The organism is Paenibacillus herberti, from assembly GCF_002233675.1.
Taxonomy (GTDB): domain Bacteria; phylum Bacillota; class Bacilli; order Paenibacillales; family Paenibacillaceae; genus Paenibacillus_O; species Paenibacillus_O herberti.
Genome location: NZ_NMUQ01000002.1, coordinates 288,358 through 333,628 on the forward strand (window position 1 = coordinate 288,358; position 45,271 = coordinate 333,628).

The 45,271-nt window shown below is 53.0% G+C and carries 38 protein-coding genes and 1 tRNA gene (1 of these 39 cut by a window edge); 14 read left to right on the plus strand and 25 right to left on the minus strand.

The features are described from left to right. The 3 genes from CGZ75_RS13875 to CGZ75_RS13885 form a co-directional block, all read left to right on the plus strand. Nucleotides 1-1,027 carry the 3' portion of an MFS transporter gene (locus CGZ75_RS13875; RefSeq protein WP_089524898.1) on the plus strand. The gene continues 173 nt to the left of window position 1, outside the view, so 1,027 of the gene's 1,200 nt are visible here — the last part of the coding sequence; the start codon falls outside the window, past its left edge; it ends in the stop codon at nt 1,025-1,027. A 17-nt stretch (nt 1,028-1,044) separates the two neighbouring features. Continuing rightward, on the plus strand, nt 1,045-1,644 hold the full coding sequence (locus tag CGZ75_RS13880; protein ID WP_089524899.1) for a TVP38/TMEM64 family protein: 600 nt from the start codon (nt 1,045-1,047) through the stop codon (nt 1,642-1,644). Between the two features lie 181 nt (nt 1,645-1,825). Beyond that, the gene (locus CGZ75_RS13885) at nt 1,826-2,122 is read left to right on the plus strand and encodes a transposase (RefSeq protein ID WP_089524900.1); all 297 of its coding nucleotides are present in this window, start codon (nt 1,826-1,828) and stop codon (nt 2,120-2,122) included. A 120-nt stretch (nt 2,123-2,242) separates the two neighbouring features. On the opposite strand, the gene CGZ75_RS13890 is transcribed toward CGZ75_RS13885, so the two are convergent. Continuing rightward, on the minus strand, nt 2,243-3,310 hold the full coding sequence (locus CGZ75_RS13890) for an FUSC family protein (protein WP_089524901.1): 1,068 nt from the start codon (nt 3,308-3,310) through the stop codon (nt 2,243-2,245). A gap of 130 nt (nt 3,311-3,440) precedes the next feature. Continuing rightward, nucleotides 3,441-5,258, minus strand: a complete 1,818-nt coding sequence (locus tag CGZ75_RS13895; protein WP_089524902.1) for an ATP-binding protein — start codon at nt 5,256-5,258, stop codon at nt 3,441-3,443. A 284-nt stretch (nt 5,259-5,542) separates the two neighbouring features. Between CGZ75_RS13895 and CGZ75_RS13900 the strand changes: the two genes are divergently transcribed. Then, nucleotides 5,543-6,205: an NUDIX hydrolase gene (locus CGZ75_RS13900; protein ID WP_245850930.1), complete on the plus strand. Its 663-nt coding sequence runs from the start codon at nt 5,543-5,545 to the stop codon at nt 6,203-6,205. 133 nt (nt 6,206-6,338) lie between these two features. Here the strand turns inward: CGZ75_RS13900 and CGZ75_RS26190 are convergent, their stop codons facing one another. Together CGZ75_RS26190 and CGZ75_RS13910 are read right to left on the minus strand one after the other, a co-directional pair. Next, a complete protein-coding gene (locus tag CGZ75_RS26190) occupies nt 6,339-7,280 on the minus strand; it encodes a polyadenylate binding domain-containing protein (RefSeq protein WP_089524904.1) in 942 nt (313 codons plus the stop codon). Between the two features lie 176 nt (nt 7,281-7,456). Further along, complete coding sequence (locus tag CGZ75_RS13910; protein ID WP_089524905.1) at nt 7,457-7,960, minus strand: metallophosphoesterase family protein; 504 nt, start codon at nt 7,958-7,960, stop codon at nt 7,457-7,459. 603 nt (nt 7,961-8,563) lie between these two features. Between CGZ75_RS13910 and CGZ75_RS13915 the strand changes: the two genes are divergently transcribed. Beyond that, nucleotides 8,564-8,824, plus strand: a complete 261-nt coding sequence (locus tag CGZ75_RS13915) for a YkgJ family cysteine cluster protein (RefSeq protein ID WP_089524906.1) — start codon at nt 8,564-8,566, stop codon at nt 8,822-8,824. Nucleotides 8,825-9,173: 349 nt separating this feature from the next. Here CGZ75_RS13915 and CGZ75_RS13920 read toward each other — a convergent pair. Continuing rightward, nucleotides 9,174-9,249, minus strand: a tRNA-Thr gene (locus CGZ75_RS13920). A gap of 275 nt (nt 9,250-9,524) precedes the next feature. On the opposite strand from CGZ75_RS13920, the gene CGZ75_RS13925 reads away from it, so the two are divergent. Beyond that, complete coding sequence (locus CGZ75_RS13925) at nt 9,525-9,959, plus strand: universal stress protein (protein ID WP_089524907.1); 435 nt, start codon at nt 9,525-9,527, stop codon at nt 9,957-9,959. A gap of 184 nt (nt 9,960-10,143) precedes the next feature. On the opposite strand, the gene CGZ75_RS25305 is transcribed toward CGZ75_RS13925, so the two are convergent. Both CGZ75_RS25305 and CGZ75_RS13930 read right to left on the minus strand, forming a co-directional pair. Beyond that, nucleotides 10,144-10,338, minus strand: coding sequence for a hypothetical protein (locus tag CGZ75_RS25305; RefSeq protein WP_176444837.1), 195 nt, complete (start codon nt 10,336-10,338; stop codon nt 10,144-10,146). Between the two features lie 567 nt (nt 10,339-10,905). After that, complete coding sequence (locus CGZ75_RS13930; protein ID WP_089524908.1) at nt 10,906-12,309, minus strand: ATP-binding protein; 1,404 nt, start codon at nt 12,307-12,309, stop codon at nt 10,906-10,908. A gap of 281 nt (nt 12,310-12,590) precedes the next feature. Between CGZ75_RS13930 and CGZ75_RS13935 the strand changes: the two genes are divergently transcribed. Further along, nucleotides 12,591-12,809 carry a hypothetical protein gene (locus tag CGZ75_RS13935; RefSeq protein ID WP_089524909.1) on the plus strand — a complete coding sequence of 73 codons (219 nt, stop codon included), beginning with the start codon at nt 12,591-12,593 and terminating at the stop codon, nt 12,807-12,809. A 122-nt stretch (nt 12,810-12,931) separates the two neighbouring features. On the opposite strand, the gene mgrA is transcribed toward CGZ75_RS13935, so the two are convergent. Next, the gene (mgrA, locus tag CGZ75_RS13940; protein ID WP_089524910.1) at nt 12,932-13,930 is read right to left on the minus strand and encodes an L-glyceraldehyde 3-phosphate reductase; all 999 of its coding nucleotides are present in this window, start codon (nt 13,928-13,930) and stop codon (nt 12,932-12,934) included. Nucleotides 13,931-14,091: 161 nt separating this feature from the next. Next, a complete protein-coding gene (locus CGZ75_RS13945; protein WP_089524911.1) occupies nt 14,092-15,549 on the minus strand; it encodes an HD-GYP domain-containing protein in 1,458 nt (485 codons plus the stop codon). Nucleotides 15,550-15,725: 176 nt separating this feature from the next. Here CGZ75_RS13945 and CGZ75_RS13950 point away from each other — a divergent pair, with 176 nt between their 5' ends. Then, a complete protein-coding gene (locus CGZ75_RS13950; RefSeq protein ID WP_089524912.1) occupies nt 15,726-16,613 on the plus strand; it encodes an aldose epimerase family protein in 888 nt (295 codons plus the stop codon). A gap of 69 nt (nt 16,614-16,682) precedes the next feature. On the opposite strand, the gene CGZ75_RS13955 is transcribed toward CGZ75_RS13950, so the two are convergent. Beyond that, nucleotides 16,683-17,249 carry a GNAT family N-acetyltransferase gene (locus CGZ75_RS13955; RefSeq protein WP_089524913.1) on the minus strand — a complete coding sequence of 189 codons (567 nt, stop codon included), beginning with the start codon at nt 17,247-17,249 and terminating at the stop codon, nt 16,683-16,685. 167 nt (nt 17,250-17,416) lie between these two features. Here CGZ75_RS13955 and CGZ75_RS13960 point away from each other — a divergent pair, with 167 nt between their 5' ends. Then, the gene (locus CGZ75_RS13960) at nt 17,417-18,289 is read left to right on the plus strand and encodes an SDR family oxidoreductase (protein ID WP_089524914.1); all 873 of its coding nucleotides are present in this window, start codon (nt 17,417-17,419) and stop codon (nt 18,287-18,289) included. 149 nt (nt 18,290-18,438) lie between these two features. Here CGZ75_RS13960 and CGZ75_RS13965 read toward each other — a convergent pair whose 3' ends face one another. Further along, on the minus strand, nt 18,439-19,347 hold the full coding sequence (locus tag CGZ75_RS13965) for an NAD(P)/FAD-dependent oxidoreductase (protein ID WP_089524915.1): 909 nt from the start codon (nt 19,345-19,347) through the stop codon (nt 18,439-18,441). Nucleotides 19,348-19,506: 159 nt separating this feature from the next. Further along, entirely contained in the window at nt 19,507-20,460 is a 954-nt protein-coding gene (locus CGZ75_RS13970; RefSeq protein ID WP_245850858.1) for a M15 family metallopeptidase, read from the minus strand. 306 nt (nt 20,461-20,766) lie between these two features. On the opposite strand from CGZ75_RS13970, the gene CGZ75_RS13975 reads away from it, so the two are divergent. After that, complete coding sequence (locus CGZ75_RS13975; RefSeq protein WP_089524916.1) at nt 20,767-21,612, plus strand: alpha/beta hydrolase family protein; 846 nt, start codon at nt 20,767-20,769, stop codon at nt 21,610-21,612. 145 nt (nt 21,613-21,757) lie between these two features. Next, nucleotides 21,758-23,044 carry a peptidylprolyl isomerase gene (locus tag CGZ75_RS13980; RefSeq protein WP_089524917.1) on the plus strand — a complete coding sequence of 429 codons (1,287 nt, stop codon included), beginning with the start codon at nt 21,758-21,760 and terminating at the stop codon, nt 23,042-23,044. Between the two features lie 146 nt (nt 23,045-23,190). Here CGZ75_RS13980 and CGZ75_RS13985 read toward each other — a convergent pair whose 3' ends face one another. From CGZ75_RS13985 to ftsE, 7 genes are all read right to left on the minus strand, one after another. Beyond that, the gene (locus CGZ75_RS13985; RefSeq protein ID WP_176444838.1) at nt 23,191-24,546 is read right to left on the minus strand and encodes a voltage-gated chloride channel family protein; all 1,356 of its coding nucleotides are present in this window, start codon (nt 24,544-24,546) and stop codon (nt 23,191-23,193) included. A 106-nt stretch (nt 24,547-24,652) separates the two neighbouring features. After that, a complete protein-coding gene (locus tag CGZ75_RS13990; protein ID WP_245850859.1) occupies nt 24,653-25,948 on the minus strand; it encodes a PDZ domain-containing protein in 1,296 nt (431 codons plus the stop codon). Between the two features lie 230 nt (nt 25,949-26,178). Continuing rightward, on the minus strand, nt 26,179-27,714 hold the full coding sequence (locus CGZ75_RS13995; RefSeq protein WP_245850860.1) for a S41 family peptidase: 1,536 nt from the start codon (nt 27,712-27,714) through the stop codon (nt 26,179-26,181). A gap of 179 nt (nt 27,715-27,893) precedes the next feature. Further along, complete coding sequence (mntA, locus tag CGZ75_RS14000) at nt 27,894-28,298, minus strand: type VII toxin-antitoxin system MntA family adenylyltransferase antitoxin (RefSeq protein ID WP_089524919.1); 405 nt, start codon at nt 28,296-28,298, stop codon at nt 27,894-27,896. Between the two features lie 202 nt (nt 28,299-28,500). After that, entirely contained in the window at nt 28,501-29,682 is a 1,182-nt protein-coding gene (locus CGZ75_RS14005) for a murein hydrolase activator EnvC family protein (RefSeq protein ID WP_245850861.1), read from the minus strand. A gap of 12 nt (nt 29,683-29,694) precedes the next feature. Beyond that, nucleotides 29,695-30,612: a permease-like cell division protein FtsX gene (gene ftsX, locus CGZ75_RS14010; RefSeq protein ID WP_089524920.1), complete on the minus strand. Its 918-nt coding sequence runs from the start codon at nt 30,610-30,612 to the stop codon at nt 29,695-29,697. Continuing rightward, nucleotides 30,602-31,288: a cell division ATP-binding protein FtsE gene (gene ftsE, locus CGZ75_RS14015; RefSeq protein WP_089524921.1), complete on the minus strand. Its 687-nt coding sequence runs from the start codon at nt 31,286-31,288 to the stop codon at nt 30,602-30,604. The genes ftsX and ftsE overlap by 11 nt, the downstream gene beginning before the upstream one ends. 740 nt (nt 31,289-32,028) lie before the next feature. On the opposite strand from ftsE, the gene CGZ75_RS14020 reads away from it, so the two are divergent. Further along, the gene (locus CGZ75_RS14020) at nt 32,029-32,484 is read left to right on the plus strand and encodes a GNAT family N-acetyltransferase (protein ID WP_089525884.1); all 456 of its coding nucleotides are present in this window, start codon (nt 32,029-32,031) and stop codon (nt 32,482-32,484) included. 115 nt (nt 32,485-32,599) lie between these two features. On the opposite strand, the gene CGZ75_RS14025 is transcribed toward CGZ75_RS14020, so the two are convergent. The 5 genes from CGZ75_RS14025 to CGZ75_RS25310 all read right to left on the minus strand — a co-directional run bounded on the left by CGZ75_RS14025 (nt 32,600) and on the right by CGZ75_RS25310 (nt 39,919). Beyond that, the gene (locus tag CGZ75_RS14025; protein ID WP_089524922.1) at nt 32,600-34,183 is read right to left on the minus strand and encodes a DUF4179 domain-containing protein; all 1,584 of its coding nucleotides are present in this window, start codon (nt 34,181-34,183) and stop codon (nt 32,600-32,602) included. Between the two features lies 1 nt (nt 34,184). Beyond that, on the minus strand, nt 34,185-34,904 hold the full coding sequence (locus CGZ75_RS25835; protein ID WP_245850862.1) for a sigma-70 family RNA polymerase sigma factor: 720 nt from the start codon (nt 34,902-34,904) through the stop codon (nt 34,185-34,187). A gap of 249 nt (nt 34,905-35,153) precedes the next feature. Continuing rightward, nucleotides 35,154-36,725, minus strand: a complete 1,572-nt coding sequence (locus tag CGZ75_RS14035; protein WP_176444839.1) for an FAD-dependent oxidoreductase — start codon at nt 36,723-36,725, stop codon at nt 35,154-35,156. Between the two features lie 603 nt (nt 36,726-37,328). Then, the gene (locus tag CGZ75_RS14040; RefSeq protein WP_089524923.1) at nt 37,329-37,667 is read right to left on the minus strand and encodes a hypothetical protein; all 339 of its coding nucleotides are present in this window, start codon (nt 37,665-37,667) and stop codon (nt 37,329-37,331) included. Between the two features lie 14 nt (nt 37,668-37,681). Continuing rightward, a complete protein-coding gene (locus tag CGZ75_RS25310; RefSeq protein WP_176444840.1) occupies nt 37,682-39,919 on the minus strand; it encodes a peptidoglycan-binding domain-containing protein in 2,238 nt (745 codons plus the stop codon). A gap of 277 nt (nt 39,920-40,196) precedes the next feature. Here CGZ75_RS25310 and CGZ75_RS14050 point away from each other — a divergent pair, with 277 nt between their 5' ends. Next, complete coding sequence (locus tag CGZ75_RS14050; protein ID WP_176444841.1) at nt 40,197-42,185, plus strand: VanW family protein; 1,989 nt, start codon at nt 40,197-40,199, stop codon at nt 42,183-42,185. A 332-nt stretch (nt 42,186-42,517) separates the two neighbouring features. Further along, complete coding sequence (locus tag CGZ75_RS14055; protein WP_245850863.1) at nt 42,518-44,956, plus strand: EAL domain-containing protein; 2,439 nt, start codon at nt 42,518-42,520, stop codon at nt 44,954-44,956. 68 nt (nt 44,957-45,024) lie between these two features. Here CGZ75_RS14055 and CGZ75_RS25315 read toward each other — a convergent pair whose 3' ends face one another. Beyond that, nucleotides 45,025-45,195, minus strand: a complete 171-nt coding sequence (locus tag CGZ75_RS25315; RefSeq protein ID WP_176444842.1) for a hypothetical protein — start codon at nt 45,193-45,195, stop codon at nt 45,025-45,027. Nucleotides 45,196-45,271 lie beyond the last annotated feature (76 nt).

Sequence of the window (45,271 nt, forward strand, 5' to 3'; positions counted from 1 at the left end):
TTTGACCGATACTGTACTTAAGATGGGCATTGGTTATTTGCTCGATCGATTCTCGATCCGTCTCGTCGTTCTTGTAGGGTTGTTAGCTTCTCTGGCCGGGATCCTGCTGCTTCCTCTAGCGCATACTCCGTGGGTATTCATCTCAGCGGCGGCGCTATACGGCGTCGGAATTTCGCCGATCTGGATCGTCTGCCTCACAGGAGTAAAAGAAGATAAACGCGCGACCCAGATGGGCACTCTGTATACGATCTGGTTGGGCGGCCTCGGTGCAGGGCCGATCGTCTGCAATATCGTGCTCGATTACAGCAACCGCGCCGCTTATCTCATGTTGCTTGTCAGCATACTAGCTGCTTTGGCGCTAGCCTTGTTCATCAGCGGCCGGAACAACACGGCCGACGTTCAGCATGTCCCGCTGCGGGAGCAGCTTCCCGTACTCAAGGAGCGAATCCATGCATTGCGCCTGCTTTTGCCAGGCATGGTACTGCAAACTGCTGTAGCCGGCATGCTCGTCACCGTATTGCCTACCTTCGTTACGGATAAACTCGCGCTGTCCGGTGCGCAGTACTCGCTGCTGTTGGCCGCAGGCGGAGTGCTGACGCTCAGCGGCCTCATGCCGTTCGGCAAGCTGTCCGACAAGCTCAGTCATCATCGCCGCTGGTTCCTTGTCACAGGCTTTTTTGCCGTAGCAGCAACGCTTTATGCGCTGGCCTCCACGGACAGCTTTGCCGTATGCATTGCGCTTGCTGCGCTGCTCGGCTTTTCCTATGCCGCCGTACTGCCAGCGTGGAATGCGCTGCTGGCAGCGTTTGTCCCACCTAGCCAAAAAGGGCTGGGATGGGGTATGCTGAGCACGGTAGAAGGTATCGGCGCGATGATCGGCCCCGTTGTCGGTGGTGTTATCGCTACCTGGCGGGGAGAGCCCTTTGTCGTCTGGCTCAGCGCCTTGCTATTCGGCATCATCGGGCTGTGTTACTGCTTCCTTCCTTTGGCGGAAGCGTCAAGCAGTCGGACTAAATTATCGAGATAGGTTGTGAGCTTGCTCTCATGAATACTCTTCATGAATGGATGAGTGAAATCAAGTCAATGGATCTGCAGCAGTTGGAGCAGATGCTTCAGAAATTTTCCAATTATGGGCCACTGCCCGGCATTCTGTTGCCTTTTTCGGAAGCGTTTCTGCCCTTCCTGCCGCTGTTTTTATTCATCGCGGCTAACGCCAACATTTATGGACTCGGATTCGGCTTTCTTTTTTCCTGGATCGGCGTTTGCGCGGGCTCCCTCTGCATGTTCGGACTGGCTCGTACTTTCGGATCGGGTCTTGGCATGTGGCTGGAGCGGCGCTTCCCACGGGCCGGCAAATTTTTGGATTGGCTGGAGCGCCGGGGCTTTACACCCGTGTTCTTGCTCAGCTGTTTCCCTTTTTCACCATCCGTACTCGTAAATCTCGCTTCCGGACTTAGCTCGCTCCCCTTCCGTACGTACCTAATGGCCTTACTGCTTGGTAAAGCAGTCATGATCTTCATCATCTCGCTGCTCAGCTTCAATATCGGTGAACTCGCCCCTTGGCGCATCGCTCTAGCCGCTGTTGTCGTTGTGCTGATGTGGCTCGGCGGTAAAAAGCTTGAGACGCGCTACTTAGCCAAATAACGCCCTTCTAATGCTTCCTCAGCAGTCTTGTCATCGGACAAGCCGCTGGCGAGGCATTTTTCAATTCTTTTCGCCGCTCCAATCGCGTTGCCGATTATTGCCTTATCTATGGGTTCATAGTACCGCCTGACCTGCGGCACACTGTTAAGGTAGTCGAAACAAGGGAATAGGAGGAGATCTCATGAGCGACAACCCAACTCACAATGAAATGGAACCCGTCTCGGGGGAGCATGTCGAGGTGGACGGCGTTTATACGAACCAGTGGGGACGCGAGGAAAAATTGCAGCGCGGCGATGTTTTTCCTGCTGATCCGATGTGGGGCTCGACGGAATGGAAGCTGACCGAGCTGGAATTCAGCAACCATCATGCCGGGCATACCGATCCCCGGAGGATTCCGCATGATAGCGCGAACGATCCTGAGAACCATCTTCAGCACCCCCGCCGCCATACTCACAAAGAGCATCGGGGAGACAAATAGGTTTTTCAGCAGCAAAAAGGTGTACCCCGCTTCAAGCGCAGGGTACACCTTTTTTCGTTTGGGATGGTGATGAAGGCCTCGCCAATTCAGCATTCACTGGACGGGGCGAATAGCCCTGAACTAGTCCTTACTCTTCATCGGGAAAATCTGCCACTTGCGGCTAGCATCCTCTGCTTCGCGATTTTGCACTTGCTCGATAAGCTTCTCAAGCCGGCGTAGATGGTATCCGTATTCGAACAACGCCGAAGCGACAAATACGAGCCTGCGATGCTCATCTGGATTTTCTTTCAAATAGTCCGTCAACTGGCGCGCCAAGCTTGTGCCTGTAATGGCATCGTCCTGGATGAACGAGCCGGGCTTGATTTTGTCGTCCAGCTTGAGCAACAGAAACTCGTGATACTTGGTCAGCTCTTCGATCTGCGAGTCTAGACGATTTGCCCACGCCTCTGCACCCGGCGAAGAGAAATAATGCTCCTCGATTACCTCGAGCAAGTCAGCACCCTTGTTCACAGCGCGGATAAGCTGCTTGGCCAGCAGCAGTTGTCTGGCACGTTCTGCACGGCGCGCGGCGCGGAAGCTGCGTTCCTCTTCCAACACCTTGAAGCGCTCCTCCAGCCTGCCAATTATGCCGTGCAGTTTGTCTTTTTCCTGTTTGTACACCTGCTCCTTCATCTCGTCCGAGATAGAGGTACGAAGCAGCAGCGACAGCTGCGTGTAGCTTTCCAGAACCAGATCATGGAACTGCTTGCGCGGACTTGGAGGGAAAATCAGTACATTAACCGCGAAAGCTGCGCCCATACCGGTCAGCACCTGCAGAAAGCGTTCAACGGCAAACATCCAGCCCGTGGAATTCGCCTCCATCACCGCTACGACGGTAACGAGGGTCAATCCAACCGTTGCTTCCATTTTCAGCTTGATGCTGATCAAAATGACTGCGATACACACAATGCCGACCGTAATCGGCGAGCTGCCGATCAATTGCACCGCGCCTAGCGCGATGGCCGCTCCCAGCAGATTCGTCTGGAATTGCTCACTTATCTGCTGCCAAGAGCGGAAGATGGACGGCTGCAGCGTAAAGATGGCCGATACCGCGGGCAGGAGCGGATTGGCAAAGCCGATCAGCCCGCTAAGATAGATGGCCAGTGCCACGGCCATGCCTGTTTTCAGTACGCGGGCGCCAATGGTCATGTTGCGGGTCCTCCTTTTTCTCGGGGAACGGTGCTTGGGTTCAAGTTCAACAAGCCGTCATACCGTTTACTTACCCCGACCGTCCCCACTCTATACCTTTTGCAGGACCAGCCATGTTCAAGGGCCGTGCTCAGCCGATCGACGCATTCTCTCCAGACGCTCCCTTGAAGTCGCTTCTAGCGCTATGATTACGATAAGGAAGCTGGATTTCGAAAGTTGTTCCCGTTCCGAGCTTGCTTTCCACCCGAATTCGGCCCTTGTGATTGTCCACAATTTTATAGGATACCATAAGTCCGAGTCCAGTGCCCTTGTCTTTGGTCGTATAGAAGGGCTGACCTATCTTGGCCAGCTGTTCCTCCTCGATGCCCGGCCCCATATCCGTTACGGAGATCAGCACTTCTTCCCCCTCGCGGCGCAGAACAATCTCGATCTCGCCGCCATCCTGCATGACCTCAATGCCATTTTTCAGTACATTAATGAACACTTGCTTGATCTGCGAATCCACTCCATAGATCCAAAGCGGCTCCTCTCCGTAGTCCACCTTGACCACAATGCCGTAAAGCGCCGCCTGCGACTCCAGCAACAGTACCGTATCCAGCATCATGCAACGTGCGTCGGCAATATCCATCTCGTACACCTGAGGCTTTGAAAGCATCAACAACTCGCTGACGATCGTTTCGACCCGGTTGAGCTCGGACTTCATAATGTCATAATAACCGGAAGCCGATGTTCGGCCGCTCGCAATCAGTTGAAGGAAGCCTTTGAGCGAGGTCAGCGGGTTGCGGATCTCATGGGCGATGCCAGCAGCAAGCTGGCCTGCTACGTACAGTTTCTCGGAATTGATGAGCAGTTCCTCATTCTTTTTGCGCTCACTAATGTCCCGGATGATGACGACGACAGACTTGCCGGCAAAGGTCGATTCGGAAAGAATCAGCTCCGTGTTGATCAGCTTCCCCGTTCGCGTCACCCAGTCCAGCTCAATCGCAGGCCCGTCCTCACAACCGGTTTTTTTAATCGATTTATAGGCTTGATGACGCTGGAGGTGAAGATTCAATCTCTCCTTGTGGTCTGGGTGAAGGAATTCAAAGATGGAGCGGCCGACCATATGGGATTCTTCCGTAATCTCGAACATTCGCAGACCCGAACGATTGACGAACTCCCAGGAGGTACCGCTGATGACGGCGATCATGTCGATGGAGTTTTCCACGAGCAGGCGGTAGCGTTCATTGATCAGGCCATATCGGCGGTCGGCAATCCACGTGACGATACTGAAGGAGATAATGATAATGATGGCCGAACCCATTAGCAGCCCCATCAACAGCATGTAATCGTCAAGCCGGTAATCTTCCATGCTCAGCGATGAATAAAATTGAGTACCAGCAATCATCAATAGATGCATCGCCAGAGCTCCTACCGCGATCAGCAGACAGCTTAGCAGTCTGAAGCGATCTGCATGTTTTTGGTAAAGGAAAAAGGCCGCGAATGAAGGTCCAAGAAAACAAAGGAACGCGGAGCCGGCATAAAACGGATCGAGCTGAAGATGATTAGCCGAATGGCTAAGCATGCATAAGAAATGAAGCATAACAGCCCCGCTAGTCAGCAGCAATGCAGCCGACAGCTGCCGAATCATAGAAGGATTCTCCCGCCTTCCGATCAGTAGCGTTAAGGCAAAATAAGTAGATCCTCCCGATAGAAACAGCGGGACGATCATTTGGGTGCCGGTTACAATAACGGCAACATCATGATAAGCAAGCATGCTCACGGAATGCATGGACCAAGCGCCTACCGCAAATACCGTTGAAGCTCCCATCAACCAATAAACCCGGTGCGACCGGGACTTTTTAAAACGAGCGATCATGCTGAACATCACATAGGAGGCGAGCGCAGCGATAATAAGCGCAAGCACAAGATATAAGGCATGGTCAATGGTTCGAAATGGGATCATCATGAGGCCTCCGAATCTCTCTTGCTGTGGTGGCTATTCCCCGTACCCTTTACGGGCTTTCCACAAATTCGACGGCAGGAAGAAAAATCCTTTGAGTTACTTTTCATTAAAATGAATTTTTATGCATCGTGGAGCATGCTGCCTAGAGTTGATTGCTGATAGACGGCAAGCGCCATGGAACGCCATCCAAGCTTTGTCGCAGACTCCGCACAGCCTAAGGTACAATGGAGACGGTAGGTGTTGAACAAGCATCGTTTCATATCGGAGGCGAAAATAACCTAGTGGAGATGTTCGATGTATACGACGAGAATTGGCAACCGGCAGGCATCGCATCCCGAGAGGATACTCACCGGCTAGGGCTGCGGCATCGTGCTTTTCATTGCTGGCTCATAAACTGCAGCTCCGGTCAGCCAAACGTCCGGTTCCAAAAACGCCAAATAGGCAAGGATACTTATCCCGACTACCTGGATATTACTGCCGCTGGCCATCTGACTGCAGGTGAAGAGGTCTATGACGCCATGCGCGAGATTGAGGAGGAGCTAGGCATCTCTGCTATTTTCGATGAGCTTATCCCTCTAGGGTGGCATGAGAAAAGAGCAACTGGCATTGCCGGCGGTAAGCCGTTTATCGATCATGAGCGGAGCGATGTATTCGCCTTACACTGCGATCTTCCTCTGCTCCAGCATCGACTTCAGCGGGAAGAAGTTTCGGGAATTTATGAAGCTCCTCTGGAGGACCTGATCCGGCTGTTCGAAGACAAAGTGGACATCATTGAAGCGAGCGGAGCCGAATGGGGGAACGATGCTTCTGGTTTCAAGGCAAGCGGGACAATCGCTGGAACTACTACAGGGCTTGTACCCGTTCGGCTCAAAATACAGGCCAAAGACTTCATCCCCAGAGAGCAGGACTATTACGCCGAGTTATTTCGTCGACTGCTTGAGCTCGCTTAGGCGAGCTATCAGTCGGAGCTATGCGCCGGCTGACAAATACAAAGCGACTCATCCGTCTCCAGCTTCATAGGAGACGGATGAGCCGCTTTGTCGGCGGGCTGCGGCGGGCGAAGCTCCTCCGCCTGCGCAGCTGCTATTTGCGTCGCCTGCTGCTGGCGACGAAGCTAGGCTTTGCGGCAGCGCTGCGGCGCTTGCCGCCGCTAGCCTTGCGCGCGGTGCCCGGTGCAGCCTTGCGCACAGCGCCTGGCGGGCTTTTGCGGGAGGCCGAGCTATACACCACCTCGCTCTCCGGAGTCGGCGGCGTAAATCCTTTGACCTTGTTGACGGGGCCAGCTTTCGGCCCCCTGGTCCTACCTCCCATGCCAGGCATTCCTGGCATCCCCTGCTGCATGCCTGGCATAAACCCTGGTCCCGGCATCCCTTGCTGCATACCTGGCATAAAACCCGGCCCCGGCATTCCCTGCTGCATGCCTGGCATAAACCCTGGCCCCGGCATCCCCTGCTGCATGCCTGGCATAAACCCTGGTCCCGGCATTCCTTGCTGCATCCCAGACATCATCCCCGGGAAGCCTGGAGGAGCCGACTGGAATCCTTGTTGAGGCGGCATCCCTCCGCCCATGGCTCTTTCCCAGTTGGAATACCAGTTGTCGATCATGCCATGAATGTTGTAAAAATAAGTCGAGCGCGGCGCCAAGTCCAAATCCTGAAGGATCGGCTCATTAAATAAGACCGATCCGACATCATGGATGCAAGCATGCAGACGCTCCAAGTAGCGACCCATCTCATCCGAAGTCGCAAAGGACTGAGGCTGAAAGCGAAGCCTCATTTCGGCATTTCTATCGTAACAAGGGCTCATTCGAATGCCCTGCGGCACCTCGGTCCACGGCTGAACCAGTCTCATGTCATAACCCTGCGACTGATACCAGCTCAAAACCTTGCGGATGTACTGGCGGTGAAAGCTCAAAAAACGGTCTCCCCAGCCGATGGGGGGAGGGTTATTATTGGTCACATGATTGACATGATGCCATCTTTGATGCTCTTCAAGCAGATCACTCGGAAAATTAGGGATAATCATAGGATGGCCTCCCAAAGGAATCCTTCTGGCATACTGACATTTGTCATAGGATATGCCGGATCGTAGAGGCATGTGCCTGAAAGGAGCCTTTCAAGCGAGAGGAGCATAAGAGGAGAATGTGATGCTGATAAATGAGAACTTTAGGCTGCTTCTAACCGAACAACAATAATCCCGCATTAACCTCGATCATCATAATAAAAATGCTCCGCTAGGAGCTTGCCGCCCGTAAGCTCCAGAATTCCGTAGGAATACCGGGGCTGCCGCCGCTTCTGCAAGGGCGAACCTGGATTGAACAGCAATGAAGTCCCATGCTGCTTCCGATAAGGCGTATGGGAATGGCCAAACAGGATTAAGTTCACCTCTTCCCCTTCAAAGCTGGATAACGCCTTCTGCTCCGTCCATCGGCCCCAGCCTATGTCGCCATGTACAATACCGATCCTGTAACCGCCAAGCTCCAGCAGTTTGCGCCGACCAAAACGGCGAACCATGTCAGCCCCGTCATTGTTGCCGGCAACACCATCTATCGGTGCGATGGCCTCTAGCAGCTCCACCGCTCGGGGCTGCGTCCAATCTCCTGCATGGAGGATCAGCTCAACTCCCTGCAGTCCCCTGACTAGTTCATCTGGCAATTTAATCGCCGAGCCATTCAAATGCGTATCCGATACGAGCCCGATCCTCATCCCCCTACTCCCCTTCCGTCTCCGTCAGCACCAAAAAGCCTCAAGCATCTTGATCCAAGCTTATCATAACGTACTTATCCGTGATACGTTTTGAGCAAGCGGGACCAATTCGTATGAGGCCGCAAGCTTTGTTACAATAGAGAAACGGCCTGCTGACCCGCAAGTCTACCATAGACCCACGTAGTGACATTTAAAAACCACAAAAAGGCGGTCTGGTTTCCCAAATGACCCGCCTTATAGCTGTATAGGTTTTAGAGGAGCAAACTTGCCTCAATATTGAATTCACTTCAGTTGCGTGAGCAGCCAGGCTACGCAAGCGGCCCAGAATGGCAGTGCAAGCATCAGGCCGTTGAGCACTCCGGTCCATAAATGGCCCTCTCTCCGGATCATGCGCATCTCCCCCTCAGTTATAGCTTCATACGCTCCAGTATGCCCGCTGAGATGTCGGCTAGACACTCCGACGAAGCTTTAGATAGATGACAATACCCGATGAAGCGCTTCCACAAACGTTTAAAGCTAGTCACGCTGCTTGCTGGTGTGGTTTCTTGTTGCACGACTAAAGCTGCCTTATATGGATTAAACTATGCAAAGGAGGAAAAGAATATGATCTGCCGAAATGGATGCGCCGCCTGCTGCATCTCCGCCTCCATCTCCACGCCGATTCCGGGCATGCCCCAGGGCAAGCCTGCTGGTCAGCCTTGCGTTCAGTTGCTGCCGGACCTGCGCTGCGCGATCTTCGGTCAGCCCGAGCGTCCACTCGTTTGCGGCATGCTCCAAGCCGAACCGGAAATGTGCGGAGACAGCCGCGAAGATGCGATGGACTATTTAACTCGGTTGGAGCTGGCTACAAGTCCTGGCAAGTAATACGACTTCGCCGCCCTCGGGGCGGTGTGCGTATACGCAGGAAATACGAGAAGGCATAGGTTATACATTCTAGTATGGCAAGTAATACGACTTCGCCGCCCTCGGGGCGGTGTGCGTATACGCAGGAAATACGAGAAGGCATAGGTTATACATTCTAGTATGGCAAGTAATACGACTTCGCCGCCCTCGGGGCGGTGTGCGTATACGCAGGAAATACGAGAAGGCATAGGTTATACATTCTAGTATGAAGAGTAATACACCTTTACCGGAAAATAAAAAAAACGCCGCTCCCGGTACAGGCCGAAAGCAACGTTTTTGCGAAGGGAATGAAACCTGGTAAAGTAATAAATGGTGCTGATGAAGGGATTCGAACCCCCGACCTACGCATTACGAATGCGTTGCTCTACCAGCTGAGCTACATCAGCAAATCCTTATACCAGCGCGCTTTTGAGCTTGTCCGAAGGACAATGTCAGCGGCGACTTTTATAAGGATACGCATTTTCGCGAATATTGTCAAGCGATTGTCGAATCGAACATAACGCAAAAAGTGTGACAGATTTATATCCTGGTTTGCTTGCTTGAAGGAAGGGTAAATAGAGCTAACAGCATCGCTTGCATCGGCTTTCGGAGACTCCCAAAAAGGGAGGCTGTTCGAATAGCCTCACACAACGTAGCAGCAATAGATTGGAGGCGGAATTAAATGCCCTATTCAAAAATTCTTGTCGGTTATGACGGCTCAGAGCAATCTGTCAGAGCACTACGTTCAGCCATGGAGCTAGCCTCTACTTTCAAGTCAATGCTTGAGGTTGTCCATGTATACAATGCCACTCAGGTATTTATAGGAGAAACGATTGCCGCTTCGCCACCAATTGGTACGGAATCACTGAGGCTTGAAGCGGAAACCGTCGCAGCTGAGGCTCGCACAATCATCGCTTCGGTTACGGATACTCCGATTGAAGTTATGATTGCAGAAGGTGATCCAGGCAATAAGATTGTCGACCTGGCCAAAGAACGCGGAGCAGATCTCGTGGTCGTAGGCAGTCATGGTAGGGGCGGCTTCAAGGAATTGTTCACCGGAAGCGTTAGCCGTCATGTCACTCAGCATGTCCATTCCCCTGTCCTCGTGGTAAAGTAAGTCGACTAGCTGGAGCCATTGTATGACCAGGCTAAAAAGAAGTGGGGCCGTCCCAAGAGTCATCGTTAGCTGACTCTTGGGACGGCCCCGTCTTTTTGTGAAAGTTCCTATCGCTTCGCTTCAACATTCGGGAAGCTCGGAGCAGCCAGCTTGTCCATGCACATCCTAATGAAACTGAGAGAGCTTATTCCCTTAAGCCCCCTAATTGAACTGGAGAGTACCCTGAGAAATCAGGTACACCCTGGGCCGCTTTCTGCCCAAGCAAGTAACTTCGACTACTTGCTTTGCTTGGCGGGGTCGTTTTCTGCCCAAGCAAGTAACTTCGACTACTTGCTTTGCTTGGTGGGGCTTTTGCCCCTAGCGCCGGAAGAAGGTTCATTACCCCAGAAATCTGGCGCGTTACCGCAGCATTGTGGGGACTACTACACCGGTTCTGGTTGCGAAGCCAAACACGTCTGGGATACGGTGCGCTCAGCACTACATCGACGTCTCACGCTTGGACAACAAACACCTGTTATTTGAACGCACGATGGACCCTCCGTTTGTGAGAAAGGCGTTTGGGGAGCTAGCGGAGGAGCTTACCTTTGTGCATGAACGAATCCCTCCGAAAATGCCCAACTTGAATGCCTGTATCGAGTCGTTCCATGCTGGTTATTGAGTAAGAAACGCTTTGCTACGTTTGAAGAAGCGTTTCATGCCGTGGATTCTTTCATGAATTTCTACAACCACCGTAACATACACCACAGCTTAAGCAAGCGATCCCCAGCCGAGTTCATGCAATGGATTGCAGCTGAAATAAGGCTTCTGAGTTTCGTTACGCATGTGGGGGAACGTAGCGTTAAGTGCAGTAAAGTTTTCCATTGAGAGAATGGAGATATCGTACTGGTGTTTAGTTGGTGGGCGCAGGCGCGAGAGGTCGAGTTAGTTGGTTGGATTTTTATCTAAATTACTCCAACTCCGCCGCCACGGGCATAATCAGTGTAAACACGCTGCCCTCTCCCTTGCAGCTTTCCAGCTCCAACCGCCCGCCCAGCAGCTGTGCAAGCTGCGAGCTGATCGACAGGCCGAGGCCTGTCCCACCGTATTTGCGCGTTACGGCCCCGTCTTCCTGCTGGAAAGCCTCAAAGATCAGATTGTGTTTCTCTTTCTCGATTCCAATCCCTGTATCGCTAACAGCAAAGCGAACCCACTCTTTCCCGTCGCTTTCCTTCTCTTTTTGTACCTGTAGCCTTATCCCGCCTTGCTCTGTGAACTTAAACGCATTCATGAGCAGATTGCGCAAAATTTGCTGTACTCGCATGGAGTCCGTCTGCATCAAGGAAGGCGCGTCCGGCTCCATCTCCACAACAAAGTTGATTTCGTTGCGATCCGCCAGAGGCTGGAATTGCAACTGCAGCGAGTGGATTAGCTCTAACGTAGAGACCAGCTCTATGTGGATATTCATTTTGCCCGCCTCGACCTTGGACAGGTCCAAAATATCATCGATAATATGCAGTAACTCCTTGCCGGACGCTCCGATCATCGCCGCATGGCGCAGATCCTCCTCGCTGCTTCGCTTGTCTTCATTCTCTTCGATAAGCTGAGACAGCAGCAATATACTGTTAAGGGGCGTTTTCAGCTCATGCGACATATTGGCCAAAAATTCAGATTTATAACGGGAAGACAGCACCAGCCTCCGAGCCTGCTCCTCCAACTCGCGCTTCGTTTCTCGCAGCTCCTTTGTTTGCCGCCGTAAAATATGGTTCATACCCTTGAGCTCACGCATCCGATCCTGATCTTTGCTAAAATCCCGCACCATATAGACAAAAAAACAGCTCAGTAACAGCGTCAATGGAAAGGTTTGAGGGACAATTACGTTCCAATAGGCTCCAGCAGGCAGAAGATCGGATAAATAAATGAGAAAGGTGTGTAGGCTCGTTATTAAAACGATGGCTACAATTCCTTTTTGCGTAAAGCTCCATCCGCAGCGTTTGTACCAGGCAGTGAGCAATGCAGCTGCGATGGCTAAAATAATCATATTTTCGAGACCCGCCAACGAAGCCTGGCTAATACCGAACAATAGTCTGCCACAGCCGATGCCCGCACCAATGACGGCGACTGTCCAAGGTGAGCGGAATAAAAGCACGGCCAGGATAAGAGGTACGATGCGAAGGTCGAACCGAATTTCCTGGGGCATCTCAAGGGCGAACAGCATACTCAAGAAGCCGGACACGATAAAGATACAGGCGGCTAAAGCCTGCTGCGCCCAAGGACGAATGCGATGGAAGAGCATCTTGTACCCCAGATTGAATAAATACGCTATCGTAATCAGTAGGCTAATGTTCAGGAAAAAAATTTTAGAAAAAGCCACTCGTGGCCTCCTATGAAACCTTTTTTACCGCTATTCTACATGATTTTTCGCTATTCTACACCTGCTGTCTCAAGCTAGGTCAGCTTGTTCAGACTTTTGAATTACCCTTCCCTCGATCTCTATCTCTATTTTCATGCGTTTATTGTCGAATAATTAGGTCGACAGAATCATTCACTAATGGTATAAGTTGAAAAAAGTCCCGATTCTTTCATATTCTTTTAATCCGTTTAATGTAAAATGAAGGGAAGCAACTTATTTTAATTAAGGGGGTACCTTATCAAATGATGAAGTCCATAACTTTTAAGGACCGATCTGTCCCCATCTTCTACCCCCCGGGACAAGAGGAAGCGGTTCGGCTGCTGCCGGATAAGCTGAGAGAATATGAGCTTGACTTCGATTTCCGCAAGCGCTGGAAGAGAATCACTTCGGTTCATATATCCCGCGATGTCGCGATTTTCCAATATAACGATGGAACGAAACTTTATTTGGAGGTCTGCTGACGGTCAGGATGCCTAACGGCGCGCTTTGTGATATTCCCGGTGGAAATGCGAAAAACAACAAAAGCTGTCCCCGCCCGTTTTGGCGGAGGACAGCTTTTTGCGGTTGTTCGGCGATGCCAAAACTACTCGGCTCTAGCCACGATATCATCGATAACCTGTAACTCTTTCTCGCTGAAGTCCAGGTTATCCAGGGCACGGATATTGTCCTCGATCTGCTCAACGCGACTTGCGCCAATCAGCGCCGAGGTGACGCGCCCACGGCGCAGCGTCCAGGCGAGTGCCATACTGGCCAGCGACTGACCGCGTTGCTGCGCCAGCTCGTTCAGCTCCTGGATTTTAGCCAAGCGGGCCTCGGTGATATGCTCCTTATTCAGGAACACGCTTGGGCCCCCAGCACGAGAATCGGCCGGGATGCCGCCCAGATAACGATCTGACAGCATTCCACCAGCAAGCGGGGAGAAGACGATAGAGCCGATGCCTTCCTCGTCCAGTACTTCCTGCAGGCCATCTTCGATCCAACGATTGAACATGGAGTAGGATGGCTGATGGATAAGGCATGGTGTGCCCAACTGCTTCAGAATAGACGAGGCTTCCCGCGTCCCCTCCGCGCTATAGTTGGAGAGGCCCACATACAAGGCTTTGCCGGAGCGGACCGCATGATCCAGCGCTGACATCGTTTCTTCAAGCGGTGTATCCGGGTCTGGACGATGATGATAGAAAATGTCGACATAATCGACTCCCATCCTCTTCAGACTCTGGTCCAAGCTCGAAAGAACAGACTTGCGAGAGCCCCATTCTCCGTACGGACCGGGCCACATATAGTAGCCGGCTTTGGTGGACAGAATAAGCTCATCCCGGTAAGGAGCCAGATCCTGTTTCAGGATACGTCCGAAGTTCTCTTCCGCGGAGCCGGGCGGCGGTCCGTAGTTGTTGGCGAGGTCAAAATGGGTAATGCCAAGATCGAACGCCCGGCGCACCATGGCCCGGCTATTTTCATAGCGGTCATTACCGCCGAAGTTATGCCACAACCCAAGAGAAATGGCAGGCAGCTTGAGGCCGCTGCGGCCCGTGCGGTTGTACTTCATCGTCTCATAACGTCCAGAAGCTGGTGTATAGGTCATGCTGAATTCCTCCCTTAAAAGGTTGGTCGATACATAGAAGCTGACAAATGGTAGCGTTAACATGATTACGGGGACAAGTATAACCGATAGCGGCTTCTCCGCCAATCCTGTGGCCCGCCCGTGCTACTACTACTTTGGCACAGGCGGTAGATCAATGAATTTTAACCTGGTAAAGGATGGCCCGGTCGAATCGGAAGGACTGCTTCTTCGGCCATTTTCACAAAAAAGTCAGGCTCCTCGCGTGCAAGTTGCAGCCAAGCGGCGACGCAGGCCGGATCAAAATGTCGATTCGACTGCGCGGAGATGAACTCGATCGCTGCCTGATGAGTCATCGCTTGGCGGTAGGCCCGCTGCGATGTCAGGGCATCGTAAACATCTGCCACGGCAGTAATTCTCGCCAGCAGCGGGATTTGCTCCCCTTTCATCTGATCCGGGTATCCACAGCCATCCCACCGTTCATGATGGGATCTAATGATGGACAGCTCTTCTCTCATAAAGCCGAGGTTGCGGCATAACTCGTACCCTCGAATGGGATGAAGCTCCACGATACTCCGCTCCTCTGCGGTAAGGGCGCCAGGCTTTTTCAAAATCAATTCCGGCACATAGAGCTTGCCTACATCATGGATAATAGCTCCCTGCCCGACAGCAAGCAGCTCAGCAGGAGCTAGTCCCATCCTCTCCCCTAGCTTGAGTGCATAGAGGGCGACACGATAATTATGTCCGGCTGTATAGTCATCCTTTTGTTCCGTGGCCAGAATGAGTTCTTGCACGCTCGGGGAGATGCATTTCTGCAGCCATTCCTGTGGACTTGAACGAAACAGAGCTCTGAGTGCACCGGTAAGCGATGCGCCGCTACCGGCCAGCTGCCTCATCAGCCCTCCCATAACAGTCAGGAGCGAAAACAGCAGCAAAATATGATACATCCACCAGCTAAGCTTCCACGGCTCCCCGCTAACCATGACGATCTGACCTGCGGCCAACCAGCTGCAGCCGTACATAATCGCCAGTTGAAGAGGCATGCCTGCTGTCTTGTAGTCCTTCCAATAGTTCGCGGTGGCATGGGCTAACATGGAAAGTACGAGCAAAGTCAAAATCGGTCTTACTCCCTGCAAGCCTAGCGGCCACTCGTGAAGCATGTGAGGATAGATCAGAGATAGACCCAAAAAGGTGGCTAAGCCCACCGTATAAATCGGTACCAGCCAGCGCTGCATCTCTCCCATTCGAACGGCCAGCCCTCTTGCAGACGGCAAGGAAGACACCCAGATCCACACCGAAGCGGTGAGGACGCCGAGTTGAGAGGACACACCCTGGATGCCGCTATGATTCGTAATAAAACCGGGCGTTGCCAAACCATGCAGCATAAGAAGGCCCGTCATGGAAATAAAGGCGAGGGAAAGAAAGGATATTCCCAAATTCCTCAGCCTTATGCCCGCGTAGCCCAATGCAGAGGCCAGCACTAAAGCCAAAAAAGCGACGGTGCTGACCATATAGAAGTGCATAACGGGCGATTGCAGGTACGGATTAAGCCCTTCAGTCATACGCATCGACTGAAAAAGCCCAAGCGGCAGAAGAAGGATAAGGAATAGGACCGACAAAGCTCGGGCGGCAGGACGGCGCATAGGACGGAAGTTCACCTCGGAAGCCCACACAGGGCTATTGGAGTACGGCCATACAGGACTTCTAGATGCCTATACAAATCCGGCACACTGCTTTAATATGGAAAAAGGCTTTAAAGCTAGCATACCTCATTCTGCAAACTTTTCAAGTCAAGGATGAACCCAGGAGATGATGGAAAATGTCTTCCCAATATCAAGCAAAAGTGTTCAAAGAAACCTACGGGATGGTGGAGCTGGTTGAAGCTTCAACTCGCTCCAGCGTCTTGTTATGCCCCGAACGGGGCGGTATTGCGCTTCAGTGCCGGTTGAACGGCTACGAGCTGTTTTATCTCGATGAGAGCACCTTCCTCGATCCGACGGCCAATATCCGTGGAGGAAATCCGGTCCTTTTCCCAATCAGCGGTCCAGTGGAAAATGGCGAGTACGAGTGGGAAGGCGGACGCTATCGGATGAGTCAACATGGCGTCGCACGTACCGAAGCTTGGGAGATCGTCGACACCGCGGAGAAGGATTCCGCCTCTGTCACTTTGCGGCTGCGCAGCAATGAGCGCACGCTGAAGGCGTTCCCGTTCCAGTTCGAGCTGTTGTTCACCTACACGCTGAAGGACGGACAGCTGACGATCGATCAGGAGTATCGCAATCTTGCGGACCGGGAGATGCCGATGTATCCAGGCTTCCACCCGTACTTCGCTACTTCGCACAAGAATATCGCCTACGGCACCGATGCTTCACGGATGCTGGACTATAACGACCATGCTGAAAAGCCTTTCGAGGGCAGTATCGATCTCGATAGCATGAAAGAATCCGCTGCTTTGCTAAATGCTCGCAAGCCGGAGATTTCTTTCCCGCTGGACAGCGGAATCACGGTCACCTTGGCCTATAGCGAAGCTTTCAAATACATTGTGTTATGGAGTGTGGAGGGCAAGCCATTTCTCTGCGTAGAGCCGTGGATGGCACTGGGCGGCGAACTGAATCGCCGTGAGGAGCTTGTCATCGTTCCAGCGGGCGAGATGGTCCCAGCGCAGCTATCGATCCGGGCTTCACATGAACGGCGAGTTCAAGACTAAATAGAACAGGTTATTCCTTCTAGGGGATCCGCTACGGATTTGCAGGAAGAGAATAGCCTGTTTTCTTTTTCAGCCCAGGAGCAGCGCCTTCTCAAATAGACAGAATCCATTCGGGGTTGTCCCCTTGAACTCATAACCACTAGAGCGGTAAAACTCGCCAAGCTTCGGGTTGCTGGCAATGCAGTCCAGGCGAATTGCAGCCTTCCCAGGGAAGGCTGCTCCTTCCTGAGCCCATTGCAGCATCGCCCGGCCCAGCCCCGTACCGGAATAGGAACGGCTCACGGCCAGTCGGTGAAGATACACATACGGCTCATGCCCGTCTTCTCCCCATAACTCTCGGTCCCAGCTGCCTGGCTTTTGCATGAGGATGACCATCCCTGCCGCACGTCCCCACTCCCGCCCTGGACCTCCCTCGATATCCCGGAAAAGGATCGCTTCTCCTCGCTCAGCCGCGCTCTCCAGGCCATGATTATCATCGCCCGTCAATAGGCCGCCCCACTGGGCTGAGCCTTGACTATTCAGCCAGCGGGCGATTTCGAGCAACAGCTCCATCGCTTCCTCTGTCTTGCCTGGCTCGATCCGCTCCGCTGCGAATCCATGTCCAACCCCACTATTCGAAATGATCCATTGTGCCAAAGTTCATTCCTCCTTATCGTACTGTCGCTCATGATGGCTTCCCAACGCCGCAGCCAGCTTGTCCATCCGTTCGTCCATCGAGGATGTATTTCGGTTGGAAAAAGTCCCTATGGGTAACTATATAGAACTAACAGTTTACTTTAACTATAACTCTTGGGAGGTACCCCATGTCCAGTTCCAATCAGGAAACCGTCAAAACGTTCCCACCGCAGCATCAGAACCAGCAGCCCGGAATGGAGTCGGAGATGACTCCGCTTCCCGTATATGATACGCCAGAATATAAAGGCTCAGGTAAGCTGAATGGCAAAAAGGCGCTCATCACCGGGGGTGATAGCGGCATAGGCAGAGCTGTTGCAATCGCCTTTGCCAAGGAAGGCGCCGATGTGGCCATTGTTTTTCTGAACGAGCAGAGCGACGCCGAGCAGACGAAGCAAGCTGTTGAGGCGGCAGGCCGCACCTGCCTGCTCATCCCAGGCGATGTAGGCGACGAGAAGTTCGCCGCTCAGGCTGTGCAGAGTACGGTCGACAGCTTAGGCGGACTAGATGTGCTGATCAACAATGCAGCCGAGCAGCATCCGCAGCAGAAGTTTGAGGATATTACCGCCGAACAGTTGGAAAAGACGTTCCGCACGAACATTTTCGCCATGTTCCACCTGGTAAAAGCCGCGCTTCCGCATCTGAAAAACGGCAGCTCCATTATTAACACCGCATCGATCACTGCCTATAAAGGCCACCCGCTGCTGATTGACTATTCCTCCACCAAGGGAGCGATCGTCAGCTTTACACGCGCCCTGTCTAATCATCTGGTTGAACGCGGCATCCGTGTGAACGGCGTTGCTCCCGGCCCGATCTGGACACCGTTGATCCCGTCAACGTTTGACGAGAAGCAAGTGTCGGAATTCGGCGGTGACACCCCGATGAAGCGGGCCGGCCAGCCGCATGAGCTTGCTCCGGCCTACGTTTATTTGGCAAGCAATGACTCCTCCTACATGTCGGGACAAGTACTCCATATTAACGGTGGACAGGTTGTTAATGGCTAGCTTTAACTTCTATGTGGCCTGACTGCTTGGCTTGATCTGGATAGCGTTTTGGCACCAGTCGGTGTTGTTGTAACATGCAAAATAAGCTCCGCAAGCCCCCTTCCCGGGGAAGCTGCGGAGCTTTTGATGTTTAGAGCCCGCTTCTGCCGCTACATCCCGCCAAAGTCGATCTCGGCCAAGTCGCCGCCGATGCCGAAGGCGGCCCGATTGCCGCTGGCCGCAGCCGCGACCACCTGCGACGGCGACATGCCCGAGGTATCGCCAGCCGCGTATACACCGGGGACGGTCGTGCGGCCGTAGCCGTCGACCATGACCGCGCCTACTGCGTCATGCGCGCAGCCAAGCTGCGCCCCTAGCGGCGTGCCGAGCATCGCCTCCGGCGTCACAAATCCGCCGCTCCGCGCGATGCGCGTGCCGTCCTCGAACAGGACGGCTTTGAGCTGCCCATCGCTGCCTTCCATAGCAGTGATGCGGGATCGCACAATTTTGACGCCATGCGCCTCCAGCGCCTGTTGTTGCTGTCCGCTCAATTGGCCCTGGCCATGCGTGCATACAAGCAAATCCCGCGACCAGCCGAGCAGCAGCTTCGCTTGGTGAAACAGATTATTGCTCGTGGACACTGCGACGAGCGGAGTGTCCCGCAGCTCCCATCCGTCGCAGTAAGGGCAATTAAACAAGGAGCTGCCATACAGCTCTTTCAGGCCTGGAATATCCGGCAGCTGCTCCTTCAGCCCTGCTGCCAGCAGCAGCGTTCGGGCTTCCGCTGTGCCGCCGGCTTCCGTGCGCAGCCGAAAACGGCCTGGAAAACTTTCCACCGTCATCACTCGCCCTTGGCGTAACCGGACGGTAGAATAGCCCGATGCCTCCTCCCGCGCCATGCGCCGGAATTCGTTCGGCGCTATGCCGTCTCGCGTCAGGTAACCATGCCCTGCTTTCGTCACCGCGTTACGCGGTTTATGGTCATCTATGAGCAGCACGGACCTGCGGGCGCGTCCCAGCACCAGCGCGGCGCTGAGTCCGGCAGGGCCTCCTCCTATTATGGCGCAATCTACAATCATGCGCAGTCCTCCTCAAGCTGTCTTTGTCCTCCGCTACTTACTTTATTAACGAAGGGACAGTTCTAGAAGAAGTTAGAGTCAGCATTTCCAACTAAAAAAATCCGGAGCACCCTCATCGGATGCTCCGGATTTTCTCCCTATACTTTGCGTACCTGCTGATTAATTCTTGCTGCCGGATACCGGTACAGCAGCTCCATAATGTTCTTCCAGCGTGTCGCCGCTGGTTTCCAGCTTGCGAGCCAACTCCACGCCTACGTAACGAATATGCCATGGCTCATACTTATAACCAGTAATATCCTGTTTGCCCTCTGGATAGCGGATAATATAACCGTAGTCAGCCGCGTATTTAGCGAGCCAATCCGCCTCCGGCGTGTCGCCGAAGCAGCTCTCAGCCGCGCATTTGCCATCGACGCCAGACACGTCCATCGATAGACCGGTTTGATGCTCGCTATGTCCTGGACGAGCACTGTATTTGCTTGCAGCCTCAACGCCGTCTTTTTTGACATAATTCGTGAACAGCGTCTTCTGCCGGGCTTCAGAACGATAACCCGAAACTCCAGCGAGCTTGATGTCATCCTTCTTAGCCCCAGCCACGAGCTTCTCCAGCGCTTCGGCAGCATCCTTGCGCAGCTTGCGCTTATCGACCTTTTCCGAGAAGATGAACGGAACATCCGGATAAACGAGATCGTCCGGTACATAACCTTCAGGCAAGCGGAACTGCTTGTTTACAAGCGCCGTGGCCGCCTCGGCGTTAGCTGTTACCTGCACAGCGGGCTCGCCAGTAGAGCCTCCGCCCTTTCCTCCCTGCTGGCTTCCGCCAGAGCTCGCCTGTCCTTGCCCATTTTTGACGGTACTCGGTTTCGGCGATTTAGTCGGGCTTGGCGAGGTGCCCTTGTCATGGGGCTGAGTCGTAGCAGCGGTCTGCCCGTCGTCGCTTGGAGTCGCCGAGGGCTCGATACTCGGCGCTGGCGTTGCCCACGGCTCCATGCTCGGACCTGGCGTGGCCGTCCCAGTTGACGGCGAGGGCGCATTGCCTCCTTGGGCTGAACAGGCAACTCCGGTCAGCATAAGAGCAATCAGCATTGCTGCTGCTATCTTAGGTTTGTTTCTCATGATGGCAAAGCTCCTTATTAATGAATAATAAAGTCCGAATAACAAACTGGACTCCCAGAAATCACAATGGAATGAGTTTTATATACCGATAATGGTTATACCACATAGACGAGATTTCGCGAAGAAGGTTTCACTTCCGCTTTACCCTCATCCTACCAGACCGATACGGAGCATGCGAACCTGCTCCTCAGCAAATATCATCACGTATAGATTTTAATGAATCAGTCCAACTCATGTTGAACTACCGGGCAGGGAAGTTTATGCTTAGATTTGGTAAAGCTAATGAAGGAAAGGAGCACGAGTTCCATGCAAGAACAGGCGGTTCGGACATCACCCTTTGAGCTCAGGCTCAGCGATGGGGGAATCATCCGGGGCGAAGTCCGCATTACGGACAGCGGCGCCCGCAAGCCGGCTGTGCTGATCGCGCACGGCTTCAAAGGATTCAAGGATTGGGGCTTCCTCCCTTACGCAGCTGAGCGGCTGGCCCAAGCCGGTTTCTACGTTGTAACCTTTAACTTTTCACGAAATGGGGTAAGTGAGGGGCAAGAGTTCGACGAGCTGAACAAATTCGGACTCAATACATACTCCCGGGAGCAAGCAGACCTGGAGCTCGTCGTTGCCGCACTGATCCGCAGGGAGCTGCCCCATCATGACAAAGCAGACGCGAAACGGCTGGCTATCTGCGGCCACAGCCGCGGCGGCGGCAACGCCCTTCTGTTTGCGGCCGAGCATCCACTGATCCGCGCTGCCGTATCCTGGAACGGAATTGCTGTGGCAAATCTGTTCGAAGCCGGCTTTGAGGCACAGGCCCGGCGCGACGGAGTCGCCTATGTGCCGAATGCGCGGACAGGCCAGCAAATGCCGATTCGCAAGGAATTTTTCGAGGATATCGACGCGAATGCGGAGCGTTTTGACATTCCCGCACGCCTAGCTTCGCTAAACATCCCGGTGCTGCTTATCCAAGGAGATCAGGACATCCCTAAGCTGCTGGAGGCATTTCAGACGCTGAAAGAGGCAGCTCCCGAGCAGCAGTCGCTGCTGCTTGAGGGAACAGGCCATACGTTTGGAACGGTTCATCCGTTCTCCGGGACAACGGATTCGTTGGAAGCCGCGTTGGACACAACGATCGAATTCCTACAGCAAAAGCTGTAGAGTTGTCACTTAGAACGACGGAATGCACCAGTTTTTTGCAGATTTCATGTTCCATTAAGGTAACCCCGAGACGGATTTGATATGATTCGGGGAGAAAATCACCGGGACAAGTTCCCGTTCACACACGAAGGGAGTCAACCGTTCCATGGCAGATAAGGACAAGAATCCGCTAGACCCGAACAAAGACAAACATCTCACTCCAGAGGATACTGCTACCCGTGAAGGCGCAGATTTCGCCGGAACAAGCGGCAGCGAGCACAGCGAGGAGACTCTACAAGCCGAGGAGCTGCAGGAGGAACGCCGTTCTGAGGAAGCACAGCATCAGGCCGAGCATGACGCCGAGGTGTTTACGGCAGACCCTGAGCGTGCTACGGGTACATTGCCGCAAACGCCAATCGTTCCAGTTAACGGTTCATCCGATGTCTTTGAGGATGACAACAGCGGAAATAACGGCGACAGAGCTCCCAAGCGCTCCGGTGCAACGATCGGCTGGATGGTAGCCTCGCTCGTTCTGGCCGTAGCGCTGATCGTCGCTCTCGTAAGCATTTTCTCAAGCAAGGGCGGCGAGACTGTTGCCACAGTTAACGGTGAGAAAATCACCCAAGACGAGTTGTATGAGATGCTTGCTCCGACATACGGCAAGTCCGCTCTCGACACTCTCATCACGATGAAGCTGGTCGCTCAAGAAGCCGACAACAAAAGCATCACCGTGACCAAAGAGGAAGAAGACAAAGAACTCGCCGATGTGAAGAAAAACTTCCCTTCAGATGCTGAGTTCGACGCTGCGCTTGCTCAATCCGGCATGACTCTAGAAGACTTGAAGAAACAGATGCTCATGCAAGTGCAAATGCGTAAGATGCTCGCTGATAAATTGAAAGTTACGGACGAGGACATCAAGAAATATTACGACGCGAACAAAGAAAGCTTCGCAACGCCAGAACAGATCAAGGCATCCCATATCCTCGTTGATACGAAGGAAGAAGCTGACGCTATTGTAAAAGAGCTCAATAACGGCGGCGACTTCGCTGCAATCGCGAAGGAAAAGTCTAAGGACACAGGCAGCGCGACTAACGGTGGTGATCTCGGCTACTTCGGCAAAGGTCAGATGGTACCGGAATTCGATGAAGCAGCCTTCAAATTGGAAATCGGTAAGATGAGTGCTCCAGTTAAGTCGGAATTCGGCTTCCATATCATTAAGCTCGTTGACCGCAAAGCAGCAGGAACTCCAACTTTGGAGGAAAAAAAGGCAGAGATCAAAACGACGCTTGAGAACGAGCAACTGGGCACGCTCTCCCAAACGCTCGTTACAGATCTGCGCACCAAGGCATCCATTTCCAACAAGCTGGATCCAACTCAAGATACCAAAGGCGGCGCAGAAAATGCGGCCAAAGAGAACACGCCTGCGGAAAATACAGCAACTAACACTCCATAAACGGCTTCCCTCTTGGAAGCGGGTAAGTGCATAGAACAAAGAGACCGGAAGCCCATGCTTCCGGTCTTTTTGTTCTATACGATATGAACTTGGATTGCGAGCTTTATCGTTCCCACTCCGACTAGTCGGAAGCGGATGCTGTCCCCTTATCCATCTCCTACTCGCTCGTCTCCCCTCCCGTCCTTACGCGTCACAAGCCGTTGCGACGTGTAAATTCCGGTATGCCCAGAGCATAGATAGGAGATAACGCTGACGACAAAAAGATATACGGCTGCATCTGCGCCGAATAGCTCCAATCCGAGAATGAAGCAGGCGAGCGGCGTATTCGCCGACGCGCTAAACAGTCCGACCAACCCTAGGCCGGCCAGCAGCGGGGCCGGCAACGATAAAATCATTGCCATGGCATGCCCCAGCGTTGAGCCGATGACGAACAGCGGAGTCACTTCCCCGCCCTGGAATCCGGCTCCAAGTGTGAGCGCCGTGAAAGCCAGCTTCCATAACCAAGCGAGCGGATCTACCGAGCCTGCGGACTGAAAGGAAGCCTCCATCAGTGGCAGGCTGAGCCCGAGGTAGTCCCGTGACCCCACAGCCGCCGTAAGCAAAATGACGGCAATGCCTCCGGCCGCTGCACGGAGCGGCGTGGAGGCAATCAAACGGGCGGCTGTAGCTCGCACGGCGTGCACACTGCGAATGAATAAACGAGCAACCAGGCCGAGCAGCACGGCGGCAATTGCGGCTTGAGCCAGTGCTGACAAACTCAACGCTGGGACTTCACCGATCCGGTATACGGCATGCGATATTCCCCACGCTCGTGTTACGGCATCTCCGACCAGCGCTGCAATCAGGCAAGGATACAATGCCGAGTGGCGAAACATTCCGATCGCCAGAACCTCGAGCCCGAATACGGCCCCAGCAAGCGGCGTGCCAAACACAGAGCCGAAACCGCCGGCGATGCCGCACATGAGCAGGATGCGCCGGTCTGCAGGACCGGAGCGGGTCAACGTACCGGCGAGCCAGGCAAGCGATCCGCCCATCTGCACCGCCGTTCCTTCCCTGCCAGCCGATCCACCGGTGAGATGCGTCAACACTGTCCCCACAAGCACCAAAGGGGCCATGCGAAGCGGAATCCGCTCGCGGCCCTCATGAATGCTTTCGAGAATGAGATTGTTGCCTCTACCGGCGCTCCCTCCGTATTCTCGATAAAGCCAGCCCACCAGCAGCCCAGACACCGGCAACAGGTAGAGCAGCCAAGGCTGCTGTAACCTGGCTGCCGTCGCGACATCTAAGCTCCACAGGAACAGCGCTGAAGCAGATCCAGCCAGCAACCCTACAAACGACCCAAGCAGCAGCCACTTCACCAGATAAACAGCAGTGTGAAACAGCTTGGACCCCTCGTGGGAAATGGATCTCTTAGGAGACTCCGGTGAAGGTGAGGAGCTTGGAGAAGCCAGCGATGCCTCTGATGGAGATGCAGAATCCCCAAGCTGCTTGTCTTGATGCACCTGCATCCTTCCTTCCCTGTTCAAAAGCTTGAACGGACAGAACGGGCAAGCGTCGTCTAAGCGAAGATTTGCCGATGACGCTCTATGTGCTCCCGTCTTTTCTCTTTTACATTGTCATACTCTCGCCGCCATCGCGACGCCGTGCAGCCTTGTCGCCACGCAACAGACCAAGCAGCGACAGATGCGCCGGTGCAGCATAGTATCCAGCGCCCTCATCGGGGGCTAGCAGCACGCCAAGCTGATGATGCTCTCCGTCAAAGCGAGCCCGCTGAACGAACTTTACCTGGCCTTCGAGGTTCAATACTTCCAGTCGACAAAAAGCGGAATTCTCATGCAAGGCGGTATAAAGCTCCTCCTTGGTGCGCACGCGCTGCCCATTTACCTTGTGCAGTACTTCTCCGGCCTCCAGCCCCATCTCCTCCGCCGGTGTTCCCGGCACGACACCGAGAATGCAGAGGCCGCGACTATCATGCACGAAGCGAGGCGGCTGTTGGCGCTCTCTGCGCTCGCCCAGCAGTACGAGCGCCTCATGCAGGCCGAGCGCGGCAAGCGAGGCCAATGGCACAAGCGGCGCCGCGAAGGCTGCGCCAAGCGCCAACACGGCAAGCACGGCGCTGTACAGCAACAGGCGCCGTGAAGCGAGGCGCGCCTGTTGCTTTGGCAGAGCCGACAGCGCGAGATCGACGAAGCCGATGACAACCGGCAGCGCCAGCACAGTCCAGCCGCCGGCCCAGGCATCGCCGCCAAGCAGCGGCGTCCAAGGCAGCGCCGCCGTACCAACTGCACCATCAGCAGCTGGCACAAGTAGCAGCAACGGCACTGGCCAGAAGCCCTGGAGCGAGTAACCGCCTATTAACTTACCGCGTTTGCCCTCTAGATAAAGAGGCGATGCCAAACGGCCCGCATCGCGGCGCACGAGCAAAGCTTCCACCAGATGCAGCCCAGCGACGAGCAGTAACAAGCCCGGCATGTCGAGCGCGGCCAGCGACTGTGCGAGGCTGCCGATCCATCCGCCGCTATCCTCCAGAGCGAGCAGGCTGCTCAGGCCTTGCAACAATCCCAGCAGCCCAGCGCTGTACGCGAAGCATAGATACCGCACGCGCAGCAGCGCCAACACAGCGGCTGTTCCCCACAGCCACAACACCGCATCCGGCGTTAGCAGTATTCCAATGGAAGCTGCGGCCAGCGATAGAATCACTCCAGCGAGCAATCCCCAAGACATAGCTCTAAAAAGCAGAAGCGGCCAAGCATGCAGCCGCACATGAAACATCCGGCGCTCCAATGTAGTCCGCCGGATATAAGCGAGAATCATAACAATTAGTGCCACATAATAAAAAGGCTGGGACAGCATCTGTAATGCTGCCGAGCCGTATTCGCGAAGCAGCTCCATAGTTAGTTCCAAGCAAGCACCTCTTTCTGTATCAGGCTGAAGGCTGAACTAGAACAATAATTCGACAATGAGAGGCTGATTTCCTCCCTTAGAGAACAATCCGGCTTGTGTACTATCCATGCTCAGTAAGTAAAAATAGCATAAAAAACCGGCAGCCCCCGCCTGCACGAGAAGGGACTGCCGGACACGAAAACCTACCGTTTTGCTCGGCTCAACAACTTCAACAACTCGCGGTCCAACCCTTATTTGCGTGCGCCGCTTCCGCCGTGCAGCGCTTTTACGGCAGATTCCAGCTGAGCATCATGCTCACCACTGCGCACCCAAGCTTGCACCGCAGCTTCCAGCTTCTCCTGCGTCGGCAAATCGGCCCTTCCGCTCACTTTAAGACCGCTCGCCTTCTGGAACTCCCTTACCGCATCTGCCGTGCTGCTATTGTAGTACCCGTCCAGTCGTCCGGGCTTGTAACCGAGCCCCTGCAGCATCACCTGCAAGTTTTTGGCGTCCTCACTTATCGTGTCAGCCGCGATGATACCAGAGCGGGTCAGGCGCGAAGCCGTATAGAGCACGGGAGGCTTGACGGCTACATCCGGCTTAATGCCGGCACGATGAATCCAGGTCCCGCCTGGTGTAAGCCATTTGGCGATCGTCATTTTCACCAGCCCGCCCTCGAGATCGCGGTCGTAGCTGACCTGCACCGTCCCTTTGCCAAAAGAAGTCTCGCCAACCAGAACTGCCCCTGCCGACTCCTTCAGGGCTCCCGCCAAAATCTCCGATGCGCTCGCGCTGCCCTTATTCATCAGCACTGCCACCGGATAGTCCTTACCGCCGCCTTCGGACAACACCTTCTCCGCTGCATGGCCTCGCTGCTCGATTTGTAGAATCGGCTTGCCCTTCGGAACGAAAGGCTGCACAATCTGCTCTACCACCGGCAAGATTCCACCAGGATTGTTGCGTACGTCGATGACAAGTCCTTTGAGCCCGCCCTTCTCCAGCCGATCCAGCTCAGCCGCAAAACGCTCCGCCGTATTCAGCGAGAACTGACGAATCTCAATCAGTCCAATGCCTCTGTCCAACTGTTTAGCGTACACTGTCTCGACATCGATTTCAGCCCGTACGACCTGTACAGAGAACGGCGTAGACCGCCCCGCACGTAAAATAACAAGCTCCGCCTTGCTGCCCTTCGGGCCGCGCAGCTTCGCTACCGCCTCAGAAATCGGCATCCCGGACAGGCCGACGCCATTCACAGAAAGAATGACGTCTTTGGCCGCCAGTCCCGCCTTTTCCGCCGGAGATCCCTTGATTGGCGCAACGATGACCAGTTTCCCTCCCTCGGAAGCGACCTCTGCGCCAACACCTCCGAAAGCTCCTTCAACCGCTTCCGAGAACTGCTTGGCCGCTTTCACATCCATGTAGGTCGAGTATGGGTCGCCTAGCGCTTCCATCATGCCGCTGAGCGCTCCACTTACCAGCTTGTCGCGGTCAACCGACTGGTAGTATTGACGCTGAATCAGCTCCATGACCGTATTCAGCCGCTGAAGCTCTTCCTTGGTCAGCCCGGCATTCCCCTTGCTTACCTCTTCCTTCCGCAGCTCTGTTTTCCGGCTGGAAGTCGAAAGCGGCGCCGCCGAGCTCCGTGAGTCGCTGTTTTTCAGCGTATCAGGCTGTCCAGCCTGCGCTCCGGCTGGCAGTGCTCCGCCCAGCAGCAATGCTGTTGTCAGCGCTGCAGCCATTACCGCGGCCACACCACGTTTGCCTTTGCCCATCCTATTTCGATTCATCGTTGTCTCTCCTCCCTCTTGCCCGGACATCCATTTCCGCCCCAGGCTATCAGTCGTTTAGTATGCAACAACAGCACCTGGATTATTTGGCACAAGCAAGATCGGTTTCCAACAATCAGCACAGCTCCTAAAAAGAAAAAAGCCCGGCTCATCGCCGGACTTCGATGTTCAAGATCACGTCATGGCTCATATATAGTCCCTCGCTCTTTAATGGCTTGAAGTATGGGGGCTCTTTCCTCATTCAGCTTGGCGTACATTTTATAAACCTGCATTTCAAAGAGAGCTTTGCGCCGCTCATCCCCACAATGCAGAACGCGCCCTGTGCTCAAAATCTGCATCTGCATCACCGTTGATGCTTGGAATAAGTCGATTAAATCCACTTCTCTTTTTAACAAGTCAGCAAGCTTCTGCGCCAGCATGAACCTGGCATAAGGAGAAATAACCACATCGCCCAGATAGGCGATATCAATATCGCTGTCCGGCCGCTCACGGCCAGCTGCTGCCGAACCGAACAACATGATCAGATCCGGTGAGATTTCCCTCTTTAAAAAATCCAGGATCAAACCCGTCTCTTGTTCCGTCATTTTATGAGCTCCTTCCCGGATCAACACTTTCCTTTACTTCCCATTATAACCGATGAAGGAGCGGACAGACACGACTTGAACCTTAGCAACCCGGCCTCGCCATCATACCTAAAAGAAAAACCCCCAAGCCGCTGAAAAAGCGGGCTTTGAGGGCTGAAACCAAACGCTATGAGAATCCGCGGACAGATGGGACAATTGCAACTTATGATTTGCCTCTCAAATAAGCAAGCGGATCAACGGGTTCACCGTTTTTGCGAACCTCGAAATGAAGGTGGTTGCCGGTGGAATTGCCGGTGGAGCCAACCTCGCCGATATGCTGGCCGCGCTTCACAGTCTGGCCCTTCTCTACGAGGATCCCATCGTTAAGCATATGGGGATATATCGTCCACAAGCCGTTGCCATGGTCGAGAACGACGGTATTGCCATAACCGTTCCACCACTGAGCGACAATTACGACGCCATCTTCAACTGCATAAATGTTCGTACCAGCCGGAGCGGCCATATCTACTCCTGCATGCATCTTGCGTTTGCCCGTAATGGGATGAATCCGATAGCCGAAGTTTGAGCTGAGTCGGTAAGAAGACTGTATAGGCATGCCAAGCTTGCCGCCGCTGTAGCTGGATTTCATGACTTTCTTTTTCTTAATAAGTGCTGACTCCTTAGCAGCCAGCTCCAAAAGCAGCTCTTCCTGCTCTTCACTGATGTCGCTCAGCACATCCAGCTTCTCTTTGTAGGTCGAGATCAGCTGGACTTTCTCCGTTTCCTTTTCGGCCAGTAGACTCTGATAATCCGCGACTTTGGCGTAGAGGGTTTTCACCTGAGCCAACTGCTGCTCAACCTGCACCTTTTTGCTCTCTACGAGTTGCTTGTCCTGTTTGCGGTCTTTCAGCGTGTCCTTGTCCTGGGACATGATCGTATTCAAGGAATCCAGCCTGCCTAGAAAATCGGAAAAGCTGGTCGCGTTAAGCAACACATCGAGATAACTGACACGACCGTTCATGTAAGTAACGCGCATGCGCGACTGTAAACGCTCGTCCTGTTTTTTGATACGCTGCTCGGCCTCATCCAGCTCTTTGGCAGTCTGATTCAGCGACTCCGTCGTCTGGTTTACCTGAGTCTGCACTTGATTCATGCGCATGCCGACTGTATCGATCTGCGTCATAACTGCTTTGAGCGTCTCAGCCGTATAAAATTTCTGGGTTAAAACGGTTTTGGAGGTCGCGTTAGCCTGTTTGCTTTGCTTCGCTGCTGCCTGCATCTTCAAGCGAACCTGCTTCAGCTCCCGATTGATCTTGTCCGTCTGGGACGAGGCTTGGGCGACAAGCGGCATAGCGGTCAAGCATAACACTCCAGCTAAAATAGCGCTTAGTATACGTCTTTTCAACCTGCAATCCTCCTACACTTTCAAGTATCTGCGCACAGACAGTACGCTTCCCCACACACCGAGGAACGTTCCGATTCCGATCGTCAACGGTACGATAATAGCTGCCGCTTCATTCATAGATACAAGTCGGATGCTCATAAGTCCGAGGTCGAACTCCGACTGCCGGATCAACTCGCCATAACCGAATATGACAACCGCTGCCGTGAGTGCCGAAGAAAGGAATCCGATAAGCGCCCCTTCGACAAAAAACGGCCAGCGGATAAACGCATTGGTCGCCCCAACCAGCTTCATGATGCTAATCTCTCGCTGGCGGTTGATAATCGTCGTCTTGATTGTCGTTGCGATCAGGAACATAGCCGTTACGGCCAGCCCGGCAACAATGATAAGGCCAATATTACGAACGGTATCCGTCACCTTGAACAAGGTTTCGACAGTGCCTTTGCCATACTTCACTTGCTGAAAAGCAGGCGGATCCTGAGCGCTGCTAATCGCCTCCACCTGGGCGGCGGCCGCTGCAACCGTCAGCGGATCGTACACCTCGATCGTAAAGCTTGCCGGCAGCGGATTGTCCTCACCCTGAAAATCCTCCAACAGCTGTTTACCATCGCTGCCCAGCATCTCGCTCATTTCCTGCAGATTCTGTTCGGCGGTCAGGTAAGTGACACTCTTCACCTCGGGAATATTGCGCAGCTTGGTCTCAATAGCAGCTTCGCTCTCCTTGGTCGCATCCATTTGCAGGAATGCACGGATCTCCACCTGGCTCTCCAACTGATCGGCCAGCTTGTTCACGTTGAGCGCCAGCAGTACAAACGCGCCTAAAATGAACAAAGAAATGAAGATGCTGCTGATTGATGCAAAACTCATCCAACCATTACGAAAAATGTTGCGGACGCCTTCCCGGATATGGCGCCCCAGCGTCCTAAGCTTCATAGCCGTATTCCCCTCTCGCCTGGTCGCGCACAATCAGTCCGTCCTCGATGGCGATGACGCGCTTGCGCAGCTTGTTGACGATCTCACGGTTATGAGTTGCCATGATGATGGTCGTGCCCCGGAAATTGATTTCCTCCAGCAGGTTCATAATGCCCCAGCTCGTTTCCGGATCGAGATTACCGGTTGGCTCGTCGGCGACGATGACGCTGGGATTGTTGACAATTGCGCGGGCGATTGCCACGCGCTGCTGCTCGCCGCCCGACAGCTGTGCAGGCAGATGACCGTGCTTGCTGCCGAGACCGACGAGCTCGAGCACCTCCATGGTGCGCTTTTTCATCAGCTTGCGAGGGGCTTCGATAACCTCCATCGCGAACGCTACATTTTCATAGGCGGTCAGCTTTGGCAGGAGGCGGTAATCCTGGAAAATGACGCCGATATTGCGCCGCACATAAGGGATCTTGCGCGGTTTGAGCTTACCTATATTGAAGCCGTTCACGAAGAGCTGGCCCTTGGTTGGGAACTCCTCTCGATAAATCAGCTTCATGAACGTGGACTTACCGGCGCCGGACGGCCCGACAATATACACGAATTCATTGCGGTCGATGACCACGGACACTCCCTTGAGCGCATGAGCGCCGTTCGGGTAGGTCTTCCAGATGTCCATCATATCGATCATGTTTGGCCTCACATCCTGTCTGTATTCCGCTTATGTGTTTTCGACAGGAAAGGCGGATTTCCTTTCCGATTAGAAGCTTTTCCCCTTAATTCTCACAATTCTCATCCCATGAAGCGACGAAGTGATGGGGTTCGACAGTCCTATTAAGGGGCTAGTGTCGAATAAGGCTTAAGACATGCCTATAAAGCGGCTCATGGATAAGCTTAGCGTCTACTGACGCCGGGCTGGCTCTCTTTAATACATCGGTTTAAAATTCTTGCTTTGTAGATAAATGTCGAAAAAAAAGGAGCCCTTGATAGAACTGTCTCTATTGCAATAGAGGGTTGCAGGGGCTTGGAAGGTTTGAACAGGCTTGCAACTTAACTGGAGTTGCTCCTGTCTAAATCATTGGAGCAACCGGAGCTAACGATGGAATTGCCATCTCGAATCGGATTTCATATTGGATCATTGGGGAAGGGAATTGGTCGCCAGAACGTTTTGGAGCTTTCTACGAGCAATCTGTTTTCATTACTGTGGTCTTATTGTTTATCTATGTACTTGCTCTAATGATTGAAAGTAGGATCAAAAATAAATGACAGATAATGTGATATTGATCAACTGAAAAAGATAGTTTACACTAAAATCTAGTGAGAAAAGCTGACAAACAAACTTTGCATCCACTACTAGCTGAGTTACTAATTGGGTTACTCGGCTCGTCCTAGTCGGAGCAAATAATAACTATAGAACATGGAGTGGTCTTTCTGATTATTAAAGTAGATGATCTAAGCGGACCAGAGGTAGCTTCATTAATCGCGGAGCATCTTCAAGGCATGAATCTGCATTCACCACCTGAAAGTGTACACGCTTTAAATCTTGAAGGTTTGAAAAAGCCAGAAATTACATTCTGGGGTGCGTGGGAAGCTGATCAATTAGTTGGTTGCGGAGCGCTCAAGGAGCTTGACGATCAACATGCAGAGGTAAAGTCAATGCGTACTGCCTCCCAGCATCTTAGAAAAGGCGTTGCAAATGGCATCCTCACACATCTTATCGAAGAAGCCAAGCGACGCGGCTACCAGCGATTAAGCTTGGAAACGGGGTCGATGGAATCCTTCGAACCGGCTAGAAAACTGTATGAAAACTTTGGGTTTCAATATTGCCAGCCATTTTCAGATTACATCGACGATCCTAACAGTGCATTTATGACAAAGGAGTTATGAACCATTAAGCAACAGTCCCCTGTCCTCAGACGGGAGACATTACCTAATAAACATAAAGATACGGCAGCCGATGGGCTGCCGTATCTTTATGTTCTCGTTGCTCTTCTTCCGCTTTTCAGTGGCTCTTGCCCGATGATGTGCCATCCGCGTCGCCAAGTGGAATGCGTACCCGATACTGCCCGTCAATGAAATTTGGATACTGGTATACCTCAAAAGTCAGCGGCTGCTTGTAGTCACCGGACTTGAAAGAGTAGTTACTTTTCTGGAGATTGTTTTCATCCGTACTGCTAGAGCCCCCTTGAGTGGACATCCCCTCATAGAGCTTGCCAGTGGCATCAGTAAAATCGTTAAGCAAAGTGTAGTTCAGAGGATCTTCGCGGTCCACTCTCAAGCTGAATCTCAAATCCATCCCGTTCTTGCCAACGCTACTGGAAGTTAACTGAACCCGGTCATCCGGCGCTTTCAGCAGCACTCCCTTTTCAGCGTCCAGTATGATCTGGGAGTTATTTTTATCTTGCGCTCTAAACGCGGTTCCACTCAAATATAGCTCCTTAGGCTGGCGGAAATAAGGGCTTTGGAATTCAAAGCGAACCTTATTTCCCGATAATTCACCCATGCTATAGCTGACCCCGCCCCAATCCGTGCCTGTTTCATCAGAGAGTTTCATGTCAACTGGGCCAAACATTCTCATCGAGTTTCCTTCTGCATACTCCGCCTCAATGGCAACCGTAAGCGGCGAGATCCGCGCGCTTGTGAAGCGCAGCTTCTGGCCCTCGACCTCGATCGTTTGATCCAGGGCAACCGTGCGCGACTTTCCTGCAAACAGCTCTCGGTCCACAGGAAAGCCTACTTTGTAAAGGAATCCGTTCAGCTTCACCTCCATGTTTAGCCAATCCGGCAACTGCTCCCCTTTTGCCAGCAGGATTTCGATCGTCTGCTGGCGCTTGGTTCCTTCAGTAGAGTCGTATGAAGACCCATAACCTCCACCGACTTGGCGGCCAGCGCTATCTGTAAAAGTAGTTCCAAGTGACCCCAGCGGTTCCCCCGCTTTCAATCCTTCGACGGTGTAAACCAACATGATTCTATAATCATCCGCAATGAGCCCCTCAACAGTCAGCTTGAGCCCGTCATGCTCATCGCTCACTCCTATCTGCTGCATAAAGCCATAATCCACTGCATCCTGAACCGTCTGATTGTTGTCGTATTGCTCGCGGATAATATCTACAACTGAGGCCATTCCGGGTATTTGACGCACAACGGAGGCGAAAGCCGGCGATACCCGAATTGTGGCGAGGCATAGCGCGATTACAAGAAAACTAGCTGCCATGGAGGCAGCAGTCCGCCGCAAACGGCGGGTATTCCTCTTACGGCGTTTGCCTGCTACCAGGCCTGCCGCGATGGCGGCATCTGCACGGCGCTCCAGCTCTGGATCAGAATCTGGATCACCCATAAGACCGGCCCCCAGCCGCGACAGCCGCAGCTCCAGTTCAGACACATCCTCTTGATCGTCCTGAACATCGTCACTCTGTGTCCCTTCAAGTGTCGGTGCTTGGGACACTCCTGCGTCCCGCTGATTACGCCGCTCCTCTATGCCGCTTAACTCCAGTTGATCGCCCTGCAGCTGTGAGGCCTCCGTTTTCTGCCGGTTGTTCTGCCGCTTCGGGTCATTGAGTTTGTTCCCTTCTGGACGCTCCTCCATGTTAGTTCTCCTCCCTTCCCATTCGCTGCCGCAACTGTTTCAGCGCCCGGTTCAGCCATGTTTTGACGGTGCCCTCCGGCTTCTCCATCGCAAGCGCGATCTCTGCCAGCGTCATATCCTCCGCATATTTCAAAAGAACCAGCTGACAAAGCTTAGGCTCCAGCTCCGCTACCGCTTCCTCAAGCTCAATTCTGGCAGATAGGTTTTCTGCAGCAGCCGGACGGTCGACCAGCCGCCCAGTCGAGCGTTGTCTCCGCAGCCGTTTATGTTCATCCGCGCAGACGTTGATGAGAATGCGAATGAGCCATGTTCGAAAAAATTCCGGCTGGCGCAGCTTGCCCAGCTTCGCGTATGCTCTGCAGGTCGTTTCCTGGATTGCCTCTAGCGCCGCTTCCTCATTTCTTAGGTAAGCCAGCGAGATTCGCAGTAACTGTGGCCTAGCCGCAGTCATAATCCGTAGGAAGGCCGCATCATCGCCGCGGCAAGCCTGCTCGGCCAGCTCCGTCCAAAGCGGCGATTCGGCGGCCAAAGGAGCAAAGCCATCTTCCGCTGCGTCTAGCGGCTGGCTCAATGCCTGCGCAGCGTGGTTCACCGCTCGCGCTACTCCCGCATCCGGCGCTTGGTCTGAAACATGAGCCTCTCCTTCCTCGGTCGCTCGGTCCCCTCTATAGCCGGTGAAAAAGGTCCCTTGCGCCGTTCTCTTCGCTTCTGAGTCGGGCATGGTTTCACCGCCCTTTCTTTCATTAATTTGACATTAGACTGTGGTGGGGCAACTTTGGTTTTGGGCTTGAGGACTTTTTTCGAGCATTGGTGTCCAAAACCCAATTTTTCCTAATCTCAATCCTTCCACTCTATCGCAACTGTGCCGCGATTTCTACCAGAATATGCTAGATCTCACTCAAACCTCCGCACTCAAAAAGGCCAGTCGGATTTCCCGACTAGCCCGTCTAAAATGCACCCAATCCTACTCTCAGCTTTCCTTGCTCTCCAAAACCAGCCCCTTCAACGGTTTCTGTGCTGGGCCTTCCAGCACGGCGCCGTCGTAGCCAAAACGCGAGCCATGGCAAGGACAGTCCCAGCTCAGGTCGCCGGAGTTCCACTGGCACTCACAGCCCATATGTGTGCAGGTCGTATCGACCAAATAAAGCTTACCTTGCGGATCGCGATAACCGCCCGCGCGTTTGCCTGCTACCTTGACGACAGCGCCTTCGCCCAGTTCAAGCGAGTCCGCTGGACGCATCGGCGACTCCAGCTTGCCGGAGATGAGCTGCCCGGCAACGCGTAGATTCTCTTTTACAAACATCTTAATCGATGGATCGGCGTTGAAGCGGGAAGGCTTAAACAGCTCCAGATGTTTGCTCTGCCCGGTCTTCACCAGATCGTTCACCACCAGCGCCGATAGCGTACCGCTCGTCATGCCCCATTTGTTGAAACCAGTCGCAATAAGCATATTGGGGTGTTTGCCAGTAATCGGACCGATGTAAGGAACATCGTCGAGCGTGGTCAGATCCTGCGCTGACCAGCGATAAGGGATATTTTTCGCTCCGAGCAGCGAATCAGCGAATTGCTCCAGCGCCTCGTAATGCTGGATCATCGGCACACCTTCACCTGTTTTGTGGTTCTCGCCGCCAACGAGTACAACAGGTCGGCCGTCAAGCTCTGCGGCGCGCAGTGAGCGCACCGTTTGTCCAGCAGACAGATACATTCCTCCGGGAAACGGCTTTTCTGGCTCAACAGCCAATACGTAAGAGCGCTGAGGGTGCAGTCGCGAGAAGAACAGACCGCCCCCATCCGTGAATGGAAAATGGGAAGCCGAAACAGCCCAGCTGCAGGACACAGTTCCGCCAGCCGCACTATGCAGCTTGAGACGGCCGTCCTGTTTGCTCTCTTCGACTTTTTCCGTAATAACCGTATTCTCGTAGACATCGAGGCCAAGGCGAATCGCCTCATTAAGCAATCCCTTGAGATATTGCAGCGGATGGAAACGAGCCTGCCCCGGAAGTTTGATCGCCCCGAGCTCGGACAACCCTTGCAGCGGTAGCTTTTCCACCCATTGTCCAGGCAGCCCGATCCCCTGGTATGCCTTCCACTCCTTTTGCAGCAGTTGGAAATCGGCATCGTTATCCGCATAAAGGTAGGCATCCTCGGTCTTCAAGCCGCACTCGATGCCTAGCGAAGCGACCGTGCTCTGAATCCACTTCAGCGCTTCATCATTCGCGTCAAAATATTGCTTAGCAGCCTCTTTGCCAAGATGCTGCAGTAGCTTGTCGTAAATAACCCCGTGCTGGGCTGTAATCTTGGCCGTTGTATGGCCGGTCGTTCCGTCCAGCAGCAGCCCGGCTTCCAGCAGCGCAACCTTCAATCCCTGCTTGCTGAGCAGGTATGCACTCGTAATGCCGGCGATTCCGCCGCCGACAACCGCGACATCTACCTTGATCGTGCCTTTGAGCGAGGAGAACGATGGCAGCTCCGCTGTCGCCCGCCAAAGCGATTCCGGCAGTTGAGGTAATTGGCTGGTGTCAGCAGGATCGATATTTTTCATGAGGGCCTCCTTGGGATGGATATAGATATATCCTTTTATTCCCATATAGTCCCTGAGTCAGTCTCTTGCTTTGGAGAAAAGTAGCTGCGAAAAATTTAGGTGGGAGTCTGCTCACAAATCTTTCATGACTGAAGTATCGCACTTAGTTTGAGAATCCGTCGTTTGATGTCCGATAGAGCGAGCCAAACACTTCCTTTAATTCTATAAAACTCATCATAAAGTTGTGGTCCCCTTCGATACTCACCCTATCTATCCACAAAGTTATGAATAACTTGAAAAACTGCGAAAAAAACGAAGATAACAAAAACAGGTTAATTATGGTGGGATCTGACCATAATCAACCTGTTAAATACAACGAAAAACCGTGTTAAGGCATAAATTTCAAGCATTAATGCGCGTAGTTCTTTTTAGAAACTTCATGGGTTATATCTGTCTATCGGTTCGGGATCCTCGTGTGAAATTCCCTGAATTCACCAGACCACCTGTATAGTAGGATATCAATCCCTTCTCATCTAATGGTGAGCTCTCTCGCTAATTCCCCGCTCTTTCTGCTCTGCTTTGCTAACGCTAGGGATTTGCTTCAATGAATAAGTTCACGCTATATTATGAATACCATTCATCATCTGAAAATTCTTCATCCTCTTCACTCGGCTTTAAACTGTTTATGTTTATAAATCTTGTTATTTCTGCCCTGACCAATGCTTGATCCTTATTCTCAATCATAAAGCCCCTATGATTGTTCCAACTCATACCAACCTCTAAATCTATATCCATCTCCCTACACCATTCAATAAAATCATACATGATCATTGTAAAACAAACATTGAATTTATGAAATGAAACCCAAACGCCTATTCTCCCATCTCCAAAATCTTGTTGACGTAATTTTAAATCTCCACTTATGAACCACGTAGTATTTTGATACTGTTTCTCTTCAAACATTAATTTAAATCCTCCTACTGTCTGTATAGTCCTGTCAGTACATCCATTGCCGGACTAGTCCTTACGCTACTATATATGACTTCCTCCCATGACCCATACTTTTCAAAAAGTTGCTCTGGTGTAGGCCCTTCTGGTCTACCGTATTGTTGAATATTCCTCTCTTTCATGGCAGCTAGACCTTCATAGTTATTAGAGTCAATATATGATTGCATTCTGTCAGAATTACGTTGTTCAACCTTCATCTTAGCAATGTCTGTAATTGACATTCCCTCATTTTCAAGTTTAGCAACTTCATTCTCAAGTTTTATTTTCTTTTGCTCCATTTTTTGCAGGTATTCCATCCTCTTAGCTCTTGCATAAGCAACTTGTTGTGGATTAGTCCAATTAACTCCGAATTTATCTAATGGAGATTCTTTTTGGGGTGAATATCCATAAACTGCATCTGGATTAGTTTCAATTTCTTTTGCTATTTTAGGGTTACTTAAAGGATCAAATTTGGGAATACCTTTACCCGTCCCCTCACCCATAAATTTAAGGTAGTTCTCTTGAACCGCAGTAGGCTTGAGGGGTTGTACTCCGCCTATGCCCTTATCACCGATCCTCATCCAGGTTCCGTCCGGAGTTATGGCGACGGGCTTCAGGTCAAGCTTTAGATCGGGGAGACGCCCTACCAATTCCTTGCCGCCCTCTATGCCTGCTTTTACAGCACCCTTTACTGCCGTAAATGCCAGGGCCGATTTGGCAAGAGCTCGTCCAAACTCCTTGCTTTCTTCATGGCTGGCTTTTCCGCTGAGGACACGAGCATACAGTCGGTTAACGTCCTGGAACGGTTTTACGAACTCCTCTTTGGCGCTCTCACCCAGCGTATCGCCGATTTGCTCCAGCGTCAATTCTCCGTTTATGATTGCCTCGCCTACATCCATGAGATCCGAATAAGTTTTTGGGTTCAGCACCCCTAGCAGTGCCATCCCCTCGTCTTGCAATTGGCTTATGACACCATCCGTTACGGATGAGTACGTCAATGCCACCATCAACATGCCGTTATTTAGCTTCAAATTCGGATTGTTCCTCATCCCCTGAGCGGCATCGCTTCGGGCTAACCGTAACAAATCTTCATTAAATCCTCCGTTGATTTCAAACGGCTTCGGATTCCCCCCGTTCCACACCATCCACTTCGTATTGACCGTGTTTGCTAGTGTCTGGTACGCCGCTACGGAGGCCATTAATCCTTCATCGTAAACTCCTGTTACTTTCCCCTGGTACAAGTTCATCTTTTTCAGGTACTCTTGCATCTCCCGGATTTTTTCGGCCGGTATCGTGGCGTTATAACGATCCAGCTGCCCGGCAATCCCTTCCCGAACGACCCCTGCTGCTACGCGCCATTGCGCGGAATCTTGCACTTTAGCAAGCTCCCCCCGCGCCCAATCCCGCACCTTGCCCTCCTGTGCACCAAGGCTCAGCAGCAAACGGTACTTCGGATCATCTCCAAGCGGTACCGGCTGCCCGGTGTAGGACGGATCGAAGTCGCAAGCTTCTATCGCCGGCTTCTGAAAATACGGCGACAAGTCTACGTTCTCCGCATACAATCCTTCGCGGATTCCCTTACTCTTCAGCTCCTGCCGAGCTGCCTCTGCCATCTCATGCATCGCGTCCATCAGTACCCGATTGCCGTAGGCTTTGTACATTCCATACGCCGTCTGCGCCTTGCCGATGTCTTCCCGCAGTTTCAAAACCCGTTCCAGCTCCGACCGGGCCGCAGCCCGATCTTCCGGGGTCATATTGGGGCTCGCCACAATCCGCTTCAGCCCCAGGATAACCGGGTCTTGCTGAAAAGCATCCATCAGCGGCATCGGCTTCACGCTGCTGATCCCCATCTTCGCGGCCTGCTGCATCCGCAGGTTAACCTCGCCATATCCAATGACCGGCTGTTTGTAGGCGCCAAACCCGAAGGGGTTCCACGTTTTCCCCACCGTAAAGGTCAAGTTCATTTTGAGCCGGTTTTCATTTTGCAGCCGCTCGACCCCGCGCATCATGCGCCGAGCAAAATCCGCCAGTTCCTCTGCTTCTGCGGTAAGCTCTTTCGCCATTCTTACCGCACGCCCAGCTTCTCGCACAGTGGGAAGCTGTTCCCATTCCCATGCGGCCCCGTTCACTTGCTGCATCAGGCGCATTGCGTCCTGACCGATCGCGGTAAACCGTTGCCGGAGACGTTCCACATCCGCCAGATCCATTTTTACATTTGCGCCAGACAATAGAATCACCTCAATATGACTAAGAATCTTGTTCTCCATAATGCAGAGAATATATAAATTGGATTAATTACCCATTTGAAATATCGGTTTGCCTACCTGTAAATTCAAGCATCACTTAAAAACGAGTCTTCTATTAGCAAATCACGCACTCATCCTCAACAGCTCGTTCTCAACAGCTTCTTCTCAACACTGTCCTCCAACCTGCGATAAAGGATATATTTCAGCGCAGCCCAGCATAGACCTAGTAGACAAGGCTTGCCAGATGGGAGGACTGCCTGTGAAAAGGCTACATTTGCTGCTCATTATCGTTCTTGCCCTTTTACTGGTGGCGACTACATTATGGGGCATGCTCTGGATCTATGGCTCCAAAACAAAGGTGCCCTCCGGCACCAATGCGGCGGGACTGCCGCTCGGCGGCCTCCGCCAGGCGGAGGCGCTGCATTTGTTGGAGGCTTATCAGCTCGCGCTGAACAGCCGCACCGTTACTCTGGCGGACGGAACCCCGTCCGCCTCTTCCAGCAAGGACAGGCCTGTTGCTGCCGGAATGAATGAAGCAGCAGCTCAAGCAGCAACAGGAGACGCTGAGTCAAGTTCCAAACCAAGTAAAACTCAAACCAAAGGCACATCCCCGCTCCCTGCTCAAGCCGAGCGCAGCGCAGCCTGGACGCTTGCCGAGCTTGGGCTGCGCATTGACCTAGAGGAAGCAAAAGCAGCCGTAGCCCGCCTCGGGACCGGCTCCGTAATAGAGCGCGCTAAATATCGCTGGAAATGGGACAAGCAGCTACCTGCAAAACTGCGTTCCGACCGGGCCGCGTTTGATGCCACAATCCGCTCCGAATGGGGTTTCTACGACGAGCGCAAACCGGTGGATGCTGTTCGAATAATCACACCTTATGACCAAGTCGTCTACACTCCCGGACGCAACGTGCTTCATCTCGATCTCGACCGCCAGCACGCAAGCATTCGCCGCTGGGCCGCCAAGGGGTTAGGCGCTGCCGATGCTATTACAACAACAACGATCTTGTCCGGAAATGAAACCTTACGCATGGAAAGCGAAATGGCTGCTTCCGGAAAGCTCGGTTCCAAGACCACGGGACAAAGAAGCGAGCCCCATCCCGCCTACGCAAAGCTAGGTTCAGAGACCACAGGACAAAGAAGCGAGCCCCATCCCTCTCCCTCAAAGCCAGGCAGTAGCGCAGGCAGCGCTACTCAGCCATCAGCCACCCAGCTTATCAGCCTGAGCGGCTCCAAATTGCTCTCCGCTCTCGGCCTGGAGGCGAACCGGCAGGAGGCGCTGCAATTCCGCGCCGTCCCCCCGAAGGTGACGCTGGCTTCGCTTAAGGCGGAGGGCGTCGAGCGGCTGATCGCTTCCTTCACGACCGATTACCGGACCAGCTCGCAGGGCCGGGCCTTTAATGTATCGGAGACTGCACGCACGCTGAACGGCTGGATGATGAAGCCAGGGGAAGTTTTTGATTATGGAGAAATAATCCGCATTACGGAGCACGAAACCGGCTACCGAGAGGCTCCGGTCATCCTAAACGGCCAGTTCACTCGCGGCGTCGGCGGCGGCATCTGTCAGGTGTCGAGTACGTTGTACAATGTGGCCCTACGGGCTGGCCTCGAAATCGTGGAGCGGCGCAACCACTCCCTGCCGGTTTCTTATTTGCCCAAAGGCCAGGATGCAACGTTCGCAGAAGGATCTATCAACTTTCGATTCCGCAATACGAGCGGCAAACATCTTTTCATCCGCACCTACTCAGGGAATGGACAGCTCACAATCAAACTATTCGGCACGATGCCCAAAGAGGTACGTTACAGCATCGTTTCTCGCACCGTCCGCACGCTGCAGGCACCCATTCAATTGCGTCGCAGCTCAGGCTTAGCACCAGGACAGCAGATTGTGCTCAAACAAGGCCGGACCGGCTACGTGGTGGAAACATACCGAATTCGTTACGTGCACGGCAATGAGGAATCTCGGACGCGCATCTCGCGCGATACGTACAAACCAAAGCCTTCCATTATTATGGAAGGTCCCGCATCCGCCCCCCTCTCACCATCGCCTGCACCAGGACCTGGTCCGGACGCATATCCGCATGGCGCGGAAGAAGCCGGGCCAGCAGGCAGCAGCGTACAACCACCGCAACCGTCAAAAGACAGCGATGCAACGCTGAATCAGGAGCGCGATACCATGAGCGACCTATTCTCGCCATTTGACGAGCCTCCCCTGCTGGAAGACGGCATCCGCTTACTTGATCAACCGTAGGCTGACTGCTGACTTCGCAGTCAGCAACAAGCCAGCCCTCCCTCCTACGAGGAGGCGGGGGCTGGCTTTTTCAAGCTTTTTAATCGTCTTGTAGAGCTCCCAACTTCCGTACCCCAGTACAGCTTCGACTTACTCCACTACCGCAACTACCGCCGCTTAACGCGGCTTCCCCTTCTCCATTGCCGTAGGCTTCGAACATCCAGGCAGTTAAATTCGCCCCCACCCCAGCCATTGGAAAATCAATCCATAAAAATAAACATTTTTACAGGGTAAAAAGACCTAGTTGTTATGCCGTTATAAGGAATAAAGACTCATTTGAAGGAGCAGCAATTATGATGAATCACCAGCCCGTTGACGGCTCTTACAATATTTTTCTCGTGTTATTGTCGCTTCTTATCCCTATTCTTGCCTCTTACTCCACGCTGGACCTTGGCATCCATATTCATAAGTCGAGAGGCAAAACACGAAATATGTGGATAGCCTGTGGAGCACTATCCATGGGTATGGGCATCTGGTCGATGCATTTCATCGCTATGTTAGCCTTCCGTATGCCAATCATTGTAACCTACAATACTTGGATCGTATTGGTGTCGATCATTCCGGCAATTTCAGCCTCCTTTCTAGCCTTGCACATCATCAGCCGTCCCGAATTGAAGCGCTCCCGAGCTATTCTGAGTGCAGTTCTGATGGCTACCGGCATTGTCTCGATGCACTACATCGGTATGGCGGCCATGCAGATGGACGCGATTGTGCGCTACAATCCGCTCCTATGGGGACTTTCCGCGCTTATTGCCTTTATCGCATCGCTAACAGCGTTGTACTTAATGTATTCCGTCAAAAAAAGAGCCGGTCAACCCCGCCTATGGCGTCGTAAAGCAATAGCTGCTCTGATTATGGGCGCCGCAGTTTCTACCATGCATTACACCGGTATGGCCTCCGCTTCCTTCCATAATCGCCATAACATGGGGCATGCTGGCGACACTACGCTGAGCAACACTATTCTCGCTTATGCGATCAGCATTGGCATGTTAGTCATCCTCGGCATGATGTTCACCAGCACTTATGTCAATCGACGTTTTGAATCTCAATCGCTTGAATCCGAGCGCAAATTCCGTTCCGTCATCGAATCCGCCAGCGACGCCATCATTCTGGCCGACAGCCATTCGATCATCCGATCCTGGAACCGGGGCGCCCAGTTAATGTTCGGCTACACCGAAAAGGAAGCCATAGGTAAGCCGCTCGACATGACGATTCCCGACCGATTCAAGCAGATTCATGCCGACGGTCTATATCCCTATCTCATGCAGGAGCCCCATCTTTCTCCCGGAGCCGGACGAAGACTGGAGCTGTACGGCCTGCGTAAGGACGGCACGGAATTTCCGATGGAGCTGTCCTTAGCCGGTTGGGAAGAGGAAGGGCATCCCTTTTTCAGCAGTATTATCCGAGATATTACCGAGCGCAAAAAAGCCGAGCATAAGATCAATCAGATGATCTACCTCGATCCATTAACCGGCCTGCCCAACCGCCATCTGCTCCATGATCGTCTCAAGGAAGCAATGGATCAAGCGGATGAGTCCGGCCTGATGATCGGTATTATGTTTTTAGATCTGGATCGTTTTAAATACATCAACGACACGCTCGGTCATACGATGGGTGATCTGCTGTTGGTGGAAGTCTCCATCCGGCTACGCGAATGCGTCGATAAGCAAGATACCGTCTCTCGCCAGGGAGGCGATGAGTTCATCGTTTTGTTGCCGGGCACCTCTCAAGAGGACATGACGCGTAAAGCCCAGAAGATTTTGCAAACATTCAGTCAGTCGGTGCTTGTTGGGGGGCAAGAAATGTTCGTCACGCCTTCGATCGGCATGAGCCTGTACCCGAATGATGGCAACAATCGTGATACTCTGATTAAAAATGCGGATACCGCTATGTATAGGGTCAAAGAGCAAGGCAAGAACAACTATCAGTTTTATACATCGGATATGAACGAGGTTGTCAGTCGGCGCATGAATCTGGAAATTGGACTACGCAAAGGAATCATTAAAAATGAATTCACCGTACACTATCAGCCACAAGTCGATATCCTCTCTGGTACGGTAGTTGGTGTCGAGGCGCTTCTCCGCTGGCAGCATCCTCAGCTCGGCCTTATTTCCCCGGCGGAGTTCATTCCGTTGGCTGAGGAGACTGGCCTCATCATCCCAATCGGAGAATGGGTGCTGCGGGAGGCCTGCCGCCAGAACAAAGAATGGCAAGATGCGAATCTGCCCCCAATGCGTATCGCAGTCAATATCTCAACTAGGCAATTTCAGCAGAGCGGCTTTGTAGAGGTGGTCAGTCGTGCGCTCAAGGATACCGGGTTGGAGCCGAAGTATTTGGAGCTGGAGCTGACGGAGAGCATCGTGCAGAACTCGGTGCATGCAATAGCCATCATGCATAAACTCAAGGAAATGGGCCTATTCCTGTCAATCGATGACTTCGGGACGGGTTACTCCTCGCTCAGTTACCTGAAGTTGTTTCCGATCGACAGCCTCAAAATCGACCAAAGCTTCACCCGCAACCTCATGGAGGATGCCAAAGACGAGGCGCTTGTGCACACCATTATCAATATGGCGCATAACCTCGGACTCAAAGTCATCGCCGAGGGCGTCGAAACCGGGGAGCAGCTGCAGTACCTTCTGCAACGCCATTGCAACGAGGCTCAGGGTTATTACTTCAGCAAGCCAGTTCCACCTGATAACATCTCAAACTTGCTCGGCTCCGTGAGCGCTTGATGCAGGTTGAGCCTGGGTTTTGTTGAAGCTCACAAGTAGCAAAAGCTACTTGTGAGCTTCAACTGGAGCTACACCGTCCGCAGCAAGTAGCTAAAGTTACTTGTGAGCTCCAACTCAAGCTTCACGCTCCGCACCAAGTAGCTAAAGCTACTTGAGAGCTTCAACTCAAGCTCCACTGCCCTCACCAAGTAACAAAAGCTACTTGAGAGCTCCAACTCAAGCTCCACAACTCGCACCAAGTAACAAAAGCTACTTGAGAGCTCGAACTCAGGCTACACAACTCGCACCAAGTAACAAAAGCTACTTGAGAGCTCC

Bases quoted from the DNA above. Each gene is read 5' to 3' on its own strand.
- CGZ75_RS13880 (WP_089524899.1), top strand. From the start codon at position 1,045: ATGAATACTCTTCATGAATGGATGAGTGAAATCAAGTCAATGGATCTG.
- CGZ75_RS13885 (WP_089524900.1), top strand. From the start codon at position 1,826: ATGAGCGACAACCCAACTCACAATGAAATGGAACCCGTCTCGGGGGAG.
- CGZ75_RS13890 (WP_089524901.1), bottom strand. From the start codon at position 3,310: ATGACCATTGGCGCCCGCGTACTGAAAACAGGCATGGCCGTGGCACTG.
- CGZ75_RS13895 (WP_089524902.1), bottom strand. From the start codon at position 5,258: ATGATGATCCCATTTCGAACCATTGACCATGCCTTATATCTTGTGCTT.
- CGZ75_RS13900 (WP_245850930.1), top strand. From the start codon at position 5,543: ATGTTCGATGTATACGACGAGAATTGGCAACCGGCAGGCATCGCATCC.
- CGZ75_RS26190 (WP_089524904.1), bottom strand. From the start codon at position 7,280: ATGATTATCCCTAATTTTCCGAGTGATCTGCTTGAAGAGCATCAAAGA.
- CGZ75_RS13910 (WP_089524905.1), bottom strand. From the start codon at position 7,960: ATGAGGATCGGGCTCGTATCGGATACGCATTTGAATGGCTCGGCGATT.
- CGZ75_RS13915 (WP_089524906.1), top strand. From the start codon at position 8,564: ATGATCTGCCGAAATGGATGCGCCGCCTGCTGCATCTCCGCCTCCATC.
- CGZ75_RS13925 (WP_089524907.1), top strand. From the start codon at position 9,525: ATGCCCTATTCAAAAATTCTTGTCGGTTATGACGGCTCAGAGCAATCT.
- CGZ75_RS25305 (WP_176444837.1), bottom strand. From the start codon at position 10,338: ATGAACCTTCTTCCGGCGCTAGGGGCAAAAGCCCCACCAAGCAAAGCA.
- CGZ75_RS13935 (WP_089524909.1), top strand. From the start codon at position 12,591: ATGATGAAGTCCATAACTTTTAAGGACCGATCTGTCCCCATCTTCTAC.
- mgrA (WP_089524910.1), bottom strand. From the start codon at position 13,930: ATGACCTATACACCAGCTTCTGGACGTTATGAGACGATGAAGTACAAC.
- CGZ75_RS13945 (WP_089524911.1), bottom strand. From the start codon at position 15,549: ATGCGCCGTCCTGCCGCCCGAGCTTTGTCGGTCCTATTCCTTATCCTT.
- CGZ75_RS13950 (WP_089524912.1), top strand. From the start codon at position 15,726: ATGTCTTCCCAATATCAAGCAAAAGTGTTCAAAGAAACCTACGGGATG.
- CGZ75_RS13960 (WP_089524914.1), top strand. From the start codon at position 17,417: ATGTCCAGTTCCAATCAGGAAACCGTCAAAACGTTCCCACCGCAGCAT.
- CGZ75_RS13965 (WP_089524915.1), bottom strand. From the start codon at position 19,347: ATGATTGTAGATTGCGCCATAATAGGAGGAGGCCCTGCCGGACTCAGC.
- CGZ75_RS13970 (WP_245850858.1), bottom strand. From the start codon at position 20,460: ATGAGAAACAAACCTAAGATAGCAGCAGCAATGCTGATTGCTCTTATG.
- CGZ75_RS13975 (WP_089524916.1), top strand. From the start codon at position 20,767: ATGCAAGAACAGGCGGTTCGGACATCACCCTTTGAGCTCAGGCTCAGC.
- CGZ75_RS13980 (WP_089524917.1), top strand. From the start codon at position 21,758: ATGGCAGATAAGGACAAGAATCCGCTAGACCCGAACAAAGACAAACAT.
- CGZ75_RS13995 (WP_245850860.1), bottom strand. From the start codon at position 27,714: ATGAATCGAAATAGGATGGGCAAAGGCAAACGTGGTGTGGCCGCGGTA.
- mntA (WP_089524919.1), bottom strand. From the start codon at position 28,298: ATGACGGAACAAGAGACGGGTTTGATCCTGGATTTTTTAAAGAGGGAA.
- ftsX (WP_089524920.1), bottom strand. From the start codon at position 30,612: ATGAAGCTTAGGACGCTGGGGCGCCATATCCGGGAAGGCGTCCGCAAC.
- ftsE (WP_089524921.1), bottom strand. From the start codon at position 31,288: ATGATCGATATGATGGACATCTGGAAGACCTACCCGAACGGCGCTCAT.
- CGZ75_RS14025 (WP_089524922.1), bottom strand. From the start codon at position 34,183: ATGGAGGAGCGTCCAGAAGGGAACAAACTCAATGACCCGAAGCGGCAG.
- CGZ75_RS25835 (WP_245850862.1), bottom strand. From the start codon at position 34,904: ATGCCCGACTCAGAAGCGAAGAGAACGGCGCAAGGGACCTTTTTCACC.
- CGZ75_RS14035 (WP_176444839.1), bottom strand. From the start codon at position 36,725: ATGAAAAATATCGATCCTGCTGACACCAGCCAATTACCTCAACTGCCG.
- CGZ75_RS14040 (WP_089524923.1), bottom strand. From the start codon at position 37,667: ATGTTTGAAGAGAAACAGTATCAAAATACTACGTGGTTCATAAGTGGA.
- CGZ75_RS14055 (WP_245850863.1), top strand. From the start codon at position 42,518: ATGATGAATCACCAGCCCGTTGACGGCTCTTACAATATTTTTCTCGTG.